This is a genomic window from Bradyrhizobium sp. BR2003 (assembly GCF_009720285.1).
GTDB lineage: Bacteria > Pseudomonadota > Alphaproteobacteria > Rhizobiales > Xanthobacteraceae > Bradyrhizobium > Bradyrhizobium elkanii.
In genome coordinates this window covers 337,767-391,527 of the sequence record NZ_SMYJ01000008.1, presented here as the reverse complement: position 1 = coordinate 391,527, position 53,761 = coordinate 337,767, and the positions used below count along the sequence as shown (strand labels likewise).

Annotated in this window: 62 protein-coding genes, 2 tRNA genes, 1 pseudogene and 1 riboswitch (2 of these 66 only partly in view); of the genes and pseudogenes, 25 read left to right on the top strand and 40 right to left on the bottom strand. The window is 64.6% G+C overall.

Going from position 1 to position 53,761, the window contains the following annotated elements:
- A pseudogene (locus tag E2I15_RS04335) lies at positions 1–493 on the bottom strand (alpha/beta hydrolase); it reaches 457 nt to the left of the window's first position.
- Positions 494–562: 69 nt separating this feature from the next.
- Positions 563–1,504: an alpha/beta hydrolase gene (locus E2I15_RS04330; protein ID WP_137477448.1), complete on the bottom strand. Its 942-nt coding sequence runs from the start codon at positions 1,502–1,504 to the stop codon at positions 563–565.
- A 124-nt stretch (positions 1,505–1,628) separates the two neighbouring features.
- Between E2I15_RS04330 and E2I15_RS04325 the strand changes: the two genes are divergently transcribed.
- Positions 1,629–2,564 (top strand): LysR family transcriptional regulator, encoded by a 936-nt coding sequence (locus E2I15_RS04325; RefSeq protein ID WP_137477445.1) that lies wholly within the window; start codon positions 1,629–1,631, stop codon positions 2,562–2,564.
- Positions 2,565–2,716: 152 nt separating this feature from the next.
- Here E2I15_RS04325 and E2I15_RS04320 read toward each other — a convergent pair whose 3' ends face one another.
- Entirely contained in the window at positions 2,717–3,031 is a 315-nt protein-coding gene (locus tag E2I15_RS04320) for an HU family DNA-binding protein (RefSeq protein ID WP_137477443.1), read from the bottom strand.
- 130 nt (positions 3,032–3,161) lie between these two features.
- Here E2I15_RS04320 and E2I15_RS04315 point away from each other — a divergent pair, with 130 nt between their 5' ends.
- Entirely contained in the window at positions 3,162–3,500 is a 339-nt protein-coding gene (locus tag E2I15_RS04315) for a hypothetical protein (RefSeq protein ID WP_246667960.1), read from the top strand.
- Between the two features lie 120 nt (positions 3,501–3,620).
- On the opposite strand, the gene E2I15_RS38625 is transcribed toward E2I15_RS04315, so the two are convergent.
- From E2I15_RS38625 to E2I15_RS04290, 6 genes are all read right to left on the bottom strand, one after another.
- Positions 3,621–3,767 (bottom strand): hypothetical protein, encoded by a 147-nt coding sequence (locus tag E2I15_RS38625; protein ID WP_170991429.1) that lies wholly within the window; start codon positions 3,765–3,767, stop codon positions 3,621–3,623.
- A 152-nt stretch (positions 3,768–3,919) separates the two neighbouring features.
- On the bottom strand, positions 3,920–4,552 hold the full coding sequence (locus tag E2I15_RS04310; protein WP_137477438.1) for a hypothetical protein: 633 nt from the start codon (positions 4,550–4,552) through the stop codon (positions 3,920–3,922).
- An 8-nt stretch (positions 4,553–4,560) separates the two neighbouring features.
- Positions 4,561–4,785, bottom strand: coding sequence for a hypothetical protein (locus E2I15_RS04305; RefSeq protein ID WP_137477436.1), 225 nt, complete (start codon positions 4,783–4,785; stop codon positions 4,561–4,563).
- Positions 4,779–5,009: a hypothetical protein gene (locus tag E2I15_RS04300; RefSeq protein ID WP_137477433.1), complete on the bottom strand. Its 231-nt coding sequence runs from the start codon at positions 5,007–5,009 to the stop codon at positions 4,779–4,781. Before E2I15_RS04300 ends, E2I15_RS04305 begins: the two co-directional genes overlap by 7 nt.
- A 333-nt stretch (positions 5,010–5,342) precedes the next feature.
- Positions 5,343–5,427, bottom strand: a tRNA-Leu gene (locus E2I15_RS04295).
- A gap of 93 nt (positions 5,428–5,520) precedes the next feature.
- Complete coding sequence (locus E2I15_RS04290; RefSeq protein WP_021080574.1) at positions 5,521–5,766, bottom strand: FliM/FliN family flagellar motor switch protein; 246 nt, start codon at positions 5,764–5,766, stop codon at positions 5,521–5,523.
- A 60-nt stretch (positions 5,767–5,826) separates the two neighbouring features.
- Here E2I15_RS04290 and lipB point away from each other — a divergent pair, with 60 nt between their 5' ends.
- A complete protein-coding gene (gene lipB, locus E2I15_RS04285; RefSeq protein ID WP_137477430.1) occupies positions 5,827–6,555 on the top strand; it encodes a lipoyl(octanoyl) transferase LipB in 729 nt (242 codons plus the stop codon).
- A gap of 3 nt (positions 6,556–6,558) precedes the next feature.
- Here lipB and E2I15_RS04280 read toward each other — a convergent pair whose 3' ends face one another.
- Positions 6,559–6,984, bottom strand: coding sequence for a tautomerase family protein (locus E2I15_RS04280; protein WP_137477428.1), 426 nt, complete (start codon positions 6,982–6,984; stop codon positions 6,559–6,561).
- A gap of 115 nt (positions 6,985–7,099) precedes the next feature.
- Between E2I15_RS04280 and E2I15_RS04275 the strand changes: the two genes are divergently transcribed.
- A complete protein-coding gene (locus E2I15_RS04275) occupies positions 7,100–7,957 on the top strand; it encodes a LysR family transcriptional regulator (protein ID WP_137477889.1) in 858 nt (285 codons plus the stop codon).
- Positions 7,958–7,975: 18 nt separating this feature from the next.
- Here E2I15_RS04275 and E2I15_RS04270 read toward each other — a convergent pair whose 3' ends face one another.
- From E2I15_RS04270 to E2I15_RS04255, 4 genes are all read right to left on the bottom strand, one after another.
- Positions 7,976–8,338, bottom strand: a complete 363-nt coding sequence (locus tag E2I15_RS04270) for a hypothetical protein (protein ID WP_137477425.1) — start codon at positions 8,336–8,338, stop codon at positions 7,976–7,978.
- A gap of 73 nt (positions 8,339–8,411) precedes the next feature.
- Positions 8,412–9,848, bottom strand: coding sequence for a TIGR01777 family oxidoreductase (locus tag E2I15_RS04265; RefSeq protein WP_137477423.1), 1,437 nt, complete (start codon positions 9,846–9,848; stop codon positions 8,412–8,414).
- The gene (locus tag E2I15_RS04260; protein WP_137477422.1) at positions 9,845–10,501 is read right to left on the bottom strand and encodes a DUF4166 domain-containing protein; all 657 of its coding nucleotides are present in this window, start codon (positions 10,499–10,501) and stop codon (positions 9,845–9,847) included. The genes E2I15_RS04265 and E2I15_RS04260 overlap by 4 nt, the downstream gene beginning before the upstream one ends.
- 26 nt (positions 10,502–10,527) lie before the next feature.
- Entirely contained in the window at positions 10,528–11,085 is a 558-nt protein-coding gene (locus E2I15_RS04255) for a GbsR/MarR family transcriptional regulator (protein WP_069278205.1), read from the bottom strand.
- 229 nt (positions 11,086–11,314) lie between these two features.
- Here E2I15_RS04255 and E2I15_RS04250 point away from each other — a divergent pair, with 229 nt between their 5' ends.
- Positions 11,315–12,127, top strand: coding sequence for a class I SAM-dependent methyltransferase (locus tag E2I15_RS04250; RefSeq protein WP_137477416.1), 813 nt, complete (start codon positions 11,315–11,317; stop codon positions 12,125–12,127).
- Positions 12,128–12,136: 9 nt separating this feature from the next.
- Here the strand turns inward: E2I15_RS04250 and E2I15_RS04245 are convergent, their stop codons facing one another.
- The 4 genes from E2I15_RS04245 to E2I15_RS04230 all read right to left on the bottom strand — a co-directional run bounded on the left by E2I15_RS04245 (position 12,137) and on the right by E2I15_RS04230 (position 15,849).
- On the bottom strand, positions 12,137–12,436 hold the full coding sequence (locus E2I15_RS04245) for an acylphosphatase (protein ID WP_137477415.1): 300 nt from the start codon (positions 12,434–12,436) through the stop codon (positions 12,137–12,139).
- Complete coding sequence (locus E2I15_RS04240; protein ID WP_137477412.1) at positions 12,433–13,299, bottom strand: isocitrate lyase/PEP mutase family protein; 867 nt, start codon at positions 13,297–13,299, stop codon at positions 12,433–12,435. The genes E2I15_RS04245 and E2I15_RS04240 overlap by 4 nt, the downstream gene beginning before the upstream one ends.
- A gap of 120 nt (positions 13,300–13,419) precedes the next feature.
- Positions 13,420–15,435 (bottom strand): acetyl-CoA carboxylase biotin carboxylase subunit, encoded by a 2,016-nt coding sequence (locus E2I15_RS04235; RefSeq protein ID WP_155262204.1) that lies wholly within the window; start codon positions 15,433–15,435, stop codon positions 13,420–13,422.
- 207 nt (positions 15,436–15,642) lie between these two features.
- Positions 15,643–15,849, bottom strand: coding sequence for a hypothetical protein (locus E2I15_RS04230; protein ID WP_016840474.1), 207 nt, complete (start codon positions 15,847–15,849; stop codon positions 15,643–15,645).
- 340 nt (positions 15,850–16,189) lie between these two features.
- Between E2I15_RS04230 and E2I15_RS04225 the strand changes: the two genes are divergently transcribed.
- Positions 16,190–16,969: a thermonuclease family protein gene (locus E2I15_RS04225; RefSeq protein WP_137483073.1), complete on the top strand. Its 780-nt coding sequence runs from the start codon at positions 16,190–16,192 to the stop codon at positions 16,967–16,969.
- A 102-nt stretch (positions 16,970–17,071) separates the two neighbouring features.
- Entirely contained in the window at positions 17,072–19,540 is a 2,469-nt protein-coding gene (locus E2I15_RS04220) for a PAS domain-containing hybrid sensor histidine kinase/response regulator (protein ID WP_246668388.1), read from the top strand.
- Positions 19,541–19,559: 19 nt separating this feature from the next.
- Here E2I15_RS04220 and E2I15_RS04215 read toward each other — a convergent pair whose 3' ends face one another.
- The 4 genes from E2I15_RS04215 to E2I15_RS04200 all read right to left on the bottom strand — a co-directional run bounded on the left by E2I15_RS04215 (position 19,560) and on the right by E2I15_RS04200 (position 23,811).
- A complete protein-coding gene (locus E2I15_RS04215) occupies positions 19,560–19,856 on the bottom strand; it encodes a septal ring lytic transglycosylase RlpA family protein (RefSeq protein WP_038385833.1) in 297 nt (98 codons plus the stop codon).
- 105 nt (positions 19,857–19,961) lie between these two features.
- The gene (locus tag E2I15_RS04210; RefSeq protein WP_137483075.1) at positions 19,962–20,411 is read right to left on the bottom strand and encodes a PPC domain-containing DNA-binding protein; all 450 of its coding nucleotides are present in this window, start codon (positions 20,409–20,411) and stop codon (positions 19,962–19,964) included.
- 81 nt (positions 20,412–20,492) lie between these two features.
- On the bottom strand, positions 20,493–23,192 hold the full coding sequence (locus E2I15_RS04205; RefSeq protein ID WP_137483076.1) for a bifunctional diguanylate cyclase/phosphodiesterase: 2,700 nt from the start codon (positions 23,190–23,192) through the stop codon (positions 20,493–20,495).
- A 124-nt stretch (positions 23,193–23,316) separates the two neighbouring features.
- Positions 23,317–23,811, bottom strand: a complete 495-nt coding sequence (locus E2I15_RS04200; RefSeq protein ID WP_137483077.1) for an ArsI/CadI family heavy metal resistance metalloenzyme — start codon at positions 23,809–23,811, stop codon at positions 23,317–23,319.
- A gap of 94 nt (positions 23,812–23,905) precedes the next feature.
- On the opposite strand from E2I15_RS04200, the gene E2I15_RS04195 reads away from it, so the two are divergent.
- The 5 genes from E2I15_RS04195 (at position 23,906) to E2I15_RS04175 (ending at position 31,112) form a co-directional block, all read left to right on the top strand.
- Positions 23,906–24,133, top strand: a complete 228-nt coding sequence (locus E2I15_RS04195) for a hypothetical protein (protein WP_137483078.1) — start codon at positions 23,906–23,908, stop codon at positions 24,131–24,133.
- 92 nt (positions 24,134–24,225) lie between these two features.
- Entirely contained in the window at positions 24,226–24,582 is a 357-nt protein-coding gene (locus tag E2I15_RS04190) for a hypothetical protein (protein ID WP_137483079.1), read from the top strand.
- A 111-nt stretch (positions 24,583–24,693) separates the two neighbouring features.
- On the top strand, positions 24,694–25,914 hold the full coding sequence (locus E2I15_RS04185) for an efflux RND transporter periplasmic adaptor subunit (protein WP_137483080.1): 1,221 nt from the start codon (positions 24,694–24,696) through the stop codon (positions 25,912–25,914).
- The gene (locus E2I15_RS04180; protein ID WP_137483081.1) at positions 25,907–29,131 is read left to right on the top strand and encodes an efflux RND transporter permease subunit; all 3,225 of its coding nucleotides are present in this window, start codon (positions 25,907–25,909) and stop codon (positions 29,129–29,131) included. Before E2I15_RS04185 ends, E2I15_RS04180 begins: the two co-directional genes overlap by 8 nt.
- A gap of 139 nt (positions 29,132–29,270) precedes the next feature.
- Entirely contained in the window at positions 29,271–31,112 is a 1,842-nt protein-coding gene (locus E2I15_RS04175; protein WP_137483082.1) for an alkaline phosphatase family protein, read from the top strand.
- Positions 31,113–31,155: 43 nt separating this feature from the next.
- On the opposite strand, the gene E2I15_RS04170 is transcribed toward E2I15_RS04175, so the two are convergent.
- Positions 31,156–31,737: a hypothetical protein gene (locus E2I15_RS04170; protein WP_137483083.1), complete on the bottom strand. Its 582-nt coding sequence runs from the start codon at positions 31,735–31,737 to the stop codon at positions 31,156–31,158.
- A gap of 388 nt (positions 31,738–32,125) precedes the next feature.
- On the opposite strand from E2I15_RS04170, the gene E2I15_RS04165 reads away from it, so the two are divergent.
- Together E2I15_RS04165 and E2I15_RS04160 are read left to right on the top strand one after the other, a co-directional pair.
- Entirely contained in the window at positions 32,126–32,785 is a 660-nt protein-coding gene (locus E2I15_RS04165) for a peroxiredoxin (protein WP_137483084.1), read from the top strand.
- Positions 32,786–32,806: 21 nt separating this feature from the next.
- A complete protein-coding gene (locus E2I15_RS04160; protein WP_137483085.1) occupies positions 32,807–34,270 on the top strand; it encodes a cryptochrome/photolyase family protein in 1,464 nt (487 codons plus the stop codon).
- On the opposite strand, the gene E2I15_RS04155 is transcribed toward E2I15_RS04160, so the two are convergent.
- The 3 genes from E2I15_RS04155 to E2I15_RS04145 form a co-directional block, all read right to left on the bottom strand.
- Positions 34,267–35,139 (bottom strand): DMT family transporter, encoded by an 873-nt coding sequence (locus E2I15_RS04155; RefSeq protein ID WP_137483086.1) that lies wholly within the window; start codon positions 35,137–35,139, stop codon positions 34,267–34,269. The genes E2I15_RS04160 and E2I15_RS04155 overlap by 4 nt on opposite strands.
- A 200-nt stretch (positions 35,140–35,339) precedes the next feature.
- Positions 35,340–35,714, bottom strand: coding sequence for a hypothetical protein (locus E2I15_RS04150; RefSeq protein WP_155262203.1), 375 nt, complete (start codon positions 35,712–35,714; stop codon positions 35,340–35,342).
- Between the two features lie 140 nt (positions 35,715–35,854).
- Positions 35,855–37,039 carry an MFS transporter gene (locus E2I15_RS04145; RefSeq protein WP_137483087.1) on the bottom strand — a complete coding sequence of 395 codons (1,185 nt, stop codon included), beginning with the start codon at positions 37,037–37,039 and terminating at the stop codon, positions 35,855–35,857.
- 117 nt (positions 37,040–37,156) lie between these two features.
- Here E2I15_RS04145 and E2I15_RS04140 point away from each other — a divergent pair, with 117 nt between their 5' ends.
- The 4 genes from E2I15_RS04140 to E2I15_RS04125 all read left to right on the top strand — a co-directional run bounded on the left by E2I15_RS04140 (position 37,157) and on the right by E2I15_RS04125 (position 38,911).
- On the top strand, positions 37,157–37,978 hold the full coding sequence (locus E2I15_RS04140; RefSeq protein WP_137483088.1) for an AraC family transcriptional regulator: 822 nt from the start codon (positions 37,157–37,159) through the stop codon (positions 37,976–37,978).
- A gap of 86 nt (positions 37,979–38,064) precedes the next feature.
- Positions 38,065–38,292: a hypothetical protein gene (locus E2I15_RS04135; RefSeq protein WP_016844441.1), complete on the top strand. Its 228-nt coding sequence runs from the start codon at positions 38,065–38,067 to the stop codon at positions 38,290–38,292.
- An 84-nt stretch (positions 38,293–38,376) separates the two neighbouring features.
- On the top strand, positions 38,377–38,595 hold the full coding sequence (locus E2I15_RS04130; protein ID WP_016844440.1) for a hypothetical protein: 219 nt from the start codon (positions 38,377–38,379) through the stop codon (positions 38,593–38,595).
- Positions 38,596–38,608: 13 nt separating this feature from the next.
- Positions 38,609–38,911 (top strand): plasmid stabilization protein, encoded by a 303-nt coding sequence (locus tag E2I15_RS04125; RefSeq protein WP_137483089.1) that lies wholly within the window; start codon positions 38,609–38,611, stop codon positions 38,909–38,911.
- 325 nt (positions 38,912–39,236) lie between these two features.
- Here E2I15_RS04125 and E2I15_RS39520 read toward each other — a convergent pair whose 3' ends face one another.
- Positions 39,237–39,359 carry a hypothetical protein gene (locus E2I15_RS39520; RefSeq protein WP_256438759.1) on the bottom strand — a complete coding sequence of 41 codons (123 nt, stop codon included), beginning with the start codon at positions 39,357–39,359 and terminating at the stop codon, positions 39,237–39,239.
- Positions 39,360–39,569: 210 nt separating this feature from the next.
- Between E2I15_RS39520 and E2I15_RS04120 the strand changes: the two genes are divergently transcribed.
- Positions 39,570–41,837, top strand: a complete 2,268-nt coding sequence (locus tag E2I15_RS04120) for a cation:proton antiporter domain-containing protein (protein WP_246668389.1) — start codon at positions 39,570–39,572, stop codon at positions 41,835–41,837.
- 66 nt (positions 41,838–41,903) lie between these two features.
- On the opposite strand, the gene E2I15_RS04115 is transcribed toward E2I15_RS04120, so the two are convergent.
- Entirely contained in the window at positions 41,904–42,350 is a 447-nt protein-coding gene (locus E2I15_RS04115; protein ID WP_018272072.1) for a hypothetical protein, read from the bottom strand.
- Positions 42,351–42,562: 212 nt separating this feature from the next.
- Between E2I15_RS04115 and E2I15_RS04110 the strand changes: the two genes are divergently transcribed.
- Both E2I15_RS04110 and E2I15_RS04105 read left to right on the top strand, forming a co-directional pair.
- Positions 42,563–42,835: a hypothetical protein gene (locus E2I15_RS04110; RefSeq protein WP_137483091.1), complete on the top strand. Its 273-nt coding sequence runs from the start codon at positions 42,563–42,565 to the stop codon at positions 42,833–42,835.
- A 92-nt stretch (positions 42,836–42,927) separates the two neighbouring features.
- Positions 42,928–43,004, top strand: a tRNA-Arg gene (locus E2I15_RS04105).
- Between the two features lie 279 nt (positions 43,005–43,283).
- Here E2I15_RS04105 and E2I15_RS04100 read toward each other — a convergent pair.
- Complete coding sequence (locus tag E2I15_RS04100) at positions 43,284–44,294, bottom strand: helix-turn-helix domain-containing protein (RefSeq protein WP_137483092.1); 1,011 nt, start codon at positions 44,292–44,294, stop codon at positions 43,284–43,286.
- 161 nt (positions 44,295–44,455) lie between these two features.
- On the opposite strand from E2I15_RS04100, the gene E2I15_RS04095 reads away from it, so the two are divergent.
- Complete coding sequence (locus E2I15_RS04095; RefSeq protein WP_137483093.1) at positions 44,456–45,601, top strand: alkane 1-monooxygenase; 1,146 nt, start codon at positions 44,456–44,458, stop codon at positions 45,599–45,601.
- Between the two features lie 32 nt (positions 45,602–45,633).
- Here the strand turns inward: E2I15_RS04095 and E2I15_RS04090 are convergent, their stop codons facing one another.
- The 7 genes from E2I15_RS04090 to E2I15_RS04060 form a co-directional block, all read right to left on the bottom strand.
- The gene (locus E2I15_RS04090; protein ID WP_137483094.1) at positions 45,634–45,942 is read right to left on the bottom strand and encodes a class I SAM-dependent methyltransferase; all 309 of its coding nucleotides are present in this window, start codon (positions 45,940–45,942) and stop codon (positions 45,634–45,636) included.
- Complete coding sequence (locus E2I15_RS04085; RefSeq protein WP_155262202.1) at positions 45,891–46,109, bottom strand: hypothetical protein; 219 nt, start codon at positions 46,107–46,109, stop codon at positions 45,891–45,893. The genes E2I15_RS04090 and E2I15_RS04085 overlap by 52 nt, the downstream gene beginning before the upstream one ends.
- A gap of 84 nt (positions 46,110–46,193) precedes the next feature.
- Positions 46,194–46,565, bottom strand: a complete 372-nt coding sequence (locus E2I15_RS04080) for an SANT/Myb-like DNA-binding domain-containing protein (protein WP_016846479.1) — start codon at positions 46,563–46,565, stop codon at positions 46,194–46,196.
- Positions 46,566–46,820: 255 nt separating this feature from the next.
- Positions 46,821–47,114 carry a hypothetical protein gene (locus tag E2I15_RS04075; RefSeq protein WP_016846480.1) on the bottom strand — a complete coding sequence of 98 codons (294 nt, stop codon included), beginning with the start codon at positions 47,112–47,114 and terminating at the stop codon, positions 46,821–46,823.
- A 223-nt stretch (positions 47,115–47,337) separates the two neighbouring features.
- Positions 47,338–47,760: a zinc-ribbon domain containing protein gene (locus tag E2I15_RS39685; RefSeq protein ID WP_210241914.1), complete on the bottom strand. Its 423-nt coding sequence runs from the start codon at positions 47,758–47,760 to the stop codon at positions 47,338–47,340.
- Positions 47,761–47,875: 115 nt separating this feature from the next.
- Complete coding sequence (locus E2I15_RS04065; RefSeq protein ID WP_137483095.1) at positions 47,876–48,367, bottom strand: MaoC/PaaZ C-terminal domain-containing protein; 492 nt, start codon at positions 48,365–48,367, stop codon at positions 47,876–47,878.
- 128 nt (positions 48,368–48,495) lie between these two features.
- Entirely contained in the window at positions 48,496–49,359 is an 864-nt protein-coding gene (locus tag E2I15_RS04060; RefSeq protein ID WP_137483096.1) for a bifunctional 5,10-methylenetetrahydrofolate dehydrogenase/5,10-methenyltetrahydrofolate cyclohydrolase, read from the bottom strand.
- A gap of 15 nt (positions 49,360–49,374) precedes the next feature.
- Positions 49,375–49,454, bottom strand: a riboswitch (ZMP/ZTP riboswitch).
- A 218-nt stretch (positions 49,455–49,672) separates the two neighbouring features.
- On the opposite strand from E2I15_RS04060, the gene E2I15_RS04055 reads away from it, so the two are divergent.
- On the top strand, positions 49,673–50,080 hold the full coding sequence (locus tag E2I15_RS04055) for a hypothetical protein (protein WP_137483097.1): 408 nt from the start codon (positions 49,673–49,675) through the stop codon (positions 50,078–50,080).
- Between the two features lie 120 nt (positions 50,081–50,200).
- On the opposite strand, the gene E2I15_RS04050 is transcribed toward E2I15_RS04055, so the two are convergent.
- Positions 50,201–50,728 carry a hypothetical protein gene (locus tag E2I15_RS04050; protein WP_137483098.1) on the bottom strand — a complete coding sequence of 176 codons (528 nt, stop codon included), beginning with the start codon at positions 50,726–50,728 and terminating at the stop codon, positions 50,201–50,203.
- A gap of 214 nt (positions 50,729–50,942) precedes the next feature.
- Positions 50,943–51,551: a hypothetical protein gene (locus E2I15_RS39120; RefSeq protein ID WP_246668390.1), complete on the bottom strand. Its 609-nt coding sequence runs from the start codon at positions 51,549–51,551 to the stop codon at positions 50,943–50,945.
- Between the two features lie 291 nt (positions 51,552–51,842).
- Between E2I15_RS39120 and E2I15_RS04040 the strand changes: the two genes are divergently transcribed.
- Complete coding sequence (locus tag E2I15_RS04040) at positions 51,843–52,226, top strand: VOC family protein (protein ID WP_137483099.1); 384 nt, start codon at positions 51,843–51,845, stop codon at positions 52,224–52,226.
- 15 nt (positions 52,227–52,241) lie between these two features.
- Here the strand turns inward: E2I15_RS04040 and E2I15_RS04035 are convergent, their stop codons facing one another.
- Positions 52,242–52,673, bottom strand: a complete 432-nt coding sequence (locus tag E2I15_RS04035) for a hypothetical protein (protein WP_246668391.1) — start codon at positions 52,671–52,673, stop codon at positions 52,242–52,244.
- 237 nt (positions 52,674–52,910) lie between these two features.
- On the opposite strand from E2I15_RS04035, the gene E2I15_RS04030 reads away from it, so the two are divergent.
- On the top strand, positions 52,911–53,261 hold the full coding sequence (locus tag E2I15_RS04030; protein ID WP_026192881.1) for a GrlR family regulatory protein: 351 nt from the start codon (positions 52,911–52,913) through the stop codon (positions 53,259–53,261).
- 182 nt (positions 53,262–53,443) lie between these two features.
- Here E2I15_RS04030 and E2I15_RS04025 read toward each other — a convergent pair whose 3' ends face one another.
- Positions 53,444–53,761 carry the end of a PAS domain S-box protein gene (locus E2I15_RS04025; RefSeq protein WP_137483100.1) on the bottom strand. The gene runs 2,364 nt beyond the window's last position, so only the last 318 of its 2,682 coding nucleotides appear in the window; its start codon lies off the right edge, out of view; it ends in the stop codon at positions 53,444–53,446.

Here is a 53,761-nt window from a genome sequence, read left to right as displayed (position 1 = left end):
TGCGCTGCCATTGCCTCGAGCGCGCCAAGCGGATCGTAGTTGCTGAAGCCCTCCCGGAACAGCCGACCGATGTTCGCACCGGTGATGCTGACGACGGCCTTGATGCGCTTCTCCGTCAACGTCGCGTTCAGCGCGTATCCACCGCCGCCGCACACACCGAGGACACCGACGCTATCGGAGTCGACATAGGGCACCGTCATTGCGTAGTCGATGACATGGCTGATATCTTCGACGCGTTGGGTCGGATCTTCGATCCAGCGCGGCTGACCGCCCGACTCCCCCTGGAAACTCGCGTCGTATGCGATGACGACGAACCCTTCCTTGGCAAGCGCGGCGCCATAAACGTTGCCCGATGTCTGCTCCTTGCAGCTTCCGAACGGGTGGACGCTGACGATCGTCGGATATCTCTTCGATCTGTCGAAGCCCGGAGGGAAAGGATGTCGGCCGCGATGTGCCAGGCCATGTCCGGATTCTGGATCTTGACGGTTTCCATGCTGCGCTCCTTCCAGTGCGATGGATCGTGGCCCCGCTCGACGGCGTCGAGCGGGCCAACTCCTACTTGTCAGGCGGCTTTCGCGGTCTTCGAAGGTTCAAGGATCCTGTCGAAGAACGGCGCCAGCACCGACACGGCCTCGTCGACGTATTTCGGGACGTCGTAGAGCTTCATATGGTTCGAACCCTGCACGACGTGCATCTTCTTGTCCTTGCTGGCGGCACGCCTGAGAAGATCGTCGCTCATCCACTTGCTGCCGGCGTCGCTTCCGACGACGATCTGCAGCGGTTGAACCAGGAACACCTCGGCCATGTTGTAGGCGTCGTAGGGGATGATCTGCGTCAGGCTGCGCGCGGTCGCCCAGCCGGGCGCGGTCGGGTATTCTGCACGGGGCGTGTGATAGTACTCCCAGGCCTCCTCAAGATCGGCGTTGGGAGCGTCCTCCTTCTTCATCGGCGCCAGCGGCATCCTGGTGATTTCCGCCCCGCCGGCCTCGGCTGTCCTTGCGGACGAACCGCCCAGAAGCACCGGCATGGCATCCGGAGACTTGATCTCGCCCGTAAAACCGTTCCGGAACATCTGACCGATGTTGACCGCGCTTACCGTCCCGACGGCCTTGATGCGGGGATCGTTGATAGCGGCATTGGCTGTGTACCCGGCTCCAGCGCAGATGCCCATGGCACCGATCCGCTCCTTATCGACATACGGCAGGGTAATCAGGTGGTCGATCACCGCGCTGATGTCTTCCGTACGAATGGACGGGTTCTCCAGCTGGCGTGGTTCGCCACCGCTCTCACCCTGGTAGGACGCGTCGTAGGCGATGGTCACGAAGCCATGTTCGGCCAGCTTCTTGGCGTAGGTGCCGGCGGTCTGTTCCTTCACGCCGCCCCCCGGGTGCGACACGACGAGTGCGGGATATTTGCGTTTCTCATCGAAACCTCGGGGGAAGTTGATCACCGCCGACATGGTGATCGTCTTGTTGTTCGAATTGACGAAACTGACCTTGCTCATTCTCTGTCTCCTTCGCGAAACCGAGCCCCCTTTAGCGAGGGCTACCGTTGCAAACGAAGATACGCCGTCGACGTCACATCGATTAGATGCTTAAAAGTGCTTGAACCTAGAAGTGGAGTGATAAATGCGGCGCGAGGAAATGGCCGATATGACTGCCTTCGTGGTGGTGGCCGAGGAGCGGAACTTCACCCGGGCGGCGGCAAAGCTTGGCCTGTCCCAGTCTGCCCTCAGCCAGATCGTTCGCCGACTTGAAGCGCGTCTAGGCATTCGGCTCCTGACCCGAACGACGCGCAGCGTGGCGCCGACCCAGGCAGGCGAGCGACTTGTACAGACGCTCTCGCCGATGCTGTACCAGCTGGATCAGAGCATCGACGCTCTGAGCGAGTTCCGGGACAAACCTGCCGGTACGATCCGGATCACGACAGTCGAACACGCTGCCAAGACGGTCCTGTGCCCGGCGCTCGCAAAACTCCTGCCCACCCATCCGGACATCACCATCGAGATCATCGTCGACTACGGTCTCGCCGATGTGGTCGCGGACCGATTCGATGCCGGGGTGCGGCTAGGCGAGCAGGTGGCCAAGGACATGATCGCGGTCCGAATTGCGCCGGACATTCCAATGGCAATCGTCGGATCTCCCGAGTACTTCGAGCGACATCCCGCACCTCGCGACCCGCAACAGCTCATAAAACATCGCTGCATCAATCTGAGGCTTCCGACGTCGGGAGCGCTGAACGGATGGCGGCTTATTCAGAACGGGCGCGAGATCAGAGTTCAGGTCGAAGGTCCGCTCGTCTTCAACACTATCGATCTCATCCTCGACACGACGCTCGACGGATTAGGTCTTGCCTACCTCCCCCTGGATCAGGTCGATCAGCACATCTCAGGCAAGAGGTTAAAGAGGGTACTCGATAAATGGACCCCTCCTCTGCCTGGATACCACCTCTACTATCCGAGCCGGCACCACAATTCTCCGGCGTTCAAGTTGCTGGTCGACACGTTGCGATATCGCTCGACCGGGTCGAAATCCGGCTCGAAGAATCGCAGTCGCTCTGCATAGGCGAAGATGCCGCCGACGTTTGCGTTAGGGTTGCCTCTCACTAACGACAGAATGACGTTGCAAGGGATTGAAGCTGCATTGGTCGTTCCAAATCGATGACGTGCGGGAACGACGCCAGGACGGCAGGCAGGTTGGATGATTTATGGCTTGCCTTAACCTTCTTCCACACTCTGGACAGCGTCCTTGGCGACCTTCAACGGCGAGGCTTTCACGGACTTGCTCGCCGGCTTGGCTGCGAACTGCATCGGCTCCTTGGTGAAGGGATTGACGCCCATCCGAGCCTCGGTGGCGGGCTTGTTCACGACCGACACTTTCGCAAAGCCGGGAATAACAAACTCGCCGGACTCGTTCAGTTCCTTGTACCCGACGGTCGCCATGTACTCGATCACCGACCTGACGTCACTCTTGGGGAGCTGCGTGCCTTCAGCGATTGCATCGATCAACTGGTTCTTGGTCATCTTCGCCATGTCTGGATTCCCTGTATGCGGAATCTGCTCAGCACACCGTTGAACCGGTAAGCTCCTGATTCGCGCCAACTATCGTGAGGAACGCCGCCTTAAGCCTATTGAGCCGCAAAAAACAAGGGGGCATAGCACCATGAGCATACGTGCCCTTGAAGCAAGCAAGAGCCGTTATCATCTAGTGACGAACGGAACCGGCTGTGCTGGCGACAGAAAAATGGACCTGACCGACATCCAGGATTACGCAATACAGGCAAGGATGGCGCTCATCGTGGGTGCTGAGACGTTTGACCGCGTGTTCACCGGCATCCGTTTCGCCGAAGTCGATGGCCCGTTGTTGTATGTCTATGCGAAGGACGAGGCATCTGCAGCGGAGATTGAGGACGACTTCGCCCTGCACATCTCAATTATTGCCTCTGGGGTTCTCGGCCTGGACGTTGACGTGGTTGTCGTGCTGCCGAAAGTTCTCCAGTGACCAAACTATAGGGTAGCCACGGGACGGAAGACCTGCCGCAAACCGGCAATCGGTCGACGCGACCACCTACCGCACACAATCCACTGCAGCGCATAACGTGGCCGTTCGCTTTCTAAACGGTTACGACATCTTATTTTCTTTCCTGGCCTCCTTTTCGAGTTGCTCTTCTGTGTAAAGCACTATGGCCCGGCGCACGTCCGGGCTTTTGATTTTGTAGAATGCCTTCGCCAACCTCAACATCTGCACGTCTTCGATGCGGTTCGACATGGAAACGGGCTCCAATAAATTTGGGTCGAAAATTACCCCAGGCCGCGCCGTCTCGTTCATTAAACTGCAGCAAGCTTGAGCACCTTATTGCCGCACCATCCTTCCGGCGCCGCACTCTTGCGAGGAGCGCAAGCGAGATCGGGTGGCCGCAATCACAAGCCGCCAGGAATCGCACCTTCAGGGATGTTCACGCCGACGAGCCCAAACGGCTCTGGGGTCACCCACGATCGCCGCAGTATTCCTCGCACCCGCGAAGCCAGCTCGAGCATGTGGGCGATTTCATCGGTGCTGAACGTGCGATTGTTATTTTCGTACAGGCCGAACTCTCTCAAATCCCTGAGCATGTTCGAACGCACATAGTGCATCAGCCTCTGCGCAGCTTCGATATCAGGACACGATCCCTGAAGCGCCTGCTCTTCGTCTGTAAAATGATGAGGCTGCGTGCGCAGCATGTATTCGACGACGTTCTCTTCGGCTACTCCATCTACAGCCAATCGCTTCGCCATTATTCGCCCGGCATAGGCACCGAAGGCATAGTTCATCACGTGCCCGGCCAATGCATCTTGACGCTTTGCGTGAGCGTTTGCTTTCGCGCCAAAGATGCCCATGTGGACATCCGCGTCCGGATAGGTCTGCCGGGTGAGCGCCTCGACGAACTCGCCCATCTGTTCAAGCGCTACAACAATCAGTGTAGAGGCCGATCGGCTTCGACCAGCAGTGTGCAGGCACTCAGCGTCCGACAGCAGTCGTTCGGCGTTTGCCAGATAACCCACTGTGTCTGCCATTTCGGCCTCTAGGGAGCCTCTCTGGTCGTTCTACTGCCGCCAATCGACACCGGCTTGTTCAGGAAGTAGTCGCGATTTCCTGTTGCCGTCTCGGCGTACTGATCGATCGCCACGATGATGGCCTGGACATGGGCGTAACACCAGCCTTCCCGGGTTGCCTTGTGCCGGACTTCATTCAGGGCCACCAGGAATGGCGACCGATCTCGCTCGTCGTCAAACCACCTTCTCACCAGCTCCGACCTCCCAACGCTTTGGGCTTCGGCTTGGGCAATTCCTTCTTGAGCTGATCGCGTTGAGCGCAGAGCCCGTCGATCTTCTCCAGCATGCGATCGAGAAGCGCTTCGGCCGCCGCAGTTGAAATAACCGCTCGCTGGAGGATCAGGATTTCCCTCCTTTGCCGTCCGACCTGGACGCGCATGCGGTCGATCTCGCCTCGGATGTATTCAAGATCCGGCATCTTTCAGTCCTGCGATGTGAAGATGCCTAAATAGAACAAAAACGGAACGAAGAGTCGAGCCTGACGTTGCGAAAAACCAGCCTCAAGTGCTCGACCAACCATCGCGATCCGCTCATCGGGAAACGATCGCCGCGGTGGCAGCGGCGAATCGAGAGCGCTTGAATCGGTGGCACTGAACGAGATGGTCGCGTTCGACTGCAGTCAGACACCGAACGATTGTCTGAGGCTTTCGGAAGCGAACAGCGTGCGAACATGGCGCGCGAACGGACGGGTAACATCCCCGGGTAACATCCGGGAAAAAGTCTAATAATTTCAATGTGAAATGTGGGTTTATGGTGCGCTCGGAGGGACTCGAACCCCCACGGTGTTACCCACTGCCACCTCAAGGCAGCGCGTCTACCAATTCCGCCACGAGCGCTTGGGATACCGGATGGAACCCCGAAGGCACCGCCGGATCGACGGGGCCATGTAACAAATCACGGATGCAGGGACAAGGCGATTAATGCGGGAATTAACTGCGAACCCCGGGAGATTTCGGCAGCATTTGCTTGACCTCGACCGCAATCCGGTTGCGGTCGACCAAGACCACGCCGCTGGCCACCGGCAGGTTGTTGGCGAGGATCTTGACCTCGTCGGCCTCGGTGGCATCCAGTTCGATGATGGCGCCGCGGGATAGCCGCATGACCTGGTGAATCGGCATCGTGGTGGTGCCGAGGACCACCATGAGATCAACGCTGACTTTATCGAGGGTGGGCACTTCTGAACCGCCGAACGGGAACTAGATTGTGGGTTCACCTGACCACGTTAGGGTTAGCTAATGGTTAACGACCGCCAGAGCCTCGATTTGACGACCTTTGCGCGCCCTTCGGGCGGCGGTGCGGTCGAATGGCGGATTTCGGACCGCGCGGTGCCCTACCCCGATTCGCTCGCCGCAATGGACGACCGGGTGGCGAAGATCGCGGCGGGCTCGGCCCCCGAACTGATATGGCTGCTCGAGCACCCGCCGCTCTATACCTCCGGCACCAGCGGCAAGGCCGACGATTTGCTCGCGCCGCGCTTTCCGACCTTCCAGAGCGGCCGCGGCGGCCAGGTCACCTATCACGGCCCGGGCCAGCGCGTCGCCTATGTGATGCTCGACCTCAAGCGGCGGCGGCCCGATGTGCGCGCCTATGTCGCTTCGCTGGAGGAATGGATCATCCGCACCCTCGCCGCCTTCAACGTCCGCGGCGAGCGCCGCGAGGACCGCGTCGGGGTCTGGGTACGGCGCCCGGACAAGGGACCGGGCCATGAGGACAAGATAGCCGCGATCGGCGTGAGGCTGCGCCGTTGGGTCTCGTTCCACGGCATCGCGATCAATGTCGAGCCTGATCTATCGCACTTCCAGGCCATCGTGCCCTGCGGCGTGGTCGATCCGCGCTACGGCGTCACCTCGCTGGTCGATCTCGGATTGCCGGTCACGATGGCCGACGTCGACATCGCGCTCCAGCAGGCCTTCTCCGAGGTGTTCGGCGATAGCGCAGTGCGCCTGCCGGAAGCGACGCCATAGGCCTTACGCCGCCTTCTGCGGCGCGACCTCGAGCTTGCCGGCGATGTAGCGGCGCTCCTGGGTGAGGCCGCCGAAGCCGTAGGCATCGCCCTTCACTTCGTCGACATGGGCGTAGCTCTCGGTGTGGAGCGGCCCGAGCAGTTCGCCCATCCGCTTGAACAGCGCCGCAAGATAGGCCGCCTTCTCGTCCTTGGTGTTGGTGCCCTCGGTGACGTGGATGTCGAGCCAGTAGCTCGCAAGCCCCTGCTCGGCGAGCGACTTGCCGCCCGCGAACCAGTCGGCCGCATCGGCGGACTTCACGATAACAGCAGTGACCTTGGGATCCTTGTGCAGAATCCCGGCGGTCAACTCCGACACCGCGGCGGCGATGTCGGACTTCAGCGACGGCCTCTCGCGCGAGGTGGCGTAGGTGACGGTGATGAGCGGCATGATCGGTCTCCTTGAATTCGGTTGGCGCGGGTCAATCGCGCCTCCTCTAGCTAGATCTTCGCGCATCATCTTGGTATCTTATCCATATGGATAGCAATGATAACGATCATTGATCATTACCGTCACGCTCGACATCGACACCGTGCAGGCCTTCCTCCTCGTCGCCGAGCTGCAGGGCTTCACCCGCGCCGCCGAGGCGCTTGGCACCACGCAGGCGGCGATCAGCATGAAGTTGCAGCGGCTCGAAACGGTGCTCAGCAAGCGGCTGGTCGAGCGCTCGCCACGTGCGGTGCGGCTGACCGCCGACGGCGCGGCCTTCCTGCACCACGCCCGGGCGCTGATCGAGGTGCATGATCGCGCGCTGGCCGGCGAGAAACCGGCGCGCCAGCAGCTCACGCTCGGGATCAGCGATCACGCCGCGGGCCCGGAGCTGGTGCCGCTGCTGGAGCGGCTACATGCGATGGCCGCCCAGCTTGCCCTTTCCGTGACCATCGGCTTCTCGCGCGAAATGCTCGATGCCTACGATGCCGGCCAGCTCGACGCCGTGATCGTGCGCCAGGAAGGCAGCCGGCGCGGCGGCGAGAAACTGACCGAGGACGAATTCGGCTGGTTCGCCGCCAAACGCTTCGTCTGGCCGCGCGGCGATGCGCTGCCGCTCGCGACCCTCGCCCCGCCCTGCGGCGTGCGTGCCCTCGCGGTGCGCGCGCTGGACAAGGCCGGCATCGCGTGGACCGAAAGCTTCGTTGGCGGCGGCGTCACCGCGGTGGTGGCGGCCGCGCTTGCAGGGCTGGCCGTCGCGCCCCTCGTCCGCCGCATCGCACCGCCGGGCCTGGTCGATATCGGCCCTGCCCACAAGCTACCTCGGCTCGGCACGTCGAAGGTGATGCTGCATTCGAAGGTCGGCGATCCCGCCAAGCTCGCGGCACTCAGGACGCTGGCTGCGACGTTTCGGAGCGTGGCCTCGGCGGCATAGGTTGAACATCGTAGCGGTTCACATCGAGTCTCCGCCTGCCGCCAGTTCGCACGTCACGAACCAGTAGGTCAGGCCGGCAACAAACCCGGCCACGACGAACAGGCAAACCAGTCCGGATGTCCAGACAGCCGGGGATCGTAGAAGGACCGTGATGCACAACGCGCCGATCGTCGCGCCTGCGCACGCGAAAAATCCCGCGGCTCGGATATGGAACTCCCCAGTGAACCAGACGACGATCGCGGTGGGAATTGCTGTGAGCAGACAAGTGATGATGAAGACCGCGGCCGACGGAAGCAACATCACGACGATGCCGTAGAGCAGCCGCGCGACATCGCCCTGCGACGTCATCATCAGGATGGTCTGACCGACGGCGGAAATCACCGCGGTCGCGGCGCCACAGCCCGCAAGCCAGCCTCCGAATGCACGGGAGCAGATGCTGCACATCCGGGCCTCCTCACAAGATCGCATCGAACGCGCTGCGCAGGGTTTCGTGCCGGAACACAAAGCCGTCGCTCAGCGCCTTGTTCGGCAGCACGCGCTGGCCGCCGAGCAGGAGCTCGTCGGCGAAGTCGCCGCCAACGGCACGGAGCAGCGCCGCCGGCACGCGGAAGATCGCCGGCCGGTGCAGACGGCGTCCGAGCTCCTCGGTGAATTTCGTGTTGGTCACCGGGATCGGCGCGGTCGCGTTGACAGGACCGGACAGTTCAGGTCTCGCAATCACATGCGCGATCAGGCGCACGAGGTCGTCGCGCTCGATCCACGACATCCACTGCTTGCCCGAGCCTAGCGGGCCGCCGAGACCGAACTCGAACGGCGTCAGCATCCGCGTGATGAAGCCGCCATCAGTGCCGACCACGAGACCGATCCGCAAATATGCCACGCGCACGCCGTGTTCCGCCGCCGGCTTGGCCGCATTCTCCCAGGCCTCGCACAATTCGTGACTGAAGCAGGCGTGGGATTTCGCCGACTCGGTCAGCACCTGGTCCTGCCAGAGTCCGTACCAGCCGATCGCGGAGCCGCTCACGAGTACCGACGGCTTGCGTTCGAGGCGCGCGATCAGCTTGATCACGTCAGACGTCATGTCGATACGTGAGCCGATGATCTTGCGGCGCTTGGCCTCGGTCCACAGGCCGTCGCCGATCGGCTCGCCCGCGAGATTGACGATGGCGTCGATCCGGGAGTCGGAGGGCAATTGGTCGAGGCTGGTGATCAGCGTCACCGGCGGCGGCAGCATGTCGGCCTTTGCCGGATTGCGGATCAACGCGATCACTTGATGGCCGGATATGGTGAGGCTCGCGACCAGGCGGCTGCCGATGAAGCCGGTCGCGCCGGTGACGAGCACGGTCTGCCGCGCCGGCAATTTCTCGACCAGCGTCACGGCCGGCACGCTGGCCATCCGTCCGAGGCGTCTGGCCGCGGCAAAGTCGCGCGCGCCGAACAGCGCGGCGCCGAAGGCCGCAGCGGTCGCGAACAGGCTTAGCGGACCCGCATAGGCCGGCGCGACGGCGGTCGGCAGCATCGCCCAGCCGATCAGGACCGGCACCAGCAGCACGAGGATGGCGCCATAATTGATCGCCAGCAGCGTGTGATTGATCCGCTCGCTGGGCGGCAGCTTTCGGCTCAGATCCTCCTCGACGAAATCCATCAAGGTGATGACAACCTCGACGACGAGGACGGCCATGATGGCGACCACTAGAATGCCGTGCAGCTCCAGCCAGCCGAGCACGAGGAACAGCAGCGCATAGAGCATGTTGCGCACGCTGTGCAGCTGGAGCTCGTGGCGCTGCGAGGGACGCCAGGCCAGCCGCTCGGTGAATTCGTGGTGATAGAACGTATCGAATGCGCCCATCGCAATCTGGATGGCGACAAGCGTCCAAAGCAGCGGCGTCATGGCGTGGCCTCCCTGAACACAGCGGACTGACGGATCAGCCGGCCGAAACGCGGGTGGATGATCTCCAGCGTGAAGCGGAAGTCGCCACAGCCGAGATCGGAATGGGTCACGGTGAGATCGCCGGGTGTGAGCCATTCGGGCAGCGGCATCCGATACGGGCCAAGCTGCAGCGAATAGCCGACGCTGCGAAACACCAGCGCCTCGTGCTCGACCGCGATCCGCAGCGCCATGCTGACGCCGAAGCCGACATATTCCTCGAGCCCGGTGGACCCGGCAAAACGCTTGGCGGAATGAATCACCTGCGGAAAGCCGTCGCGGCGCGCGCAGATGCGGGTCCAGATCTGGCCGCCGCTGGCCGCGTCCTCGGTGACGGTGACGATCATCGGCACGCGCGTTTCGGTGCCGGTCGGGAACGGCCCGCCGATCAGCCGCGCGGCCTGCGCCAGCCACCAGCCGATGCGGCTGCACGAGGCCTCCTCGACCTCGCCGACATAGACGACGGTGTTGCCGTCTTCAAACCGTTTCGAGAAGCGCCGCCAGATCGCAACCGGCAGGCGGCCCCAATCCTCGTCCGACAGCAATGCGCGGAAGCGATGGTCGTCGAGCAGCTTGGTACCGGAAGCCGGCGCTGTGGATATCCTTGCTGACGCCATCGCACACTCCCGTTACGCCGCCGTCCCTATTTGGCTCTGCCTGTCGGCAGGAAACTCACGATCTTCTCGCCGAGCTTGATCAGCGCGACCAGGCGCGGCCGCGGCACGTTCAGCATCTGCGTGTACCAGCGGTCGACAAGCTCGGTGAATGTCAGCATCTCCTTCAGCCGCTTGCTCGCGAGCGGGCTGATGGCCGGATCGCCGGCCGCGTCGGAGACGCAGGCGCGCAACGCTGCGAGCGCGGGATCGATTTCGCGCTCCTTGCGTCCCGCCGCGATCTTGGCCGCGACCTCCCAGATGTCGGTCTCGGCCTCGAAGTGGTCGCGGCGGTCGCCAAGGATCGGCACTCGCCGGATCAATCCCCAGGACAAGAGCTCCTTGATCGAGTTGGAGACGTTGGAGCGCGCCATGCCGAGGGTGTCGGCAATGTCCTCCGCCGTCATTGGCGCTTCGGCGAGGTAGAGCAGCCCGTGGATCTGGCTGACCGAGCGGTTGACGCCCCATTCGTCTCCCATGTCGCCCCAATGCAGGATGAAGCGCTCGACGACGGCAGGAAGTTTTTTCTTAGCTGTTATTTCTGTCATAACAGAAATATCAGACAGTTCAGAGCGAAAGTCAAGGCTGGCCATGCGGTCCACGAAGGCGACGAGACATGGCAGATCTCCTGACCTATCCGGCATCCCGGCAAATGCCGTTCGTCACAGGTGAGGAGTTTTCCTTTGTGACCCCCGGGCTCTTCGTCCAAGCTGATCCGGATGGATGATTGGGCCGTGCGCCGGGTTGCCCGCGTCGCGGCCGCAAGGGAGATTGCGCATGCCAGCGTCCGACAAGGATTTCGTTGGGTCCATTCCAGAGCTCTACGACCGGCTCCTCGTGCCGATGATTTTCGAACCCTACGCACGCGATCTGGCGCAACGCGCCAAGATTCTTGGCCCGCGCGACCTGCTTGAGACGGCAACCGGCACCGGGGCCGTCACCCGCGCGCTGGCGTCCGCGCTCGGCAGCGACACCAGGATCGTGGCGACCGACCTGAATGAACCGATGCTCGAACGAGCGAAGTCACAGATGCCGAGCGGGGCCGCAATCACCTGGCGGCAGGCCGACGCACTGAACCTGCCGTTCGACAATGCGAGCTTCGACGTCGTCGCCTGCCAATTCGGAGCGATGTTCTTCCCCGACAAACCCAAGGGTTATTCGGAGGCGCGCCGTGTGCTGAAGCCGGGCGGCCGTTTCCTGTTCAGCATGTGGGGTCGTATCGAAGACAACGAGTTTGCCGACGTGGTGACCCAGGCATTGGCGGAGGTCTTTCCGGCCGATCCGCCGCGCTTCCTGGCGCGCACGCCTTATGGCCACTACGCGGTCGACCCGATCCGGGCCGACCTTGCAGCCGCAGGCTTCAGCAAGATCGAGATCGACGATGTTCAGCTGCAAAGCCGGGCCAATGCGCCTCATGATCCTGCGATCGGCTTTTGCCAGGGATCACCATTGCGCGGCGAGATCGAGGCGCGCGGCGGTGTCGGCCTTGATGCTGCGACCGAGCACGCCGCGTCGGCGCTTGCGCGCCGCTTCGGCAGCGGCGCGATCGAAGGCCGGATTCAGGCGCTGGTGATCTCGGCGGTCGCGTGATGTCGCGCGTTAGATCGTCGGTAGGACCGAGAACCGATCCCCTGCCCGGCGCTGGTTCAAAAGATCGGAATTGCCTGATGCGGCGTGCACGGCAGCAACGCGCGCCGAGAACGGACCGCGGTTGCATGCCGCGATCATGTCAGAGACGACGTCGTCGGGGCCGGCAAACACCGCCTCGACGCTACCGTCGCGTCGGTTGCGGACCCAGCCTTCGAGGCCGCGTGCGTTTGCCTGCTCGTCGACCCAGGCGCGATAGCCGACGCCCTGGACGCGACCGCTGATGGTGACGTGGCGGATCACGCCGCTCATTTCTTCAGACCGAGGAACTCGCCGCTGCGCGCCTTGGTCTCCGCATCGCGCATGACGCGACCGGTCAGTTCGGACGAGGCAATGCCCCTGAGGTTCTTCGGCGAGGTGCCTTCGCGCAGCGCCTTCAGCGTCTCGTAGACCGCCTGGGTTGCGGCCGCGAATGGTGCGTGGCCTTGCAGCGCGATCCTGACGCGCTGGCTTGCCAGATAGTCGAGCGCGGTCATCTCCTCCGGCGCGCCGCCGAGCACGATCGGCAGCGTCGTCGCGGCCGAGAGCGCCTCCAACTCCCCGCGCGATCTGATGCCGGTGAAGAACAAGCCATCGACGCCGACCGCCTCATAGGCCCTGGCCCGTGCGATCGCATCGTCGAGATCAGTGATCGAGACAGCACCGGTCCGGCCCAGGATGACGAGCGACGGATCGCTGCGGCCATCAAGCGCGGCCTTCATCTTGCCGACACCTTCTTCCAGCGAGATCAGCCGGGTCTTGGCCTGGCCGAACGCCTGCGGCAGCAGCGTGTCCTCGATGGTAAGGCCGGCCGCGCCGGCGGCCTCCACCTCCTGCACGGTGCGACGGACATTGAGCGCGTTGCCGTAACCGTGGTCGGCATCGACGAGCACCGGCAGCGTCGACGCACGCGACATGCGGCGTATCTGCTCGGCGAATTCGGTCAGCGTGATCAGCGCAATATCGGGATCGCCGAGCACGGCGAGCGAGGCCACCGAGCCGCCGAACATGCCGAGCTCGAAACCGAGATCCTCCGCAATCCGGATCGAGGTCGCATCATAGACCGAGCCTGGGCGGATGCAGGTTGATCCGTTGAGAATCGATCGCAGTGCTTCGCGGCGATTGCGGAAGGCCATTTGCTATGTCCTATTCTCCGTCATTCCGGGGCGATGCGAAGCATCGAACCCGGAATCTCATCTCGCTCTCAATCTCGAGATTCCGGGTTCGCGCATCCCGCGCGCTTCGGAATGACAGTGTTACGCGAACTCCAGGATCAGCGCGTCGACCGCAAGCGTAGCGCCGGCGGCGGCGTGGATCTTCTTCACCGTGCCGTCGCGCTCGGCGCGCAGCACGTTCTGCATCTTCATGGCTTCCACAACCGCCAGGGTCTCGCCGGCCTTGACCTCCTGCCCTTCGGTCACCGCGATCGACACCACGAGTCCGGGCATCGGACACAACAACTTCTTGCCGGTGTCGGCGGCCGAGACCACCGGCATCAGCCGCGCCGAGGTCGCCTCGGTCTCGGTGAAGACATAGACCGGGACCTCAAAGCCCTGATGCGCGAGGCGGAAGCCGTTGTTGATCGCCCGCACCTGCACGGCGACAAAATTGCCGTCGACGGTGCCCTGCCAGACCGGCTCGCCCGGCACCCAGTTCGACACCAGATTGTGCGGATTGCCGGGCAGCCCGTCGGCGCCGATGAAGCGCACTGCAATCGCGTCAGCCTCGCGCGCGACGTCGAGTGCGATCTCGGCGTGGTCGAGCCACACCGCGCGGCGGCGCTCGCGTTGCACCACGCGGCCGCCCATCTGGCCGGAAATCTGCCGCTTGCGCTCGCCGAGCACGTGATCGATGGCAGCGCCGACCGCGGCCAGCCGCCGCGCAATCTCGCCTTCGGGGGCGCGCGCCGAAAATCCCGTGGGGAACTCTTCCGCGATGAAGCCGGTCGAGAGCCGCCCTTCGCGCCAGCGCGGATGGTTCATCAACGCCGACAGGAACGGAATGTTGTGCCTGATGCCGTCGACATAGAAGCCGTCGAGCGCGGTCGCCTGCGCCTCGATCGCCGCGGCGCGCGACGGGGCGTGGGTGACGAGCTTGGCGATCATCGGATCGTAATGGATCGAGATCTCGCCGCCCTCCTGCACGCCGGTGTCGTTGCGGATCGTGATGCCGTCATGGCTGGCTTCGGCCGGCGGACGATATTTCACCAGCCGTCCGATCGACGGCAGGAAGTTGCGGAACGGATCCTCGGCATAGACGCGGGATTCCACCGCCCAGCCGGTCAGCGTCACGTCCTTCTGCGCGATCGCGAGCTTCTCGCCGGCGGCGACGCGGATCATCTGCTCGACCAGGTCGATGCCGGTGATCAATTCGGTGACGGGATGCTCGACCTGCAGGCGGGTGTTCATCTCCAGGAAGTAGAAGCTCTTGTCCTGGCCGGCGACGAATTCCACGGTGCCGGCCGAATCGTAGTTCACCGCCTTCGCCAGCGCGACCGCCTGCTCGCCCATCTTCCGGCGGGTGATCTCGTCGAGCAGCGGCGACGGCGCCTCCTCGATGACCTTCTGGTTGCGGCGCTGGATCGAGCACTCGCGCTCGCCGAGATAGATCACATTGCCATGCTTGTCGCCGAGCACCTGGATCTCGATGTGGCGGGGATCGACGATGAACTTCTCGATGAAGACGCGGTCGTCGCCGAACGACGACTTCGCCTCGGCCTTGGCGAGGTTGAAACCTTCGGCGACCTCGGCCTTCGAATGCGCGATGCGCATGCCCTTGCCGCCGCCGCCGGCGGAGGCCTTGATCATCACGGGGTAGCCGATCTCGTCGGCGATCTGGACGGCGTGCTTGTCGTCCTCGATGACGCCGAGATGACCCGGCACGGTCGAGACCTTGGCCTTCGCAGCCGCCTTCTTGGATTCGATCTTGTCGCCCATCGCGGCGATGGCGCCGGGGTTCGGGCCGATGAAGACGATGCCGGCGGCTTCCAGCGCGCGCGGAAACGCCTCGCGCTCGGACAGGAAGCCGTAGCCGGGATGCACCGCCTGCGCGCCGGTCTTGCGGCAGGCCTCGACGATCTTGTCGATCAGAAGATAGCTCTCGGCCGCGGCGGGCGGGCCGATCAGCACGGCTTCGTCCGCCATCTCGACATGCAGCGCATCGCGGTCGGCCTCGGAATAGACGGCGACCGTCGCAATCCCCATACGGCGCGCAGTCTTGATGACCCGGCAGGCGATCTCGCCGCGGTTGGCGATCAGGATTTTCTTGAACATGGTCTTCTTGCTTGGGCTTCTTAGGACTTGTGCTTCTTAGCACTTGGGCTTTGGCAGGATTCCTCCCCGCGCAATCTGGCACGGGCGATTGGGCGTAACCACTCCGTGGTACAGCAAATTGCCCCGGAGGCAACGGTCTAATGCACGTCCTGCCCGATGCCTGGCCAAATCCTCGGCCAAATCCTCGGCGGTAGCCTGAGGGGTATTTCAGCCCGAATAGGTCTTGAAGCGGCCACGCGAATGCGCCTTCGCGACGGCTTTCATCAGTTCGCTGACCTCGTTCTCGAGGAATTCATTGGCCACGATCAGCGCCCGGATGGTGGCGCGCAGATTGCCGCCGCAGGCGGAAATGGCCTGATCGACAGCGGCTTCCAGCCCGTCATCGTCGTCAGATTCGGGCCGTGCAGACATCATGGGTTATCCGGGATTCAGGTGGCGCATCATGTTCCTATTTTGTTCTCATCAAGTCAATCGGATCTTTGATCGGACGCGGTCTCCTGGGCCGCCCTTCTCTTCCGCCGCCAGCGCGCGAGGCATTGCAGGTCCAGATGTCGGTGACGATTTCGGCGAGGACGTTAATGATTGAACTCGGCCATGCGCATCCCTTCAATGGCAATGTCCGGCCGTTCTACGTCGCGGAATGCCGATCGGGACGTGACGGTGCGCACGCCCCTATTCGCGAACAGTCCTTGGTTGGATCGTACCGGCTTGTGCTAGAAGTTCAGATGCCCGCCAAAGATCTGAAGTTGAGAAAATGCGGTTTCGAAATCCGGTCGCCACCACGCTTCTCCTGGCCTGCCTCTCTGCAACCACCAGCCTGACTGCAATCGCAGGCCCGACGGCGTCAGCGGTCATCAAGGACGCCGGCACCGTTCAGCTCGGCAACACGACCTATCGGCTCGACGGCATCGACGCGCCGGCGGTCGATCAGCTCTGCATCGACGAGCACGCCGACGTCTGGACCTGCGGGATCGAGGCGCGCGACCAGCTGACCAGGCTGATCGGCGGCAAGCAGGTTCACTGCGACGATATCGGCGTCGATCCGACCTTCAAGAAGCGCCGCCTCGGCGTCTGCAAGATCGAGGGCGACCCGACCAGCCTTAGCCAGGTGCTGGTCCAGAAGGGCTATGCTCTCAATGTCGAGGAATCGGCCACTGGCCGATTCAAGCCGGACGAAGCCACCGCCAAGGACAATCGCGCCGGGCTCTGGAAGGGCTGCTTCGTGGCGCCGCGCGACTTTCGTACGGCCAGGAAGGACGGCGCCCTGCTCGGCAACGCCTGCCCCGCCGACCGCGACCAACAGGTCCGCGACGCGCTCTTTCCCGACGACTTGCCGATGCCGGCCAGCTGCAACATCAAGGGCAAGTACGCCGTGCGCGCCCGCGTCACCGGCAATGTCGGCATCTACCATCTGCAGGCGTGCCGCAGTTACCCGGGCCTCGGCAATCCGGATCGCTGGTTCTGCTCCGAGGAGGATGCACAGGCGGCCGGGTTCCGCCGGGCCTATAATTGCCGCCCGCCCAAAGCCAAGTAAACGGCAAGTGAAGAACCAGTGAAGGGCAAGTGATCGCAGTAAATCAAGCTGGCAAAGCCGCCGCGTCCTGTGTGAAACTGCACCGAGAGGTTGCCGGCGCGTATGACCCCGTCCGATCCCGCTGATGTGCTTCCCGAAGCTGCGGCAGCCGAACGGCTGCGGCAGCATCTTGAGGAGATCGCGCGCGAACGCGATCGCGCCCATCGCGAGCTCCAGGAGCGCGAGGCGGAACTGGCGCGGATCCAGCGCATCGCGCGGGTCGGCGGACTCGAGATCGATTTCCGCGACGGCGTGCGCAACCGCCGCTCTCCCGAATATCTCCTGGTGCACGGGCTGCCGCCCGAAGAGGTCAACGAGACCTATGAAAACTGGGTCGCGCGCATCCACCCCGAGGATCGCGAACGCACGATCCGGCACCTGTTCGGCGTGCTCAAGGCCGGCGGCGAAGACTACACGGCCGAATACCGCATCATCCGCCCGAACGACGGCGAGAGCCGCTGGATCCGCGTCGTCGCCAAGATCGAGCGCGATCGCAGCGGCCGTGCGCTGCGGCTGGTCGGCGCCGATCTCGATGTCACCGATCAGATGCTGGCGCAGGAGACCCTGCGCGAGAGCGAAGAGCGTTTCCGCCTGATCGCCGACAGCGCGCCGGTGCCGATCTGGGTGACCAAGCTCGACCGCACCCGCTCCTTTGCCAACCAAGCCTATCTCGACTTCCTTGGACTGCCGTTCGAGGAAGCGATCGTGTTCGACTGGCGCAAGGCGCTGCATCCGGATGACCTGCCGCAAATCCTGCAGGAGCAGATCACCGGCGAGCTGTCGCTGAAGCCATTCGTGCTCGAGGCCCGCTATCGGAACGCCGCGGGCAATTGGCGCTGGCTGCGCTCGGAATCGCAGCCGCGCTGGGACCCGAACGGCAAGCACATCGGCTTCATCGGCGTCGCACACGACATCACGGCGGCCAAGGAAGCCGAGATCGAGCTTCGCAAGCTCAACGAGTCGCTGGAGCGGCGCATCCTGGAGCGCACCGCGCAGCTCGAATCCCGCGAAGCGCAGATGCGCGCGATCCTGGAAACCAGCCATCAATACCAGATGCTGCTCAACCGCGATGGCGGCCTGCTCTACACCAACCAGACGGCGCTGGCCGGCATCTGTACCGATGCCGCCGACGTCGTCGGCAAGCCGTTCTGGGACACGCCGTGGTTCGCCGCGACCGAGGGCATGCCGCGCGTGATCCAGAATGCCTTTGCGACCGTGATGCGCGGCGAGGAAGTCAAGATCGAGATGCAGCTGCGCCTGCCGATCGGCGAACGCTATTTCGATTTCGCGATGCGGCCACTGCAGGACCAGCACGGCACCATCGTCGGCGCCGTGCCGGAGGCCGTCGACATCACCGAACGGCGCCGCGGCGAGGAAGCCCTGCGGCAATCGCAGAAGATGGAAGCGGTCGGCCAGCTCACCGGCGGCGTCGCGCATGATTTCAACAATCTGCTCACCATCATCCGCTCCGCGACCGACTTCCTGCGCCGCCGCGAGCTGCCGGACGACCGGCGCCGCCGCTATATCGACGCGATCTCCGAGACCGTGGAGCGGGCCTCCAAGCTCACCGCGCAGCTATTGGCGTTTGCGCGCAGGCAGCCGCTCAATCCGGAAGTGTTCAATGTCGGGACGCAGGTCGACAGCGTGACGCAGCTGATCCGCCCGCTGGTCGGCGCGCGGATTCACATCGAGGTCAGGATCGAGGATCCCGACTGCTTTGCGATCGCCGACATCGGCCAGTTCGAGACCGCGCTGCTCAATCTCGCGGTCAACGCCCGCGATGCCATGAGCGGCGAAGGCCGGCTGACGATCGGCGTCCGGAAAGTCAAGAATATCCCTGCCCTGCGCGCCCAGGCCTCGCGCAGCGGCGATTTCGTCACGGTCTCGATCCAGGACACCGGCACCGGCATCTCGCCGGAAAATCTCGACGCGATCTTCGAACCGTTCTTCACGACAAAGGAGGTCGGCAAGGGAACGGGTCTCGGATTGAGCCAGGCCTTCGGCTTCGTCAAGCAATCCGACGGCGACATCGAGGTCACCTCCACGCCCGGGCACGGCGCGACATTCACCATCTATCTGCCGCAAGCGATGCGCCCGGCGGACGCCAAGGTCGCCGCCAGCGCGGGCACCGAGCAGGCTTCGATCGGCCGCGGCTATCGCGTCCTCGTGGTGGAGGATAACGATGATGTCGGCCAGTTCTCCACCGAGCTGCTCGAGGATCTCGGCTATTCGGTCAAGCGCGCGGCCAATGCCAATGCCGCGCTCTCGATCCTCTCGGAGAACGAGTTCGCCGCCGACCTGGTGTTCTCCGACGTGATCATGCCGGGCATGAACGGCGTCGAGCTCGCCGGCATCATCCGCGACCGCTTTCCCGGTCTGCCGGTGGTGCTGACCAGCGGCTACAGCAACGTGCTCGCCGAGAATGCGCATAGCGGCTTCGAGCTGATCCAGAAACCCTATTCGGTCGAGGCGCTGTCACGGACGCTCCGAAAGGCGATCGCCGAACAGCGGGCGACCGCTTCCAAGCCCTGATCCTGTCGCCCGCCGCGCCCTACTGGATCACGACATGCGCGACGCCGAGCTGAAGGATGCCGAGCGCGCGGGCCGCCGTGGTCGAAACATCGATGATCCGCCCACGAACGAACGGGCCGCGGTCATTGACGCGGCACCGGATCGATTTTCCCAGATAAGAGACGGTGATCATGCTGCCGAATGGCCGCTTGCGATGCGCGCAGGTCATCTCGCCACTCTTGCCGATGCCACGATAATAGGACGCAAGGCCACTCTCTGCGTTTGCCATGCATGAGGCAAACAGCAGCATGGCCGCGGACGTTGCTGCGGTTTTCATTGATCGCCTGCCGGTCGAGCCCCGCAAGGGAACGCGGTTCCACGGTTTCGGTTCCGCGCCTTTGCGTCGGCGGGTCGATTTTCAGGAACTTTTTGACGGAAAGCGTCAGGCGGTCGCGGCGGGATCGATCAGGGCAAGGCCGAGCTCGGGCCGCTTCCGACGGCGAAGCCTGGCGGGAGCTTCCGTGACCACAACCTCCAGCGTCGGACGGACGATGCCGGCAAGCAGATGGCCGCCGCGGGTCGACCCGTCCGACAGTCCGAGCACGATGTGCGTGTGCAGGCTGGCCTTGCCGTCGTCGCCGGTCGCGATATCGCCGACCGCGCACAGCACTTCACATTGCTCATTGATCTCGATCTTGCGGTAGCTCTTCGACGCGAAATCGAACCAGCCGACGGTTGCCCGCTCGAACGCGCCGATCGCAGTGAGCGACGCCGCCGTCACCTTCGCATCATTGGCGAACTTCGTCAGCGCGCCGAACGCTTCCTCGCCGCTATCGAGCACGACGACGTGAACCTGCGCGCTGGGCGCATCGGACACGAGCTTGCTTTTCATGGACCGCCTCGCCTCTCAAGAGCCTCCACTCTCAATCGGAGACGGCGACGATTGTTCCTGACGGAGGGGATCGGCAGCCGCTCAGGCGGCGACGCTATCGGCCGCGAGCAGCGTCCGCAGGTCCCGCGCAGGAACCGGCCTGCTGAACAAATAGCCCTGCATCTGCGTGCAGCCGAGCATCTGCACGGTGTCGCGCTGCTGGTCGGTCTCGACGCCCTCGGCGGTGGTGATCATGTTGCGGTCGGCTGCGATCGAGACCACGGCGCGGATGATCGAGGCCGAGCCGCTGTTGCGGGTCACTTCCTTGACGAAGCTGCGGTCGATCTTGATCTTGTCGAACGGGAAGCGTTGCAGGTACTGCAGCGACGAGTATCCGGTGCCGAAATCGTCGAGCGCGATGTGGACACCGAGCGCGCGGAGCTGGCCGAGCGTGACCAGCGCCGCATCGTCGTCGGCGATCAGCACCGCCTCGGTGATCTCGAGCTCGAGCCGGCGCGGATCGAGCCCGCTCTCGGCAAGCGCATTCGCAACCTTCAGCGCCAGCGTCTCCGACGTGAACTGGATCGGCGAGACGTTGACCGCGACGCGCACATGCGCCGGCCAGGCTGCCGCCTCGGTGCAGGCGGTGCGCAGCACCCACTGCCCGATCTCCTCGATCAGCCCGGTCTCCTCGGCAACCGGTATGAACTCCGCCGGTGAGATCATGCCGCGCATGGGGTGCCGCCAGCGCAGCAACGCTTCGCAGCCGGTCACCTCGTCGCTGCGCAAGTCGACCAGCGGCTGGTAGTGCAGCTCGAAGCCGCCCTCGGCCAGGGCGGTGCGTAAATCGGCCTCCAGCGCGCGGCGCAGATTGGCCTGCGCTTCCATCGCCGGATCGAAGAAGCGATAGGTCCTGCGGCCCGCCGCCTTGGCGGCGTACATCGCAAGGTCGGCACATTTGAGCAGGCGGAACAGGTCGGAGCCGTGACGCGGAGCGATCGCAATGCCGATGCTGGCGTCGCTCGACAAATGATGGCCAAGGCAGTCGAACGGCGTGCGCAGCGACTGATAGATGCGCGCGACCAGGTCGCCGACGTCGTCGTCCGAGGTGATATCGTGCTGAACGATCGCGAACTCGTCGCCGCCGAGCCGCGCGATGAAGTCGTTCGACCCGATCGACAGACGCAGCTTCTCGGCGACGTGCCGCAGGAACTCATCGCCGATCAGATGGCCCAGCGTGTCGTTGATCCGCTTGAACTCGTCGATATCGATGTAATGGATGGCGAACTCGCGCGTGGCGGCCTCGAGCAGCAGCCCTTCCGCGTGGCGCTGAAACAGCGTCCGGTTCGGCAGATTGGTCAGCGCATCGTAATGCGCGAGATACTCGATCCGCGCCTGCGCACGCCGTCCGTCGGTGACGTCCTCGAGCGTGGTGGCCCAGCCGCCGTCGGGTGCACGCTTGTAGATCAGGCGGATGCTGCGACCGTCCGGCGTCATGATCACGGAGTCCCGGACCTCGTCACCCCTGGGATTGGTGAAGCGGGCGCAGTACTCATCGACGTCGCCGACGAACGAGCCGATCGCCTGGCGATGCAGGATCAGGTCGCGCAGATGGCAGCCCGGCCTGGCGACATCAGGCGAAAGGCCGAACATGTCGATATATTGCTGGTTGCAGATCACGAGCCGCGCCGAGGCATCGAACAACAGCAGCCCCTGCGTCATGGTGTTGATCGCGGTGTCGAGGTGCTGGCTCTTCTCGGATAGCCGGCGGCTTGCCGCATCGTGCTGCCGCTGCAGCTGGCGGACGATCAGAAAGACCGCGAAGCTGATGATCAGGACCGCCAGCACGGCTGCGCAAAACTGCAGCTTGGTCTGGGCGCGCCAGTCCTCCAGCGCGCTCGATGTTTTCGTGGTAGCGAGGATCAGGATCGGAAAGTGCGACAGCGATCTGACCGCACCGACGTTCTCCTCGCCTAAAGCGCCAATAAAGCGTCCGGACGTGTTGCCGCCAAAGCTGATGACCTTTTGGAACACCGGCAGGTTGATGATGTTGCGGCCGATCACGCTGGCATCCTGCGGATAGCGTGCGATGATCGTGCCGTCGCGGTGGATCATCGAAATCACGGTGTCGCCACTCAGCGCCAGCGAGGCCACGAAATCCTCGAAATGGCTCGGCTCGACGCCGCGGCTCGCGAACCCGATGATCTCGCCGTTGCGTCCCGTGATCTTGCGCGCAAAGATCGTGGTCCAGTTGCCGCTCACCTTGCTCATTGCAGGCTCGACGATGACAGGCGAGGTCGGCCGCCCCGAAGTGAACTCCCGGAAATAGCGCCGGTCAGCGACGCTGATGTCGGGCACCGGCCACATCTCGGATGAGTTGATCAGCCACCCCTTGGCGTTGAACAGATTGAGCCCACCGACATGCGGCAGCGCCGCCAGCCGCGTGCGCAGCATCTCGTGCGCGCTCAAGAGCGACATGTTCTTTTCGAACTGATCGGCGGTCTCGACCTGCTCGGCCCGCAGATAATTCACGATGTCGTCGTGGACATGCTGGAGATCTGTAAGCTGCTGGTCGAAATGCCGCGACAGCAGCAGCGCGGTGTTGTTGAGCTCGCGCTCTGACATCTCCAGCGCGCGCTCGCGAAACTGCAGCGCGAGATAGCCAGTGCCAAGCGTGATCGCGAGCACCAGCAGCGCGGCACTCAGGACGAGCCACTGGATGGCGCCCATCCTGCTGGCGCGCACACCCTTGATCGACAGCCGCCGGTATTCCGGCACGCCGCCCGTTGAGACAACCGACATTTTCCTGCCCCTGTGGGCGCCCTTGTATGGGAACACAACCCAAGGGGTGGTTAGGAAAATCAGTTATCGGACGGTTAAGGCCCGCGTGGACTCGCGCGCGATCGGCCCCGCGGCCGCTGCATGCTCACGAGCTGCAGCAAGCCGAGCCCCCGGGCGGCGCGGCCTGAGGCTGAGGGGAGCAACACGCGCTCTGTTTGCCTTCTTGCTTCTCGTGCGCGATACGCGCGGTCCGCTCGCCGGTGCCGTCGCCATAGACGATGCTTTCACCGGTCGTATGGAACGTCTCCCAGGCGATCCCCGCGGGATCGTCAATCCACGACTTCTCCGACTTGGCATAGCAGCACACAGTCTGGCCCTGCTCGATGACCTCGCCGCCGGCCTTGCGCAGCCGTCCGTACACCTCGCCGAGCTCTTCGGCGCTCTCGACCTGAATGCCGAGATGGTCGAGGCCCGGTTCGCGGCCGCGGCTCGATACCGCGAAGTTGACGCGGGGATCATCGAGCATCCATTTGGCATAGTCGGATTTCACGACCGTCGGCTCGGCCCCGAACAGCGCCGAGTAGAAGCCGACCGATTGCGGGATATCCTTTACCGCGACGTGAACATGCATGCGCTTCATGGGGCAGTCCTTTCAGGGCGGCGAGGCTGGATGGATATTCCATCCCAAGCATGCTCAGATATCAACAGCGTTACAACAGGGGTTCTGCTGCGGAATGGATGCGCTGACGCTGTTCGGGTTATTCGCCGTGACCATGATGCTCGTCTGCTATGCGGCCGAAGATCGCAGCCCCTGGTTCATCCTGGCCTTCGCTGTCTCCTGCGCGCTCGGCTCGGCCTACGGTTTCCTGCAGGGCGCCTGGCCGTTCGGCCTCGTCGAAGCGATCTGGACCATCGTCGCGGCGCGCCGATGGCTGCTGCGCCGAACCGCAGACAGCGCGTAACGTTATAGTATCCACGGCCAATCTGTCGCGGACCCGAACTTGAACGCGCGCGGGCACGGCGCTAAGTAGGCCCCATGGACGCTTCGCGCACCATGATTCAGTCTTCTCCTCACGCAACGGGATCGCGCCGCTGGCGCAGCCTGCTTGCGGGACTGATTTCGCTCGCGCTGGTGCTGTCGTTCTTCCATGGCTGGACCTCCGATGGCGATGCCGACGCGGCTCCCGGCTTCTCGATCGCGCAGTCGATCAACGACGCCAGCGCCAGCGGCAAGGCCCCGGCGCACCCCGCCTCGCCTCACGGCGACCATTGCCTGACGCACGTCGCGTCCGTGGCTCCGCAGGAGACCGCGTTCCCGATCGCCTATGCGCCGCATAGCTATGGCCACAGCAGCACTGAGCTGCCCGCTTCGGCCGATCGCCTCTCTCCCTTCAAGCCACCCCGCGCCTGATCCGGTCGACATAACCGGCCGTGCGCCGCCGCCATTCGGCAGCGCACGCTTCCGCACAGATCGATGTCGCGACAGCGCAGGGCCATAGGCCTGCGCTGCGGAGAGGCGCATATGAAACGGGTTGTTCTATTTTTCGCCGGCATGGCCGCCGGCATTGCACTGGTCGTTGCGGCGGCGGGATGGATCGGCTGGCCGGTCAGGTTCCCGGCCGCGACGCAGGAGATTGCGACGACAGACACAAAGACCGAGGCCCGGCACGAGGCCCCCGGACATATCGAGCTGAGCGAAGACCAGGTTCGCGAAGCCGGCATCACCTTCGCGCAAGCCAGCGGCGGCATGCTGAAGCGGCATTTCCTCGCGCCGGGATCGCTGATCCCCGATGCGGATCACATCGGCCGGGTCTCGGTGCGCGTGCTTGCGACGGTCACGGAACTGCGCAAGCGCCTCGGCGACGTCGTCGAGAAGGGCGAGATCGTCGCCGCGATCGAAAGCCGTGAGGTGGCCGACGCGAAGAGCGAATACCTCGCCGCGCGGCTCACCAACGATCTGCAGCAGACCCTCTACGCGCGGCAGAAGACGCTGGTCGAGACCCGCATTGTGTCGGAAAACGAGTTCCTGCGGACGCGGCTGACCGCGAACGACGCCCAGATCAAGCTCGATGGCGCCCGGCAGAAGCTGTTTGCGCTTGGCCTCTCGGAGAGCGAGATCGCCGATCTGCCGAACCAGCCCCCGGAGAGCCTGCGGACGCAGTTCTTGCGCGCGCCGATCAGCGGCCGGGTGTCCGAACGGCGCGTCGATCTCGGCGGATTGATCGGGCGCGAGGGCCAGGAGAGCGAGCTCTATGTCATCGTCAATCTCGATGACATCTGGGTCGACCTCGCGGTCTCCCCCGAAGACATCGGCGCGGTCCGCGAAGGCGTTTCGGTGAAGATCCGCGCCATCGGCACCGAGGATGAAGCCAATGCCGGCGTGATCTTCGTCAGCCCTCTGCTCGACCGCGAGACCCGCAACGCGCGCGTGATCGCGACCATGCCCAACAAGGACCACCGCTGGAAGCCGGGCACCTTCGTCACCGCGGAAGTCCCGCTGTCAGGTGCGCCGTCGACCGTGATCGTCTCGAAGAAGGCGCTCCAGACCATCAAGGGAACGCCGACCGTGTTCGTGCGCGATGCCGACGGCTTCGAGGCGAGATCGGTGCGCACCGGCCGCGAGGACGACGACGACATCGAGATCGTCGCCGGCCTCGCAGCCGGCGAGACCATCGCGGTGCAGAACACCTTCACGCTGAAGGCGGAGTTCGAGAAGGACGAGGCGGAGCACGACCATGATTGAGCGCATCATTGGTCTTGCGATCCAGCGGCGCTGGGTGGTCGTCACATTGGCGGCGATCCTGATGTTCCTCGGCGGCCTTGCGCTGACCAGGTTGCCGATCGACGCGGTGCCCGACATCACCAACAAGCAGGTCCAGATCAACACCGTGGCACCGGCGCTGTCGCCGGCCGAAATCGAGAAGCAGATCACCTTCCCGATCGAAACGGCGCTGGCCGGCGCGCCGGGGCTCGAGAGCACGCGCTCGCTCTCCCGCAACGGCTTCTCGCAGATCACGGCGGTGTTCAGCGAGGCCAGCGACATCTATTTCGCTCGCCAGCAGGTCGGCGAGCGCCTGACCGAGGTCCGCGCGCGCCTGCCGCAAGGCATCGAGCCGCGGATCGGCCCGACCTCGACCGGCCTTGGCGAGATCTATATGTGGACCGTCCATTATTCCGGGCAGAAGGTGCAGGCCGACGGCGCGCCGGGCCTGCAAAGCGACGGCCGCTTCCTGACGGCGGACGGCCAGATGCTGCAGAGCGAGCTCGAGAAAGACGCCTATCTGCGCACCGTGCAGGACTGGATCATCAAGCCGCAGATCAAGATGGTGCCTGGTGTCGCCGGCGTCGATACGATCGGCGGATACCTCAAGCAGTATCAGGTCCACCCCGATGCGGCGAAGCTGATCGCGCTCGGCCTCACCTTCGCCGACGTCGCCAAAGCGATCGAGACCAACAATGTCAGCCGCGGCGCGCGCTACATCGAGCGCAACGGCGAAGGGTTCGTGGTGCGGTCCGGCGGCCGGCTCGAGAACATCGAGGAGCTCGGCGCCGTCGTCGTCACCACCCGCGGCGGCGTCCCGGTCCGGATCCGCGACCTCGCGGCGCTTTCGATCGGCGGCGAGACGCGCACCGGCAGCGCCAGCGAGAACGGCCGCGAGGTCGTGGTCGGCACGGCACTGATGCTGATCGGCGCCAACAGCCGCACGGTGTCGGCCGCCGTCGACGCCAAACTGCGGACAATCATGCCGTCGTTGCCGGCCGGCATCGAGGTCAAGACCGTGCTGGATCGCACCCAGCTGGTCGATGCAACGATCGGCACCGTGGCGCGCAACCTCAGTGAAGGCGCACTGCTCGTGATCGCCGTGCTGTTCGTGCTGCTCGGCAATTTCCGCGCGGCATTGATCACGGCGCTGGTGATCCCGGTCGCCATGTTTATGACGGCGATCGGCATGTGGCAGGGCCGCATCAGCGCCAATCTGATGAGCCTCGGCGCGCTGGATTTCGGCCTGATCGTCGACGGCGCCGTGATCATCACCGAGAACAGCCTGCGTCACCTCGCCGAGAAGCAGCAAGCGCTTGGCCGCGTGCTGACGCGCGACGAACGGCTGGCGACGGTGCGGGCGTCCGCTGTTGAAATGGTCCAGCCGAGCCTCTATGGCCAGGCCATCATCCTCCTGGTCTATGTGCCGCTCCTGACCTTCACTGGCGTCGAAGGCAAGATGTTCGAGCCGATGGCGCTGACCGTGATCCTAGCGCTCGCGGCCGCCTTCCTGCTGTCGCTGACACTGGTTCCGGCGCTGATCGCGATCGGCATCACCGGTCGCGTGCAGGAGCAGGAAAACCGACTCGTTGCGGCGCTGAAGCGCTGCTACAGCCCGCTGCTCCGGCGCGCGGTTGCAACACCTTTGCCGGTCATCGCGGTGGCGGTCGTGCTGTTCGCCACCGCCCTGTTCGGGTTCTTCCGCCTCGGCCAGGAGTTCATCCCCTCGCTCGACGAGAAAAACATCGCCATGCACGCGCTCAGGATTCCGAGCACGGCGCTGTCGCAGTCGCAGGCGATGCAGCTGTCGGTCGAGAAGGCCGTCAGCCGCTTTCCGCAGGTGTCTTTCGTCTTCTCCAAGACCGGCACCGCGGAGGTGGCGAGCGATCCGATGCCGCCGAACGCGTCCGACACCTTCATCATCTTGAAGCCGCGCGAGCAGTGGCCGGATCCATCGCTGACCAAGGAGCAACTGATCGAGGAGATCTCGAAGGCGGTCGGCCGGCTGCCCGGCAACGTCTACGAATTCACCCAGCCGATCCAGATGCGCTTCAACGAACTGCTCGCCGGCGTTCGCGGCGACATCGCGGTCAAGGTTTTCGGTGACGAGTTCGGGCCGATGCAGAAAGCCGCCAACCAGATTGCTGCCGCGCTACGCAGCGTGCGCGGCGCGACCGACGTCAAGGTCGAACAGGCCGGCGGCCTGCCCGTGCTCGAGATCAAGGTCGACAAGGCGGCGATCTCCCGGCGCGGCCTCAGCGTCTCGGCCGTGCAGGACGTGATCGGCGCCGCAGTCGGCGGCCAGGATGCCGGCGTCGTCTACGAGGGCGATCGCAGCTTCGACATCGTGGTGCGATTGCCGGAAAGCGTGCGCTCCGATCTCGAGGCGCTGAGCAATTTGCCGGTCGCGTTGCCGAAGGCGACGCCGAGTTCGCCGGTACAGAGCCTGCCGCTCAACCGCGTCGCCCAGTTCTCCTTCACCGAGGGGCCGAACCAGATCAGCCGCGAGAACGGCAAGCGCCGCATCGTGGTGACAACCAACGTTCGCGGCCGCGATCTCGGCTCGGTGGTCGAGGAAGCCCAGGCAAAAGTCGCGCAATCGGTGCAGTTGCCGCCGGGCTATTGGATGACCTGGGGCGGCCAATCCGAGAATCTTGCCGCGGCGCGCCAGCGCCTGGCCGTCGTGGTGCCGGCGTGTTTTGCGATGATCTTCCTGTTGCTGCTGGCAGCGATGGGCTCGGCCCGCGATGCCCTGCTGGTGTTCAGCGCGGTGCCGCTTGCGCTCACCGGCGGTATCGCCGCACTTTGGCTGCGCGGCATGCCGTTCTCGATCTCGGCGGCGGTCGGCTTCATCGCGCTGTCGGGCGTTGCGGTGCTGAACGGGCTCGTGATGCTGAGCTTCGTCCGGCAGTTGCGCGAGCGCGGCGTGCCGATGCGGGAAGCCATCGAGCAAGGCGCCCTCACCCGCTTCCGCCCCGTGGTGATGACCGCGTTGGTGGCCTCACTCGGCTTCGTGCCGATGGCGTTCGCCACCGGCACCGGAGCCGAGGTGCAGAAGCCGCTCGCCACCGTCGTAATCGGCGGCCTGATCAGCGCGACCCTGCTGACGCTTGCCGTGCTGCCGGCGCTCTATGCTCGGTACGGGCATGCCGGCAGCGCTGCGCGCAATGAGAGAACCGCGATTCAACCTGCGGAATGAAAGTGTGTTGATCGGCATTCCGCCGGAAAAATCCGACCGTTACAGCGCCGAACAAGCGCTGTAACATTTCTGTCATATAGCAAAACTAAACGAAGACTGCGGCGGGCTGCCGCGGGGCTTCATCAGGGGGAATAACACCATGCGTCGTGCCATTACCTTACTGTCCGCGAGCATGATCGCGCTTTCGGCGGGCGCCGCCTCGGCGCAGAACGCCAAGCCCCGCAACCTCATCCTGTTCGTCCCCGACGGCCTGCGCGGCGGCATCGTGACGCCGGAGACGGCACCGGCCATGGCCGAGATCCGCGACAAGGGCGTCAACTTCAAGAATTCGCACTCGCTGTTTCCGACCTTCACGATGGCGAACGGCTCGGCGCTGTCGACCGGCCACTACCTCGGCGACACCGGCACCTTCTCCAACACGATCTATACCGGCTACACCTCGGCGCCGGCAGGCGACACCGTGGTCCCCTTCATCGAGAACGACGCGGTGCTTGCCGATGTCGACGATCACTTCAATGGCGACTACCTCAACGAGGAGACGCTGCTGAAGATGGCCCGCGGCCAGGGTTTCAGCACCGCCGCCATCGGCAAGGTCGGCCCGACCCTGCTGTTCGACCACACCGATCGCGGCAAGAACACGATCGTGATCGACGATTCGACCGGCGGCAAAACCGGCGTGCCGCTGTCAGACGAGATGAAGGAGGCTCTGACCAAGGCGGGTCTTCCGCTCGCCACCCCGAGCCGCGGCGACAACGCCAAGGCCGGCGATGCCAAGACGCCCGGCACCACGGTCGCCAACGTGGCGCAGCAGGCCTACATGGCCGACGTCGCGACCAAGGTCGTGCTGCCGATGTTCAAGGCGCGCAACAAGCCGTTCGTGCTGGTGTTCTGGTCGCGCGATCCGGACGGCAGCCAGCACAACACCGGCGACAGCCTCAACACCATCACCCCCGGCATCAACGGCCCGACCTCGATGGCCGGCATCAGGAACGCCGACAACAACCTTGCGCAGTTGCGCAAGGCGCTCGACGAGCTCGGGCTTTCCGCCGACACCAACATCATGATCTCCTCCGACCACGGCTTCTCGACGATCTCGAAGGAGAGCAAGACCAGCCCCTCGGCCAAGATCGCCTATAGCGACACGCCGAAGGATTTCCTGCCGATGGGCTTTCTGGCGATCGACCTCGCCAAGGCGCTGGACCTGCCGCTGTTCGACCCCAACGACAAGAACGCGAAGGTCGCCGACAACGCCCACCCGAAGGCCGGCAACGGCGTGCTCGGCCAGGATCCGGCCAAGCCTGACGTCGTGATCGCGACCAATGGCGGCTCGGATCTGATCTATCTGCCGAACCACGACAAGAAGCTCGCCGATCGCGTCATCAAGGCGCTGCTCGAGCAGGACTATGTCAGCGGCCTGTTTGTCGACGACAAGCTCGGCACCTTCCCCGGCACGCTGCCTATGTCGAACCTCAATCTGAAGGGCAAGGCGGTGACGCCGAACCCATCGATCGTGGTCAATTTCCGCTCCTGGTCGAGCGGTTGCGAAATCCCGACCAACTGCTCGGTGCAGGTCGCCGACACCGTGCTGCGCCAGGGCCAGGGCATGCATGGCAGCTTCAGCCGCGGCGACACCTTCAACTTCACCGCGGCGATCGGCCCCGACTTCAAGGCGGGCTATGTCGATCCGCTGCCGGTCAGCAACGCCGATGTCGGCATGACCGCCGCCCAGCTGCTCGGCCTGCGCGCGCCGAACAATGGCGGCCTGATCGGCCGGGTGATGTCGGAGGCGCTGCCGAACGGCATCGTGCCGAAGATGGCCGAGGGCACCATCATGTCGAAGAAGCCGTCGGCCAACGGCCTGCGCACCGTGCTGAAATTCCAGCGCGTGCTCTCGACCCGCTATTTCGACGTCGCCGGGTTTCCGGGACGGACGCTCGGGCTCGAGGAAACCGGCGGCAGACAGAAAACGGCGGGGAAGTGATCCCCGCCGCTCTCGTCGAATTCCAGTCACGCGGGATGATGGCTTACATCATCCCGATGTCGAACACGTTGGGGAGCTGCGCCGCGAGCGGCAGCGCAGTCGCGCCGACCAGCGTCGCCACCATCGCCGCCAGCGCGCGGCCGGTGCGGCGCTGACCGCGCATCTGGCCCGCGATCCACTCCAGGACCTTGGTGTCCATCTTGGCGCCCTGCCCCGGCGCCCAGCGATCGATCTCGGTGTCGGGCGACAGCGCCACCGTGCGCGGCGGCACCGGCAGGCCGGACTCGGAGGCGGCATGATGGGCGATCGCCTTGGCGAGCAGATCGTCGAACCGGCCGCCATCGCTGCGCTCGGCAGCGGCCTCGTTGATCGCGAACAGCGCCTCGATCTCGGCCCGGCTGACCGGCTGATGCTCGACCGCGGCTGCCGTCAGGATGCGCGCGCACCAGGCAGCGTCATCGGCATCGAGCGACCGGGAGAAATGGATGCGACCCTTGGTGGTCGGGCCTTCGCCGGTGATCACGCCGTCGCGCACAATGGTGAGCGCATGGGCGGCAGTCTTACGGCAGGACGGATGCAACGCACCGCTGAGAGGCTCAGCGGTCTTGGTACTTGGGGTAGACATTGTGGGAGCTTTCAATTCCTATCTCAGGCCAGCTTTTCCATGCGGGCGTAAACGAGTGGTTAATGATTCGGAACTTGCGTTCCGAGATTTTTAGATGGTTGCTATTTGGTCGCTTTAGAAGCTGTCACGGTTCAGTCCTATAGCAGCCGGGGCGGGCGTGATGACGGCGATAAGCGGCTTTATCTGGGCATTTCCGGGCTTTTGTGCCGCAGCTGATATTTCTGCCGCAGGGACCGGGATCAAAACAAGTTGCTTGGAATTCCTTGCTGACGGAGAAATTTCTCTCTTTTGTTTCAACCCGTTCACTTAAGCCGTTTCGCGTCCTATACTGGAACAGACAGCCTCGAACACAATTTCAATAGCAACTTCAACAAGATGAGGTAGAACCATGCCCCTCCCGATCGGCGCAACCGCCCCCGACTTCGAAGCCCAGACCACCGAGGGAAAAATTAAATTCCACGATTGGATCGGAAATAGCTGGGCCTTGCTGTTCTCGCACCCCAAGGACTTCACCCCGGTCTGCACCACCGAGCTCGGTGCGCTCGCCAAGCTGAAGTCCGAATTCGACAAGCGCGGCGTCAAGCTGATGGGCTTGTCGGTCGACCCGGTGGACCGTCACGCCAAATGGTCCGAGGACATCAGGGAAACCCAGGGCGCGGCGCCGAACTATCCGATGATCGGCGACACCGACTTCAACGTCTCCAAGCTCTACGAAATGCTGCCGGCCTCGACCTCCGGCGATCCCCTCACCCGCACGCCGGCCGACAACCAGACCGTCCGCAACGTGTTCGTGATCGGACCGGACAAGAAGATCAAGCTGGTGATGGTCTATCCGATGACCACCGGCCGGAATTTCCAGGAGATCCTGCGCTCGATCGACTCGCTGCAGATGACCGCCAAGCACCGCGTCGCCACGCCTGCCGACTGGAAGCAGGGGGAGGACGTGATCATCGCCGGCTCGGTCAGCGACGACGAGGCCAAGACGATCTATCCGCAGGGCTGGAAGGCGCCGAAGCCTTACATCCGCATCGTGCCGCAGCCGAAGTAACGGCAGCCTCGCTGCGTCCGGATGACCCGCCTACGGCCGATCATCGTCTGGTTTCGCGACGATCTGCGGCTGTCGGATCACCCGGCGTTGCATGAGGCGGCGGCAAGCGGCGCGCCGGTCGTCGGCCTCTATGTGCGCGACGAAGAGAGCCGTGCATTGATGCCGCCGTCCGTACGTCGGCTCGGGGGTGCGACGCGCTGGTGGCTGGCGCAGTCGTTGCGCGCACTTGGCAAGAGCCTCACCATGGCAGGCGGATCGCTGGTGCTGCGCACCGGACCGGCCGCGTCGATGATCGCCACGGCGGCGCGCGAAATCGGCGCACGCGCCGTATTCTGGAACGACATCGCACATGCGCCGCATCGGGCCGTTGCCAGAGACGTCGAAGCCGCGCTCGCAAGTGACAGCATCGACTCGCAAATTTTCCGCGGCGATTTGCTCGTCGAACCGAAGGCGATCCGCAACAAGGACAACCGGACCTTGCGCGTGTTCACGCCGTTCTGGCGGCGCGTCCAAGGCCTCGGCGATCCTCCAAAGCCGTTGCCGGCGCCGAAGAGGCTCACATCCATCGGCGGCATCGCGAGCGACGCCCTCGATGATTGGAAGCTCGAGCCCGACAGCCCGGATTGGGCCGGCGGCTTGCGCGAGACCTGGACACCGGGTGAAGCCGCGGCGCAGGCGCGGCTGAAGCGCTTCCTCGATGAGGGGATCAGCGGTTACACCGGGGACCGCGACCGGCCCGATCGCGACGGCACCTCGCACCTGTCGCCGCATCTGCGTTTCGGCGAGATCAGCCCGCGGCAGGTCTGGCATGCGGCACGCTTCGCCGTCGCGGAAGACTCGCGCCTTGCCGGCGACATCGACAAGTTCCTCAGCGAGCTCGGCTGGCGCGAATTCTGCCGTCACCTGCTGTTCGACGTTCCCGACATGGCGGATCGGAACTTGCAGGATCAGTTCGATGCCTTTCCGTGGAAGCGCAACGCTCTTGCCTTGAAGGCATGGCAGCGCGGACTCACCGGCTATCCGATCGTCGATGCCGGCATGCGCGAGCTCTGGCACAGCGGCGTGATGCACAACCGGGTGCGCATGGTAGTCGCCTCGTTCCTCGTCAAGCACCTCTTGATCGACTGGCGCACAGGCGAACAATGGTTCTGGGATACCCTGGTCGATGCCGATGCCGGCTCCAATCCCGCCAATTGGCAATGGGTAGCGGGCTGCGGCGCCGATGCCGCGCCCTATTTCCGCGTCTTCAATCCGGTCCTGCAGGGCAAGAAATTCGATCCCGAAGGCGGCTATGTCAGGCGCTGGGTGCCGGAGCTCGCGCGCCTGCCGAACGACCTGATCCATCACCCCTGGACCGCGACGCCGATCGACCTCGCCAGCGCCGGCGTCCGGCTCGGCGAGACCTACCCGCCGCCGATCGTCGATCACAAGCAGGGCCGCGAACGCGCGCTTGCAGCTTACGCGAAAATCCGTCGCAGCGATTAAGCGCGGCGATTGACCAGCAGCACCGCGGCTGCGCAGGCGGCCATGCCGGCGATGGCGACATGATCCAGCCGCTCGTCGAACAGGATGTAGGCCATCAGCGCGGTCACCGCCGGCACCAGATAGAACAGGCTCGCGACCGAGGTCGCGGCATGGTGACGGATCAGCCAGTACAACAGCCCGATCGAGCCGATCGACAGTGCGAACACCAGCCAGGCCAGCGCCAGCACGAACTCGCCGGTCCAATGCACGACATTGGTCTCGAACACGAAGGCGCCGATGCCGAAGAAGATCGTCACCGCGATGTACTGCACCAGATTGCCGGCGCGCCAGTCGATCCGGTTGCAATAACGCCGTTGATAGAGCGTGCCCAAGGTGATGCTGATCAGCGAGACGCCGGAGGCGAGCCAGCCCCACCCCGCCTCGCCCGTCATCGGCCGGTTGTGCAGGATCAATACGACGCCGGCGAGGCCGAGCACCAGCCCGCCCCATTGCAGCGGCGTGACGCGCTCGCCCAGCCAGCGGTTGGCGATAGTCGAGGTCAGGATCGGCTGCAGGCCCGGGATCAAGGCCGACAGCCCCGCCGGTACCGAATGCGCGATCGCAATCGCGGTGCCGCCGAGATAGAAGCCGTGCACCAGGATGCCGGCGACCGCGCTGTGGAAGATGCCTGTCCGGTCCGGCCAATTCGGCCGCGCGATCGCGGCGATGACCGCCATCACCAGCACCACGAACGCCATCCGGATCGCCAGATAGGTCAGCGGCTCCGCATTGTTGATAACGTATTTGGTGCCGATGAATCCGGTGCTCCACAGCACGACAAAGATCGCCGGCGCCAGACGAGCGGCAGTTTCCTCGAAGCTCTTGTTCATTGCAGGCCGTCATTGCCTGAAGACGAGGCTGCCAGCAATCGCGAATTTTGCGTGGGGTGGCCGCGCCCGTTCCGCAAGCACATTGTCGTCCCGCGAAAGCAGGGGCGACAGTGTGGATCAGTCGCAATTCAAGATGGCCAACACGCGGTGTCATCACCCGCGCATGCGGGAGGGCGCGCGGCCCCAGCAGCTTCAGTTCGTCATCTGAGATGATACTTCCTGCCGTTGGTGTTCGGGTCGGTATTGTCGCTGGTCGAGAACATCAAGGCCGGGCCGAAGTAATTCCAGGTGTCCCGGTAGAATACGAATCGGCCGGCCCCCTTGTCGATGATCTCTTCCTGGGCACTGTTCGCAGGGCCGAGAAGCCGGTCGTCTTCGTACAATCGGGCAGTCTCGAGCGTGCCGTCCACGTATTTGACAGGGATGAGATACGCATATCCCTTGTAAAGACGGAAGGCGCCACGCAACAGGTTTCTGTCGATCGGACTCGGAGGAACCAGAAAAAGGAATGCGCTCGACGCCAAGGCAAAGAGCGTCGATCCGATCACGATACGCGTGCTGGCAGATGTCCTCAACGATACTTTTCCCTTGGCTCTTGCTTGCGAAGCTTCCCGTCTTCTGTAGCGCGCGCCTGCAGCGCAGACAACCGACCGGCCCTCGCCACGCCTTGTTGCGAGCCGGATCCGGCTCGCGATATTTCCGCATTGAACGACAATCAGATTGTCGCCGCGCGGCCGGCTGATCGGCCCAGGACGGCCATCAGCACCGTCGCGACGGCGCAGCACGCGAGCGCAACCTCCCAGCCTCCGGTCGCATCATGGGCGAATCCGGCGAGCGGCGGGCCCGCAGCGGCGAGCGAGTAGCCGCGGCACTGCGCCATGCCCGACAGCGCGGCCGCCTGGTGGCTGTGCGAGGTTCGCAGGCTGACGAATGTCAAGCCGAGGATGAAGGCTGCACCCGCCCCGAAGCCGAACAGCGCGACCCACAGCATTGCGAGCGACGGAAGCTGCCACAATCCCAGCAGCGAGACGCAGGTCGCAAGCGACACGGCGATCGCAACCCCGCGCTGGTCCTTCATGCGCCGTACCATCGGCCCGAGGATCAGGCCAGGGACCGCGGTCGCCAATTGCAGCGCACCGTGCAGCGTACCCGCAGTCGCCGCTAGGTAACCTGCCTGCACGAGGATGGCGGGCAGCCATCCGACGATGATGTAGAACACCAGCGAGGTCAGGCCGAGGAAGCCGGTCACCTGCCAGGCGAGCAGCGAGTGCCAGATGCGCCCGCGATGCGGTGACGAGGCCGGCTCGACCGTCGGGGCCGCGTGCGCCCCCAGTTGAGGTGCCCAGGCGATCAGCGCCACCAACGGAAAGATCAGCGTGCTCGCGAGCGAGAGATGCCAGTTCGATCCCGGCAATTGGGCGAGCGGGATGGCCACGACAGATGCGAGCGCCTGGGCCAATGCGGACGTGATCGCGTAAGCGCCGGTCAGGCTGGCGATGCGGGTCGGAAAGTCCCGCTTGAGCAGGCTCGGCAGCAGCACATTTCCGACGGCGATTCCGGCGCCAATGGTGGCGGTTCCGGCGAACAGCGCCCAGACCGGACCGGACGAGCGCAGCGCGATCCCAGCCGCGATGACAAGCAGCGCACCGAATAGCGACCGCTCGATGCCCCATTTGCGCCCGAGCACAGCTGCAACCGGTGAAATCGCCGCGAATGCCAGCAAGGGCAGCGTCGTCAGGATCCCGGCCTCCGCCGCGCTGATCCCGCTGGTCTCACCGATCATGCCGAGCATCGGCGCGACGCTGGTAATGGGCGCGCGGAGCGTCGAAGCGATCAGCAGGACCCCCGTCAACAACAGCCCCTGCCCGCCCAGCGTGCGCATCGGCGCAATCATCGTCATCGCATGCTCTCCTGCCCATCTGCATGCGCGAGGCTATCGACTTGGCCGCCGGACGAATTTACATATCTGTTCTATCGATCGCTAAATTCAGTCACGCGACGGGTTTCCAGCTCCGTTATGGGCTTTCAGCTTCGCTATCCTTGGCCGGACCTTGATCCGGATGACGTCGCAGCGGCGGCCATCGCCGTGCGCCTCGACGTCACTGAAAACAAAGTCGAAGCGGCCGAGCACGCGCACCGGAAGGGGCAGCTCGTCTTTGCGCTCGGCGGCGGCGTGATGTGCCGCGTTCCGAACGGGTTGTGGATGGTGCCCCCGCATTGCGGCGTCTGGCTTCCAGGCGGCACGCGCCACACCAATATCGCAACCGCCAATGCGCGGATCTTTTTCGTCTTCATCGAGCCCGGTGCCGCCGACCTGCCCGACCGCTGTTGCACATTGTCGATCTCGCCGTTGCTGCGCGAGCTGATTATCGCGCTTTCCGACCGCTTGCAGCACGACGGCGGCAGCGAGACGCTCGTTGCGCAATTGCTGCTGAGCGAATTGCCGCGCATGCCGCTGCAGCAGCTGCATCTGCCGATCTCGCCCGAGCCACGCTTGCGACGGATCGCGGCAGCGCTCGCCGACGATCCGGCCGATCGCCGCACGATGGCCGAATGGGCCGAACGCGTGGCACTGAGCGAGAGCAGTCTGGCGCGTCTCATCCTGAGAGAAACCGGCCTGACATTCGGGCGCTGGCGCCAGCAACTTCATTTGATCGTCGCATTGCGCGAGCTCTCCGCCGGCGCGAGCGTACAGCAGGTCTCGTCCGCACTCGGCTACGAGTCCGTCACAGCCTTCATCACCATGTTCAAGAAGGCGCTCGGCAAGCCACCGGCGAAATATCTCAGCGATATCATGCAAGGTAGCGGCCCGGCCTTCGCGGCTGGGGGGCGAATTTAGGAACACCGGTCAGCAACGGACGTTTTCGACATATCGGGCGAACGACAGGCGAGCCGCCTGCGCCAGGCAATGCTCGAGGATGCCAGATGCCCTACGCGCTGTTCGATCGCGACAGACAAATCGACAAGGCCTTTCCGACGGAAAAGCAAGCGTGGGAACATGCACTGGTCTCCGGGCTGGTCTTCGATGTTCCGGTCGCGGATGAGGCTCCGGGACAGGTGCTGCCGGCCGGCTATCACATGAAGCAGATTCCCGACGATGGTGAAGTCTGCGAGCCGGCGCCCGAATGGAAATTGCCGAACGAGATTTCGTGATCGGCCGATGGCAGGCGCACCGATTGCGATCGCGACGTCACACGATAAGTAACGCCGAACCAGACCACAATTCAGGATGAGCGCATGGCCGAAACCGGCAAGATTTTTCACGTTCGCTGCGTCGACAACACCTTGCAGCGGGACACCCTCTCGCTCGGGCGCGTCTACGAGGTGACAAGGGATATCGAACGTGACGGCTATTACGAGCTCAGCGGATTGGGTCGCTTCAGCCGGTCCAGATTCGAGGTCGTCGAGCCGGACGACGACCCGGGCGAAGCCCGGCGGACGTCTCGATCAAAATAGACAGGAGAGCGCAATGCCCAGAGGCGACAAGTCGAGCTACACCGACAAGCAGAAGCGGCAGGCCGAGCACATCGAGGAAGGCTACGAGCAGCGCGGCATTTCGAGCCGCGAGGCCGAGCGGCGCGCATGGGCGACCGTCAACAAGGAGACCCACGGCGGCAAGAAGAGCGGCTCCGGCCGCGGCACGCGCGAGGATCATTCGCCGTCGCGCAAGGGCGGCAAGCTCGGCGGCAAGGCGGCCGCAAAACGTCCGGCAGCGGCGCGGTCGCGCTCGGCGAAGAAGGCCGCGCGGACCCGCAAGCGCCGGGCAGCCTGATCCGCACCGGCATCATTTCACCGGCAGGAAGACAATACCGGGCGCTTTGAGGCGGCGCCTCGCAAATGCGTGATCGGGCGCCACGATTGGTTGCCTTCATTTGGGCACCTATCGGGAACAGGCTGTCGGGCCAGGAAGCAAAGGCGGCCACCGCAGGGGGTGCCTGCAATTGACGTATCGGTCCCATAGCAGCTGGCAGGACGTAGATCTGCGCAATCTCGTCAGGGTCATATCGGCCTGCACCCTCGGGCTTTGGGCATTTGCGGCCGGCCTCCTGATCGGGACCTTCCTGCTTTGATGGATCGGTGCGGCACGCGCCGCCTGCCTACCCGCCGCTCAGGTGATGCGCGGCGACGAACAGGACGAGCGCGCTAAGCACCAATGCCGATGTGGCGCCGGCAACGCTACGCGCGAGTTCAGCCTTCGAAAGATTGGATCTGGTTGCCATCGCAGCCTCCCGTTCGCGCGAGCTGAGCCGCAGCCGCTCCGGCGGCCAAGGTCGCTCATGGAGACATTCGCATTACCAGGATGAACGCATCATGAGCGAAACGAACCGCCGGTGCCTCGGTTCCAAAAATCTACCCAGTGGATCGCTTTCGGAACCCGGGCGTTGACGGCAAGCGGGCCGAGCCGCGCTGGAATGGGAATCGGAGATGCCATGGTGATCCGCTGGGGGCGGCTTCAACCGGCGATTTGGGCGACCGTCATCCTGCTCGTGATTATCACGGCAGCCGACGCCGAGGGCGGCAAGGCGAGCAAGCCATCCGAGTTCATTCTGCTCGCCCAGATCGCGCTCCTGATCACGGTCGGGCGCGGCCTCGGCGAATTGATGCAGCGGATCGGCCAGCCCTCCGTGATCGGCGAACTGCTCGGCGGCCTGTTGCTCGGACCATCGCTGTTTGGCTGGCTGTGGCCGTCGGCGCATAGCGTGATCTTTCCGCCGTCCGGCGAGCAGAAGGCGCTGATCGACGGCATAGCGCAGTTCGGCATCCTGCTCCTGTTGCTGCTGACGGGCATGGACACCGACCTCAAGCTGGTGCGCAAGGTCGGCCGCGCCGCGACCACGATCTCGGTGGCGGGCATCGCGGTGCCGTTTGTCTGCGGCTTCGTGCTCGGCGAATTCCTCCCCGACGGCCTGCTGCCGCATCCCGAAGCGCGGCTGATCGCATCGCTGTTTCTCGGCACGGCGCTGTCGATCTCCTCGGTGAAGATCGTGGCCGTCGTGGTGCGCGAGATGAACTTCATGCGCCGCAATGTCGGCCAGATCATCGTCGCCAGCGCGATCATCGACGACACCCTCGGCTGGATCATCATCGCCGTCATCTTCAGCCTCGCCTCGCGCGGCAGCCTCGACATCCTCTCGGTCGCGCAGGCGCTGTTCGGCACACTGGCGTTCCTTGCGATCAGCTTCACGATCGGCCGGCGGCTGGTGTTCCGGCTGATCCGCTGGGCCAACGACCATCTGGTCTCTTCGGCAGCGGTGATCACCGTGATCCTATTGTTGATGAGCGGGATGGCGATGATCACGCACCTGATCGGCGTGCACACCGTGCTCGGCGCCTTCACCGCCGGCGTGCTGGTCGGGGAATCCCCGATCCTGACCCGGCAGATCGACGAGCGGCTGCGCGGACTGATCTCGAGCCTGTTCATGCCGGTTTTCTTCGGGCTCGCCGGCCTCAGCGCCGACCTCACGGTGCTGAAGGACCCGTCGGTGCTGGGGCTGACCGCGGCGCTGGTCCTGATCGCGAGCATCGGCAAGTTCGGCGGCGCCTTTGTCGGCGGTGCGCTGGGCGGGCTGACCCGGCAGGAATCCTATGCGCTGGCGAGCGGCATGAATGCGCGTGGCTCGACCGAGGTGATCATCGCCACCATCGGCCTGTCGATGGGGGTGCTGAGCCAGACCATGTTCTCGATGATCGTGACCATGGCGATCCTGACCACGATGGCGATGCCGCCGATGCTGCGCAGCGCGCTGGCGCGGCTGCCGCTCGGCAAGGACGAAAAGGAGCGGTTGGAGCGCGAGGAATATGAGCAGCGCGGCTTCGTCGCCAATCTCGAGCGGCTGCTGCTCGCGGTCGACGAGAGCAGCAATGCGACATTCGCCGCGCATCTCGCCGGCCAGCTCGCCGGCGGGCGCGGTCTGCCGATCACGGTGCTGCATGTCGGCACCAATGCCAAGCTGCAAGAGAAAAACCGCGCCGATGAGGAGAGCCCCGAGGCGGCGGTCATCAGTGCGGCCAAGGCGAGCGCCGAAGCCGGTGCCGACGGCGGCGGCGGCAATGTCGACGTCATCAGCCGCGCCCGCGAGGAGACGGCGGCGGAGGCGATCGCCGAGGAAGCCAGAAAGGGCTTCGATCTGCTGGTGGTCGGCATGGACGCGGTCGCCGGCCCCGATGGCGGCTTCGACAGGCGGATCGACGACCTCACCTCCGGCTTCGACGGCCCGCTGGCGATCGCGGCCGCCAAGGGCGTGCACGAGAAGGAGCCGACGGCGAATGCGCGGAAGATCCTGGTGCCGGTCTCGGGCAGCAACGTCTCGCGGCGCGGCGCCGAGGTCGCAATCGCGCTGGCGCGCCTCTCGAGCGAGCCGCTGCAGGTGGTTTACGTCTCGACCACGCGCGACAAGGGCGCCCGCCGCACCAGCCCCAGCATGTCGCTGGCGCATGAGGAAGCGATCCTGAAGGATATCGCGGCGACCGCGGCGCGCTACGACATCAATGTGACGACGCGGCTGCGCGCCAATACCGCACCTGAGGTCGCGATCCTGCAGGAGATCGCGTCAAGCCGGGCGGACCTCGTCGTGATCGGCGTCGACCGCATCCAGGGTGACAGCCTGAATTTCGGCAGCATCGCCGCGGCCGTGCTCGGCAAGTCGAAGGCGTCCGTGCTGCTGGTGTCGGATGGCGACGTCAGGCCCAAGACTTGAAGCCGAAGACTTGAAGCCGAAGACTTCCAACAAAGACCTGAGGAAGGAGGTTCGGAGAGCGGGCGCCTACCACTCTTCCGGACAGGGGTCGACGATCTTCCAGAGATCGACCCCGTTCTTGATCTTCTTCATCTCGGTGGTGAGGCCGCCATTGCGGCGGATCCAGTCCTTTACCGTATCGGGGTAGTAGGACATCAGGTCGGAGGTGCCCTCGAGGCTGGTGACCTTGATGCCGAAGGTGAAGGCCTTGTCGTAATAGGCCTGGTGGAAGCCGATGCTGGCCCGCGGCGTGACGCAGATCTTGTTCAGCGGCACGATGCCGAACACCAGCGTGCAGGCCGAGTTGCAGATGCCGTCGATCACGACGCGCTCGCGGCGCTCGCGGATCTGCTTGTACTTGGCCTTGTACTCCTCAACATAGCCGCCATGGTCGCGCGTGATGTGCAGTACCGCCCGCGCGGGCGTCGCGGCCAGAACCGAGAGCAGCAAGGCGACAAGGGGCGTGATGCGCATGGATCGTTCGAAACCGCGGGAAAGGCCGGGCCCGGGCGGACCTGACCGCAAGACTCTGGCCGGACTGTGTTGGCAATCCGTTAAGCATCCGCAAAAAGGCAAAATTTGGCGCGCTGTGACTGATTTCCCGCAGCTTTCGGCCCCGATTCCGGGTTAAATGGTCCTTGGGACGGCCCAGAATGCCGATTCCCGTAAATGCCCGGAGGCCGTCCATGATCAAGACCAAGCTTTTCGCCGCCCTCGCTCTGGCCGTGATGGCCCTGACTCCGGCGGCCGCGGCCGACCTCACGGCCCATCCGCGCCACCACCGGCATCACCACCACGCCCATTGGGGCCTGCCCTACCACATCAGCTATCTGCACAATTACGGCCCCGGCCCGACCGCCGGCAGCTTCGCCTATTACGACGGCCCCGCGCGCAACAAGTGCTATCAGAGCGCGGCCGCCTATATCGGCCAGGACCACCGCCGGCATCCCTGCTTCTGACGGCTGCAAGGGAGAGGGCCGCCGGCACCGCCGGGTGCCGCGCTCCGTGGCTGCTGGCCCTCCCCGCCCAAGTCTGATAATCGACCCGCAACGCGCTCGTAGCTCAGCTGGATAGAGCATCGGATTTCGATTCCGAGGGTCGGGAGTTCGAATCTCTCCGAGCGCGCCATCATTTGGACACCCCGTGCCAGCGTGCTACGGCAGCCACGAAACCATTTTCATCAGCAGACGAAACCGGGCGGAAACATTTCACCGGTAGCATCTACCCAAACGATAATGGGGAAGTGTCATGATGGAAGCGACCATTGTCGCGCTGCTGCTCCTCAGCGCCGCTGTGTTTTTTGCCCACGCCTACGACGCCCTGCATACGCATTGACGGGATCGGCATCGTTCAGTCTGCGTACCGTCCACTGGGATCTGTGGGCTCGCGCGGGCCATGAACCGCGCCCTAACCCCGCCCGCCCTTCTCTCCGAACCACCGCCGGCACGCCCGGCTGAAGCTCGTCGCATCGGTGTAGCCGAGCGCGGCCGCCATCTCGTCGCGCGACTGGGTGCCTGTCGCGAGCATGATCCTCGCGCGCTCGCGCAGTACGCCATCGAGCAGCGGGCGGAAGGCGCTGCCGGTCTCGGCGAGCCGCCGCACCAGCGTTCGCCGCGAGGTGCCGACGAGGCGCGCGGCCTCCTCCTCAGCCAGGCGCTGCGGCAGGCGCGCCGCGATCAGGCGCTCAACGATCCCCGCCAGCGCCGTGGTATCGGGTTGCGGATTCTCGATCGCCTCGAGCGCTTCGATCGCCTTGGCGTGCAGTTGCGGATCGGCAAACGGCGACGGCCGCGCACCAAGCGCTTTCGGCACCTCGAAGATGAAGGCGGCGGCGTTGAACTTCACCGCGCAGGAATAATGCTCGAGCAGCCGCTCCGCGCCCGCGGGCGGCGGCCAGGGAAATTGCAGCGTCGCCTGGCCGATCGAATCCTCGAGCAGCTGGACGTACACGGCGTGCACGTTGAGGCTGACCGCCAGCGCCACGGCATGCCACAGCGCTTCGTCCATCGCGACCGCGGGAGAGATTTCAATCTGGATCCCGCGCGCGGTCTTGCGCAGCCGGTTGCGGACGAAGGGCGCGCGGGTCGATCCGAAACGCGCGCCGGTCGCCAACGCATCAGCGATGGTCGGCGCCGTCCTGGTCGCGACGTCGAGCGCGCCTTGCAGCGATGTCGACCAGACCGCCGCGGCCGACAACGGCCACAGCTCGCCATGCCGGCGGGTGATGTTGGCTGCCAGCACCACCAGCGAGGATACCGGCATGTGAGCGCCGGGCTGGTCGAGCGCCTCGAGCCGAATTCCGGTACCCTTCAGCAGTTCGTCGCGATCGCTTCGCGTCTGGCCGAAGGCCCGCACCAGCGCCCGCGCATAGACCGCGGACACCGGCGTGTGAAGGGCATCGGATTCCGATCCGTGCATGGCGTCGGCGACCTCCCCCTCGCGAACGACCGGCCGAACAGGCTTGGCGCAAACTGCCACAAAATTGGCCTATTGTGAACTGGCGGCACAGGCCCGCCTCGCGGCATGCTTGGCCCAACAACGGCGAACGCCGCCTCGCAAGAGACGCTGGAGGGAATGCGATGATCTTCACGGGCACCAATGCTGCTGGGGAAACCATCACCTACCGGGACGGCAAACGCTATCTCTGGATGCTCTCGTTCATTCCGCCGCTGATCCCGCTGTTGTCCTACTGGCTGTTCCTGCGGACGCACAATCCGCTGGTGACGCTGATCCCCTTCGTTTTCATCTTCATCCTGATCCCGCTGCTCGACGTCGTGTTCGGCGAAGACACCCACAATCCGCCGGCGGAAGTGGTCGCCGCGATGGAGGCCGATCCCTATTACCTGCGCCTCGCGCGCATCACCGTGGTGTTTCCCTGGGTCAACTACGTCGCGCTGATCGCCTTCTTCGGCACCCAGTATCTGCCGTGGTGGTCCTATGTCGCCTTGCTGCTCGGCGTCGGCACCATAAATGGCGGCGCGCTGTTGATCGGGCACGAGCTCGGCCACAAGGCTGACAGGCTCAACATCCTGTTCGGCATGCTCGCCAACTGCGCGGTCGGCTACGCGCATTTCCGCGTCGAGCACAATCGCGGCCATCACACCTGGGTCGCAACCCCCGAGGACCCCGCCAGCGCGCGCTTCGGTGAATCGATCTACGCGTTCGCAACGCGCGAACTGCCAGGCGCGTTCAAGCGCGGCTGGCGCAACGAGGCCGAACGGCTGACCCGGCGCGGCGAGCCGGTCTGGTCGGTCCACAACGAGATCCTGCAGGGCTTTGCGCTGACACTCGTCGTCGCGGCCGTCCTGATCGCGCTGTTCGGCTGGAAGGTCGCGCCGTTCATCGTTGCGCACCATTTCCTCGGCTGGTACGCGCTGACCCAGGCCAATTATGTCGAGCATTACGGGCTGCTGCGCGAGAAGCTGCCGAACGGCCGCTACCAGGCCGTCGAGCCGCGCCACTCATGGAATACCAACCACATCGTCTCGAACCTGATGACGTTCCACCTGCAACGTCACTCCGACCACCACGCCAACCCGATGCGCCCATATCAGTCATTGCGCGATTTCGACGACATCCCGCGGCTGCCGAACGGTTACACCGGCATGTTCGGGCTGGCGGCGATCCCGCCGCTCTGGTTCCGCGTGATGGATCCGAAGACATTGGCCTGGGCCGGCGGCGACAAGAGCAAGTTGAACCTCGGTGATCGGCCCGCGAGCTTGTGATCGCGGCGATTGCACGGATCCCGGTCCTACATCTACGCCGATCGCCGCTTCATGGCGCCGATGCCGAGGAAAGAGCCATTGACCGACGGATACTGGCTGGTGAATTCGAACATATCGAAGCTCGGCGCCTCGAACTGCTTCAGCGCCTTCCAGAGCAGCGTGGTATCGGGACAGACCTGGGAATGGATGTCATGATGCACGATGATGCGGGCGTGGGAACGCACCAGCAGGTGATCCTGCAGCGCGCCGCGCAGGCTGTGATCGCCGTCGATAAAGACGAAGTCCGGCTTCAGCCGGTCGACATGCGCACCGACCAGCGGCGAGGTTGAAAAATCCTGCAAGTCGGTTCGATAGCGGCCTGCTGCCGCAGCAGATCGAAATAGGCCGAGATAAACGGCGTCGGCGCGATCGGATCGAGTGCAATCACGGTCTTGAGGTCGGCGCCGCTGTTTCTGAGCCATTCCGTAACCAGGATGAACATGCCGCCCCAGCGGCAGCCGATTTCCATGTACGAGGAGACGCCGGACGCATTGCGCGCAAGCCAGGCGAGCCGCTTCGGCGCAGTGCGTCGAACGCGCAGGCAGCTCCGCTCTCACCCGCTCGGAATCTTCCGCCGCACCGCCTCCACGCCGGCATCGGTCACGTTGTATCTGCGACCCATCTCCGGGACGATCCAGCCCTTCTCGATCATTCCCGCAATGGTGCTCGGGCCGACGCCCGCGGGAAACGGACGGCGGTTGCGGATCGCGTCGATCGCGACCCGCTCGAGATGAGTGGCGACATGCGAGGGGCGCGCGCGAAATGCCTTTGCCATGATCAGGACCGACAGGACCTCGGCGCGCCGGCGCACGGCCGAAGCGCTGCGGGTCAGTTCGTTGCTGATCTCGAGAGCGTTCTTGCCGGCCCTGGCGAGTTCTCTGAGTTTCTCGTCCTCGTCAGGGCTCCAGCGTCGCACGATCCCCATCTGCCCCTCACCGCCTGGATACCCATCTCAAACCGATGCATACGCAGGCGGCGCTGATTTGCCATGTGACTTTCGCCACCTCTTGATGCGACGACGGGGCTGTCGCCGTCAGGACGGTCGATCGCGGGTACCGCCCGATGCAGCACAAAGAGCATGATCCGATTGAATCGGATCATGCTCTCAATCCCCTTGCTTGGTGGTCGCTTGGTGGCGTTTTGCTTGCGCGAAACGGTATCCACTTCGCGCGAGAACGCTTCAGTGCTTGCTGGGTTCAAGCGCGATGAGCACGCCGGTCGGCTCGGGCTCGTGCGGCCGAAGCGATGTCAGCTCCGGATCGCTCCACTCGGCGAGACTGACGACTTCGCCGGTCTGCCCCGGCATGTCGGAGGTCTGGGCCGGTTCAAGCACCTTGAGCCCGCTGGTGTCGACGAAGAATGTGTGCTCACCGAACACGCTGTTCAGTTGCGCCACGGCCGGGTGATCGTCCGGAAGCACCTGGGCATTCAGTTGCGTCATGGTCTGCTTGACTTGCGTGGAATTGAGTTTCATCCGCTGCTCCTTCTCGTTGGTTCCGGCCGCGATGGTTTCCTTGACAGGTTTCCTTGACAAGTTTCCTTGGCTGGTTCCTCCCCGCCCGCACCCCGCATCGGGGGCTTCAAGGTCTCGAACCAATCAGGCAACGAAACGTTCCGCACGCGCGACGCATTGACCGCCTGCGCTCAGGTTCCCCGCGGATCGGATGTGAAGTGCGACTCTGAAGTCACGCCCACCGCTACGAGACGGAAGACTTCTTCCTTGCGAGCCCTTCCAGATGCACGCGGCGCGCGGCGCATTTGCGCACGCGCTCCTTGGTGCGGCAGGCCCGGCAGCGCACCGCCGTGGTGAACACATCGCCCTTGGCGGTCTCGAACCACCATTTCTGCTGCAAAGGCGTCCAGACCTCGGCAACGCCGCAGTCCTTGCAGACGAAGGGCTCCGGTCGATAGGTTCCGCGCAGGACGAAATCGGGAGTCGAATAGCTGTTCGATGGCGCGAGCCGCGTCGTATCCACGGCAACCTCGTCGCGCGCCAGCGCGATCTTGTAGTCGCGGAGACGTTGCCGTTCAGCGGCGCGTTGCGTCTGGATGCGACGCCATTCCTCCGCCTTGCGCCGCCTGGCTTCGATCTCTCCGTGCGTCTGCTTGCTGCGTTTCACGACGGCACATCCGTTTGGGTTGAATGCCTTCGGCGCATCGACGAATTAAATACCGGGCAGCACGACCTCGTCGATGATGACGTCATTGACGCGCTGCTGTTCTGCCGCCAGCTTGTCATAATTGCCGCAACATTGCGCGACCACAAGATCGCGTGCGGGGAGCACATAGCGGCGTTGGCCGCATGTGGATCAGCGCGTCGAGCACGAGGACAAGAACCGGGCGCTGCTCGTCGTTGACCAGCTCCGTCTTGAAGATCACGACGGCGTCGCGCCGCTCAGGTCTGATGGTGATCTTCTGGATCAGGGATTGGCCCGTGAGCGTCGATCCCGGGCGAACCGGGCTCGGCAGGCGAATCTCGAAGCTCCGCCCGACGATCCCCGCCACCCTGGTCCAGATCGCCTCCACGACGAGCCGCTGATAGATCGCAATGGTGTTGAAGCCGCTTGCGATCAGGCCGCCAAACGGGCCTGCCGCAGCCGCGACGGGATCGATATGGATCGGCACCGGATCATATTTCCCGGCGAACTCCAGGATCTCGGCCTCGCCGATCGTGTAGCTGCCAAGCTCGAACGTCTGGCCCTCGGTGAGATCTTCCGCATACAGCATCGCGCGCCTCCATCTGTCGCGCGATGCTAGACGAATGGTGCGGGCTTTCCATTACCCCGGACGTCATGAAGCTTCGCGCGATACGCGAGCAACACCCGCCGCGCGCATATCGCCGCAGGCATCCCGCGCTATTGCAGCCGGGCCGCCCTCGCCTTTGCGGCCTTCACCGTGTTCTCCATCAGGCAGGCGATCGTCATCGGGCCGACGCCGCGCGGCACCGGCGTGATCGCGCCGGCGACCTGCACCGCCTCGTCGAACGAGACGTCGCCGCTCACCGCATAGCCGCCGTCCGGCTTCTCGACGCGCGTGGTGCCGACATCGATGACGATGGCCTGCGGCTTGATCCAGTCGCCTCGCACGAGGCCGGCCTTGCCCACCGCGCTGACCAGGATGTCGGCGTCGCGGCAGATCCTGCTGATGCCGCGGGTGTGGATATGGGTCTGGGTCACGGTCGCGTGCTCCCGCAGCAGCAGCGCGGCCATCGGCTTGCCGACGATGTTGGAGCTGCCGATCACCACGGCATGCGCGCCGGTGAGGTCTGACAGGGTCGATTTGATCAGCCGGAGACAGCCGAGCGGCGTGCACGGCACCAGCGCATCGTCGCCGTGAAACAGCCGGCCGGCGTTCAGGGCGTGCAGGCCGTCGACATCCTTGGCGGGATCGACCGCCGCCATCACGCGCAAGGCGTCGATATGCGCCGGCAACGGCAGCTGCACGAGGATGCCGTCGATATCGTCGCGCGCATTGAGCGTCTCCACTCTGGCAAGCAGATCGGCCTCGCTGGCATCATCCGGCAGGCGTGCGACCTCGCCGCGCAGGCCGAGCCGTTCGGCCATCCTGATCTTGCTCTGCACATAGATCTGGCTCGCCGGGTCGCAGCCGACCAGCACGACCGCAAGCCCCGGCGCGCGAGGCAGCCGGTCGAGTTCGCCAGCAATCTTGTCGATGACAATTTGGGCATGTGCATGCCCATCGAGAATGTTCGCCGTCATGGCACCTCCGTTTCGAAGCGGTGCCCAGGCGCGCGGCGTTCAGTCTCTGCGCTCCCCGATGGTGGTCCATCCAAGCGCCAGTCGCGCAGATGGCGTGGTCATAGCCGCCCGGCCCCGCAAAGGCAATCACGCTCTCCCCCGCGGTCGAGCGGCGACGAATTACCCTCGCTTTTGCCGGTGGATCGGTGCCGGGCAGGTCACGTCTGGGGGTAGGATTCGGGCAAGACTTGCGTTAAGTCTCGGCGCTTGCCGGGCTTTTCCGATCCCCGGCGCCATCCCTTCCGGTCATCACGCCATTTCGGACATTTTCGACATGAAGCATATCATCCTCGCGCTGGCGCTCTTCTGCCCGGCTGCCGCGCTTGCCCAAGGCACCACGCCGGCCCCCGCCGACGCCGACAAGCCGGCGGCGACCTCGCAGCCGATGGTCGGCGACAAGCCGCTGGTCCAGGTCGGCAAGAAGTCGGCCGCCAAGAAGGGCGAGAAGCCTGCCGCGCCCGCCAAGCCGCAATCGGTCGCCCAGAAGCTTCAGGCCTGTCAGGACATCGACGACGCCACCAAGGAACGGCTGATCTGCTACGACGAGATCTTCAAGCCGCAGCCGAAGCCGAAGGCCGTCCCGGCCAAGGGCGTCAACGACTGCCGCTTCGTGAAGGAAGAGGACGAGCGGCTGACCTGCTATAACGGCTTCGCGGACAAGATTCCGCGCCTGCCGCGCTAAAGGTAGCGGGCGGCGCTCGGACGCCGTCGCGGATCCGGCCCCCCGCCCGATCGCGGACATGAAAATGCCGCCGCAAGTGCTTGCGGCGGCGGATCGATTGCCGGCTGCGGGCGGCCTTTCTTACCAGGTGCCGAAGCCACCGAAGAAGCCCATGCGCGGCTGCTGCTGCGCGACGCGGTAGGGCTGATACATGCCGGGCTGTGCCAGACGCATCGGCTGCTGGGGATGGGCATGGTAGCGCGCGACCTTGCGCTTCTTCGGCGCCTGAGGCTGGGCCTGCGCGGGCTGCTCGGCCGGCTTTGCCTCGGCCGCGACCTTCTGCGCGTCAGCCTTCTCCGGCGGAATGAACTGGGCGAACGTATTGCGGACGCGGGCTTGCGCCGACGCGTCGCCCGTAGCCGACGGCACCGCCGCGGCAACCGCGTTGACCTGCGCCGGAACAATGGTCGGCAAATTGGTGTCGTAGACCACCCGCTCGGGCAATTTCTGGATCGACTTGATGCGCACCATGGTCTTGTCGACGCCCGGCGACGACAGGCCCTGGTTCTGGCCGCCAACCACGGCCTCCTGCGGCACGATGACATTGACGACGAAGAGCAGCGCGAGCAGCACGCCACCAACGAACAAGAAGTAACGCGCCACAGGCATTTTGGTAGCTCCCCCCGCGCAGCGGGCGCGGTTCATCTCGGCGCGACGACGCAAGTCATCGCGCGGGCGATTTCATCGTCTGCGCATGATCACCCGGACGCTGTCCGCGCTCCCGGGTCGTTCATTAACGGCTGCTTTATTAGTTAGTTCCTGTCCGGCCGTTACGGTTCACCCGACAAGTCAATTCGCGGTCACTTTTTCGAGATGCTGGGAATTAGAGGCGGCTCGCCGTCACGACCGAACATTTCGCCTTGTTTGCGTTCACATTGACGAACCCGACCAACATCCGCGAATAGGTCTTGCGACTTTTCATGGCGATGGTGTCGGAGATCAGCCGCTTGCGCTCGGTCAGCGGCCGACCGTCCCGGCGAATGAAGGCGCAGGCGATCTCGATGTCCTTGACCGCGAAATCGTTGGCATTGCGCAGCGTCAGGGTGACGAGCGCCTTCGAACCCAACCCGCCGCGCCGCCACGATTGTGAGGCGATCCGCAGCTTGTCCAGCGGTAACCTTTCAGCGCCAGGCCCGGACGGCTTGGCCTCCTCTGCCCCCTGTGGGGCGGTGGCCATGCCGACGGTGGTCGGCTCGTCCGCCGGTGCGGCCAGCGCATCCCTTGCGGCCTGATTTGTGATTTGGGCGGGTTGCGCGCCGGTCGAGACATTCTGCGCGGTGCGGACCATGGAGGAAGACACCGGCCAGACATCCTGGTCTCCGGCGTCGCTCGGCTCGGGGAGCATGAACCAGGCGGCGATCCCGGCGAGCGCGATCAGCGGCAGTAGCAGGCTGGCGTAGAAGCCCCCCTCACCGAGACGTCCGGCGGCCAATCTCCGAAACGACGCCAAGCCGATCCGCATCGTCGTGCCCTCACCCGGGCGGCCTGATCGGGACCGCCCCACACAGAGAGGAAGCCGCACCGTGCGACTTCCGGGTCGGCCGCAGGTCGAGCGGCCACGCGAAGACAATCGCTGATGGCCGCAATGGTTTCATTCCGGGACGGCAATCTTGCGGCCGGCAGCACGGAGGGATGGTCTCACGGCCGGCCGCTCGCTAAGTTCGCGCCGGCCGAGAGCGCGTGCCGCGCGCCGAAGCGGCGCTAGAACAACAAGGAGATCGCAATGCCTGTCGTCACCTGGGACCACGTCCACCTGCGCAGTCCCGATCCCGAGGCCACCGCGACCTGGCTGCGCGACATTCTCGGCGGCGAGATCATCCGCGGCCCCGGCCGCATCGACGTCCAGCTCGGCGGCGCCAAGGTGTTCATTGCCGAGGTGACCCAGGGCGACGGCGTCAACGCCGCGCCGGTGACGCCCTATCTGGGGCTCGATCATTTCGGGCTCACGGTGAAGGACATCGACGCGGTTGTGGCCGAGATCAAGGCCAAGGGCGTCGAATTCACCAAGGAGCCGACCACGATCCGTCCCGGCGTGCGGATCTGCTTCATCCGCGGCCCGCAGGGCATCTCGATCGAGCTGCTCGAGCGCGACCGGAAATACGTGTGAGCCACGCGTGCGGCGCTACGTCATGCTGCCGGGCATGAAGCAGCGGATCGTCACGCCCATGTAGCTCGGAATCGGCCAGACCATGGCGCGACCGACCCGGTTGGGCTCGGTGACCACGGCCTCGTCGGGGACATCGATCCACGCCCCGTCGAGGCGCACACGATAGTGCCCGTCCTTGGATTCCCAGTCGACATCGCTGACCGCTGTGCCGTCGGCATCCGAACAGCACGGCCCTTTGCCGCTGCGCAGGCCGTCGAACCATTCCTTCAGCGGCGAATTGGCGTAGCGGCCGTCGGGATCGCGCGCTTGCGCGATTCGCACGGCCGCGACGAGCACCAGCGTTATCAACCCGAGGAATACGATCACGTGGCCCGCATGACGGGCCGAAGTTCCATTGAGTCTGCGAGGGCGTGCCCAATGGCCGCCGGATTCAGTCCAGTCAGACATGTGTTTGCTCCAGCACTCACCGGCCAGTGCAACCAGAGCTATGCATTTCGCGGGCCACTTTGATTCGCGCGTACGGTCCGCTGTCATCGCGCCGTCACACTGCCTGGCAGGAACCGAGGGTGTCACCCGAACGCGGAACACCCGGGAATCAACCTGCCGCATTGCACGAGGTTGCTCGCTTTGGCATAAAAAACCAACTGGCTTGCCGTGGGCGCGGCGGCCAGCAATCGGGACATCATGAAGAACGGACTTTACTCAATTCACGTCACCCTGCTGGACGGTCGCGTCGGTAAGGGCAGCGGCGTCATTCTCTTCCGCGACGGCCAGATTCTGGGCGGCGACGCCTATCTCTACTACACCGGCAGCTACACGGTGAAGGGCGATGCGTTCAAGGGCGAGGTCCTTGTGCAACGCCACACCACGCCGCGCGACACCGACAACCCGCTGTTCGGCGGGCCCGCGCCCGTCGGCATCGGCGTCTCCGGCACCTTCACCGATACCCGCGGCACCATGAGTGGCACCGCACTGGTCGGCAAGGCGAGCCTGATCTTCGGCGCCACGCTGCACAAGCTCGCGGATATCAATTAGCGATTGGAAACTCGCTGCTAGACCCGTCACCCCCGCGCAAAGGCTTTGCCTTTGTCGCTGGAGGAGCGCGCCCTTGCGCGTGTCTCGAAGGGTCGACGGCCACCAGCCGGGCCGAGCATCGTTCGAGACGCGCTTCGCGCTCCTCTCGGGGTGACGGAGTCAGAGCGAGCGTTCGTCCCGCTCTACTCCGCGGCCTGCTCCAGCGGCGCGACGCGCGGCAGGATCATCTGGATGCGCGTGCCGTTGCCCGGTGCGGAATCCAGCGAGAGCCGGCCGCCGAGCCTCGTGGTGACGATGCTGTATACGATGTGCAGGCCGAGCCCGGTGCCGCCCTGATCGCGCCGCGTCGTGAAGAACGGATCGAAGGCGCGGCGGCGCACGTCGAGGCTCATGCCGCAGCCATTGTCGGCGAAGATCACCTCGACATTGTCGCCGCCGGCGGCGTGGACCTGGATCTCGACCTCGCCGGCCTTGCCGTCCGGGAACGCGTGCGCGACCGC

Coding starts and splice junctions, on each gene's coding strand:
- E2I15_RS04245 (WP_137477415.1), bottom strand. CDS start 12,436: ATGAGCGGCGTGATCCGCCACGTCACCATCAGCGGTCGCGTCCAGGGC.
- E2I15_RS04260 (WP_137477422.1), bottom strand. CDS start 10,501: ATGGCGTCAGCAAGGATATCCACAGCGCCGGCTTCCGGTACCAAGCTG.
- E2I15_RS04085 (WP_155262202.1), bottom strand. CDS start 46,109: ATGGAAATCGGCTGCCGCTGGGGCGGCATGTTCATCCTGGTTACGGAA.
- E2I15_RS04235 (WP_155262204.1), bottom strand. CDS start 15,435: ATGTTCAAGAAAATCCTGATCGCCAACCGCGGCGAGATCGCCTGCCGG.
- E2I15_RS04325 (WP_137477445.1), top strand. CDS start 1,629: ATGCGGCGCGAGGAAATGGCCGATATGACTGCCTTCGTGGTGGTGGCC.
- E2I15_RS04315 (WP_246667960.1), top strand. CDS start 3,162: ATGAGCATACGTGCCCTTGAAGCAAGCAAGAGCCGTTATCATCTAGTG.
- E2I15_RS04035 (WP_246668391.1), bottom strand. CDS start 52,673: ATGTCTGACTGGACTGAATCCGGCGGCCATTGGGCACGCCCTCGCAGA.
- E2I15_RS04255 (WP_069278205.1), bottom strand. CDS start 11,085: ATGACAGAAATAACAGCTAAGAAAAAACTTCCTGCCGTCGTCGAGCGC.
- E2I15_RS04180 (WP_137483081.1), top strand. CDS start 25,907: ATGATTGAGCGCATCATTGGTCTTGCGATCCAGCGGCGCTGGGTGGTC.
- E2I15_RS04175 (WP_137483082.1), top strand. CDS start 29,271: ATGCGTCGTGCCATTACCTTACTGTCCGCGAGCATGATCGCGCTTTCG.
- E2I15_RS04065 (WP_137483095.1), bottom strand. CDS start 48,367: ATGCTGTATGCGGAAGATCTCACCGAGGGCCAGACGTTCGAGCTTGGC.
- E2I15_RS04230 (WP_016840474.1), bottom strand. CDS start 15,849: ATGATGTCTGCACGGCCCGAATCTGACGACGATGACGGGCTGGAAGCC.
- E2I15_RS04100 (WP_137483092.1), bottom strand. CDS start 44,294: ATGCACGGATCGGAATCCGATGCCCTTCACACGCCGGTGTCCGCGGTC.
- E2I15_RS04135 (WP_016844441.1), top strand. CDS start 38,065: ATGCCCTACGCGCTGTTCGATCGCGACAGACAAATCGACAAGGCCTTT.
- E2I15_RS04225 (WP_137483073.1), top strand. CDS start 16,190: ATGCGGTTTCGAAATCCGGTCGCCACCACGCTTCTCCTGGCCTGCCTC.
- E2I15_RS04115 (WP_018272072.1), bottom strand. CDS start 42,350: ATGCGCATCACGCCCCTTGTCGCCTTGCTGCTCTCGGTTCTGGCCGCG.
- E2I15_RS04215 (WP_038385833.1), bottom strand. CDS start 19,856: ATGAAAACCGCAGCAACGTCCGCGGCCATGCTGCTGTTTGCCTCATGC.
- E2I15_RS04205 (WP_137483076.1), bottom strand. CDS start 23,192: ATGTCGGTTGTCTCAACGGGCGGCGTGCCGGAATACCGGCGGCTGTCG.
- E2I15_RS04280 (WP_137477428.1), bottom strand. CDS start 6,984: ATGCCGCTCATCACCGTCACCTACGCCACCTCGCGCGAGAGGCCGTCG.
- E2I15_RS04250 (WP_137477416.1), top strand. CDS start 11,315: ATGCCAGCGTCCGACAAGGATTTCGTTGGGTCCATTCCAGAGCTCTAC.
- E2I15_RS04095 (WP_137483093.1), top strand. CDS start 44,456: ATGATCTTCACGGGCACCAATGCTGCTGGGGAAACCATCACCTACCGG.
- E2I15_RS04140 (WP_137483088.1), top strand. CDS start 37,157: ATGGGCTTTCAGCTTCGCTATCCTTGGCCGGACCTTGATCCGGATGAC.
- E2I15_RS04130 (WP_016844440.1), top strand. CDS start 38,377: ATGGCCGAAACCGGCAAGATTTTTCACGTTCGCTGCGTCGACAACACC.
- E2I15_RS04080 (WP_016846479.1), bottom strand. CDS start 46,565: ATGGGGATCGTGCGACGCTGGAGCCCTGACGAGGACGAGAAACTCAGA.
- E2I15_RS04210 (WP_137483075.1), bottom strand. CDS start 20,411: ATGAAAAGCAAGCTCGTGTCCGATGCGCCCAGCGCGCAGGTTCACGTC.
- E2I15_RS04040 (WP_137483099.1), top strand. CDS start 51,843: ATGCCTGTCGTCACCTGGGACCACGTCCACCTGCGCAGTCCCGATCCC.
- E2I15_RS38625 (WP_170991429.1), bottom strand. CDS start 3,767: ATGTCGAACCGCATCGAAGACGTGCAGATGTTGAGGTTGGCGAAGGCA.
- E2I15_RS04310 (WP_137477438.1), bottom strand. CDS start 4,552: ATGGCAGACACAGTGGGTTATCTGGCAAACGCCGAACGACTGCTGTCG.
- lipB (WP_137477430.1), top strand. CDS start 5,827: ATGGTTAACGACCGCCAGAGCCTCGATTTGACGACCTTTGCGCGCCCT.
- E2I15_RS04185 (WP_137483080.1), top strand. CDS start 24,694: ATGAAACGGGTTGTTCTATTTTTCGCCGGCATGGCCGCCGGCATTGCA.
- E2I15_RS04160 (WP_137483085.1), top strand. CDS start 32,807: ATGACCCGCCTACGGCCGATCATCGTCTGGTTTCGCGACGATCTGCGG.
- E2I15_RS04155 (WP_137483086.1), bottom strand. CDS start 35,139: ATGAACAAGAGCTTCGAGGAAACTGCCGCTCGTCTGGCGCCGGCGATC.
- E2I15_RS04265 (WP_137477423.1), bottom strand. CDS start 9,848: ATGACGCCGCTGCTTTGGACGCTTGTCGCCATCCAGATTGCGATGGGC.
- E2I15_RS04050 (WP_137483098.1), bottom strand. CDS start 50,728: ATGCCTGTGGCGCGTTACTTCTTGTTCGTTGGTGGCGTGCTGCTCGCG.
- E2I15_RS04060 (WP_137483096.1), bottom strand. CDS start 49,359: ATGACGGCGAACATTCTCGATGGGCATGCACATGCCCAAATTGTCATC.
- E2I15_RS39520 (WP_256438759.1), bottom strand. CDS start 39,359: ATGGCAACCAGATCCAATCTTTCGAAGGCTGAACTCGCGCGTAGCGTT.
- E2I15_RS04170 (WP_137483083.1), bottom strand. CDS start 31,737: ATGTCTACCCCAAGTACCAAGACCGCTGAGCCTCTCAGCGGTGCGTTG.
- E2I15_RS04120 (WP_246668389.1), top strand. CDS start 39,570: ATGGTGATCCGCTGGGGGCGGCTTCAACCGGCGATTTGGGCGACCGTC.
- E2I15_RS04300 (WP_137477433.1), bottom strand. CDS start 5,009: ATGCCGGATCTTGAATACATCCGAGGCGAGATCGACCGCATGCGCGTC.
- E2I15_RS04195 (WP_137483078.1), top strand. CDS start 23,906: ATGGATGCGCTGACGCTGTTCGGGTTATTCGCCGTGACCATGATGCTC.
- E2I15_RS04240 (WP_137477412.1), bottom strand. CDS start 13,299: ATGGCCTTCCGCAATCGCCGCGAAGCACTGCGATCGATTCTCAACGGA.
- E2I15_RS04075 (WP_016846480.1), bottom strand. CDS start 47,114: ATGAAACTCAATTCCACGCAAGTCAAGCAGACCATGACGCAACTGAAT.
- E2I15_RS04320 (WP_137477443.1), bottom strand. CDS start 3,031: ATGGCGAAGATGACCAAGAACCAGTTGATCGATGCAATCGCTGAAGGC.
- E2I15_RS04165 (WP_137483084.1), top strand. CDS start 32,126: ATGCCCCTCCCGATCGGCGCAACCGCCCCCGACTTCGAAGCCCAGACC.
- E2I15_RS04055 (WP_137483097.1), top strand. CDS start 49,673: ATGAAGCATATCATCCTCGCGCTGGCGCTCTTCTGCCCGGCTGCCGCG.
- E2I15_RS04110 (WP_137483091.1), top strand. CDS start 42,563: ATGATCAAGACCAAGCTTTTCGCCGCCCTCGCTCTGGCCGTGATGGCC.
- E2I15_RS04190 (WP_137483079.1), top strand. CDS start 24,226: ATGATTCAGTCTTCTCCTCACGCAACGGGATCGCGCCGCTGGCGCAGC.
- E2I15_RS04330 (WP_137477448.1), bottom strand. CDS start 1,504: ATGAGCAAGGTCAGTTTCGTCAATTCGAACAACAAGACGATCACCATG.
- E2I15_RS04145 (WP_137483087.1), bottom strand. CDS start 37,039: ATGACGATGATTGCGCCGATGCGCACGCTGGGCGGGCAGGGGCTGTTG.
- E2I15_RS04220 (WP_246668388.1), top strand. CDS start 17,072: ATGACCCCGTCCGATCCCGCTGATGTGCTTCCCGAAGCTGCGGCAGCC.
- E2I15_RS04030 (WP_026192881.1), top strand. CDS start 52,911: ATGAAGAACGGACTTTACTCAATTCACGTCACCCTGCTGGACGGTCGC.
- E2I15_RS04200 (WP_137483077.1), bottom strand. CDS start 23,811: ATGAAGCGCATGCATGTTCACGTCGCGGTAAAGGATATCCCGCAATCG.
- E2I15_RS04125 (WP_137483089.1), top strand. CDS start 38,609: ATGCCCAGAGGCGACAAGTCGAGCTACACCGACAAGCAGAAGCGGCAG.